Below are 41,677 nucleotides of genomic sequence, written 5' to 3' on the forward strand. Positions count from 1 at the left end.
ACTTCTTATCAACCATATATCGATTATTTAGTGAATGTTGGACATGTTTCGGAATTTGCGGAGCTCGAAGTACAACAATTTTTATCTGAATTACATAATGTATTGCTTGCTTCACGGTTTGGGAAATTCGAAAATAGCATTGTGTTAGAAGATCGAAAAGCAGGATATTATTCATTCGGGAATGCTTCTGGTGGTATTTATGACGGCTTTCATCGTAGTTTTATCGTGCAACATAGCAAAAAAGAGGAATATTTTTACCGTATCGGAATGTTTGCAACAGCGAAAACCGTAAATGATCCACTGTATGGAAATAGAACGGGCACAACATCATTATGTGTCGGCATTCAAAAGGGGCATAGCGAATCGTATATTCTTCAGTTAAATTTACATCAATTTTTAGAAAAGCTTGGGAACACGTGGATTCTTACTCACAATGGAAGAAGTGGATCGATGACAAATCAATTTGTAATCGACAAAGTGAAAAAGGAAGCTCCACATCTAGTAGTAGAAAATCAAATTGTGTTAGCCGCTTTCCCAGCACAAGAAAGCATCTCAGTAGAGCAATTTTCAAACTTTATTACAAACCTTATCGAGTATTCTAGAATAAGAGATATTGCGCGAACGGAATATAAAAAGAAAAAATAAAATAGAAGGTGTCCAATTTTTCTCACAAAGGATTGGCACTTTTTTATTCATATTGGGAAATCGGACACATTTTTTGGGAAATCGGACACTTTTACCGGGAAATCCGACACTTTTACCGGGAAATCCGACACTTTTTTTGTAAATGAAAAAAGATAAAGGAAGAACACTTTATCGCCGGTAAGTGCCAAATATTCTTTTGGTGCTTTTTTTATTGCCATAGAGTAGGTGCACCATTTGGAACTTTTAACAAATAATTCCGTCTAACTAAGAACAATAGTTGCAACCCGCTGAAGTTAGTGAGTTGCCATGTAAAAAAACTTATTCCTAACCTTGATGAATACCAAAATCACACCTCGATAAACTGCCTTGATTTAATAGATGAAAGGAGTGCGAAAATTGAAAAACAAGAAAATATTCATTACATTGATTTCTGTAACATTCCTATTACTTGTGGGTTCAATTGTGTTTGGCTTGCTGCGGGATAATGACCCATATCGATATTTCACCGGGATGGGGAGCACCTTTGATCTGTCACCCAATGAAGAAAAATACCTATTTTCTTATTATCTAGATGGAAAAGAAAATATTTATCGTTCAAATATCGATGGAACAAATGTAGAAAAGTTAACCACTGGATCTGAAAATTTTCATAGTCCGAGATATTCTTTCGATGGAACGAAAATGCTTTATTTAGCCCAAAATGCGGAAAAGACAAACAAACTTATCGTAGCCAATCCAAATGGCAATGAGAAGGAAATCATAACTGACGACAAAACCCATGTTTCTGAGGCCGCATTTTCAAAAACTGGCGAAGAAATCTATTTTTTTGCAACACCAGCAGAAGATTTTAAGAAGGGTGAAGGTGAAACAACAGAAGGATTTGACTTATTTGTCGTGGATCTTGCTACAAAAAAGATCAAACAGTTAACGAATCAAGACCACTTTACGATGAATTATTTGTCTGTTTCACAAGATGGAAAAGCACTTTATTACAGCTTGTTCGAGCAGAATAGAGAAAAAGTAACAGCTTACTCTATTGAAGATGGTTCGGAAAAAGAAGCACCAGGATCCAACCTGTTACCGGAAGATACTTACTTTTTCCATTATTCACCTGATGAAAGGTTATTAGCTTACACTACGATTTCAGAAGAGTCATATGACAGTTCGCTATTTAAATATGAACTATTTTTGCTTGATATTGAAAATGGGAAAAGTAAAAGGCTAACAAATCTGGAATCATCAGTTGTATCACCGAAATTTTTCAAGGACCAAAACAAAATTGCTTTTTTAGAAAATACAAATTGGCCACTAGATCCCGCAAAACATACGCTTAACGTAATTGATTTAAAAACTGAAAAAATTCAACAGATAGAATTCGCGATTTCACCTGAAAAATCTAGCCATCTGTTATCAAAAACAATTGATACATTTGCAAATGGAACGACAGTAGCGATTCTGTATGTGATTTTCGTAGGCTTAATTAGCACCTATTTTTCACTACATCATTCGAGAAAAAGATATTACCCAGCGATTGCGAGCATAATTGTTTCCCTCCTAGTATTCGTTAGTAGTTTTATCGTTGCAGCTACTGTAGATCCTTGGTACGGTATTGGACTTGGTATGCTAGCAGCGGCTTTATTAGGATGTTCATTGATTATTGTTGCGTATACTTTTGCCTTAAAATTCTTTTTGAAAAGGGAATAGATTTAGCACTGATTATATCTTTTACGACCGGTGGAGATAGTTCAGAAAAGAGGGATACTATGCAGTTAATGAAAGCAGCAGAGATGAAAAATGCGTTTGTAAGTTTATTCAATATTTATGCTCATGAACTATCAAAGTATAATTCTTGGATTGGTACGCAAATAAACCATGACGGCAACTACTTAGCTGAGCATGTCGAGCAATATTTTACGGATTCTACGATAGAAGCATTTTGCATTACTGAAGATGATCGACCCATTGGATTTGTAGTTTTTTCTAATTCGGAAACCAATCAAAAGGTGTGTTCCATAGAAGAAATCTTCCTCATTGAAACAAGTAGAAGAAATGGATTTGCTGAAAAAATATGCAAAGACTTTTGGGAACAAAATCAAGGAATTTGTGTTCTTCATGTTTTAAAAGCAAATCTTCCTGCGTTATCGTATTGGGACAAATTGATTCAAAAATGTGGGTATGAATATAAGAAGAAAAGCGATAATGAGCAGATGCTACGTTATGAAATTATGCTTTAAGGTTCTACTATTCTTAGTAGGCCTTTTTTTGTCTAATGGAAAACTTTTCATTCAACTGTCTCGTCTAATGAGGGAATTGGAGGGAAACGTGTGGAGGAAATAACGAGTACTATAATAACCGCTGACAATCGGGAAGAGCTGATTGACGAATTAATGAGTACGTACGGTCAAGACATTTTACAGCTTGTCTATGCTTACGTACATAATGAAACAATTGCAGAGGATTTGACACAGGAAATCTTCGTGAAATGTTACAGATCATTATCTACATATAGAGGGAAATCAAGCATCAAAACATGGCTTTGGCGAATTGCCATTAACCACTCAAAAGACTATTTGAAAAGCTGGTATAACCAACGTGTGCAAGTAACGGATGATGCCATATTAGGAAACAATGAAAGTCAAAACAATGTAGAACAAACCATCATTCAGCAAGATGAGGATGCTAAGCTCGCATCTACTGTCATGCAATTACCAGTAAAATTTAGGGAAGTTATCTATTTATTCTATTATGAAGAACTTTCACTAAAAGAAATGGCGAGTGTACTTGAAGTGAATGTCAATACAGTGAAAACGCGGTTGAAAAGAGGAAAATCACTTTTAAAAGAAATGTTGGAGGGGTCATCATGGATGAACGATTAAAAGGGTTAAAAAAAGCAATGGATCAACATACATTTCAAAATGTCCAATTTAAAGATGCCCATCGCCAACAAATAAAGCAGCAAATCACACTTGATGAGGACATCACACAAATCATTTTAGCTTTACTAACAAATGAAAAAACAGGTTCTCAAATTACGCAATTACTACATGTAAAAGGGACTAAAAGTATTGTCAATAATGAGGGAGTTGTTTACACCATTTTACATACGGAAGAACAGCTCGGTAATCTTGAATCATATTGGTCCAGTGATGGGGAGAAGTATTATCTATTAACGGCGAAAGGAAAAAAATCGTTACAAAAAAAGAACGCCTTTTCTTCACGACAATTCTTCCAGGGGGTGACCCAGTTTGAAAATGAATAAATTTCTACAAACGGTAACAGGTCAAATTCGCTCTAAGGAAGCAAAGACCTATGTAAAGAATGAGCTAGACAAGCATCTACTAAACTCAAAAAATGCATGGCTCGAAAAAGGCTATAATGAAGAAGAAGCTGAAGAAAAGGCAGTACAGGAAATGGGGAGCCCGCTGACACTTGGAAAGTCCTTAAATAAATTACACAAGCCAAAAGTGGATTGGGTTTTAATTGGGTTGCTCAGTATCACCTTGCTATTAAGTTTTCTACCGATTATGGCTGTAAAAGAGATATTTAGTAGTGATTTTAATTTTCAAGCTTTAGCTATCAATAAGGCAGTATTTTCGATAATGGGTTTATGCATTGCAATCGGCATTATGTTTTTTGACTACCGAAAATTAAAGAACTTCGGTTATTGGTTTTATCTTGCAGGGATTGGGTTAATCGTCATCATTCATCTATTTTCAAATGAACTATTAATCGGAGAGCCAATTATTTCGTTAGGTTTTGTTAAAATTCAAACGTGGATGGCGCTTCCACTATTGTTAATTGCTTGGGCAACACTTCTTTCTACAACCTCTTTCAAGTTATGGCAAGGGATTGCGTTATTTCTATTATCTATTTTTGTATTCACCCTCGTTGGGAATTTACCAATGTTATTCATTTACATTGTGATTGTTGGCGTACTTTTCGTACAAAGTAAATTTTCGCGGAAAGAAAAATTTTGGGTGGTTAGTAGTCTAAGTCTAATCGTTGTCGGTATCTTTGTTTTTACAACCGTTGCTATTGTGAAAGGGATGATTGCAGAATATCAATACGCTCGATTTGCTAGTTTCTTAAATCCAGAAAAATATGAAACTGGTTTTGGTTACTTATATCTCCAACTTGAAAAAGCTATAACGAACGCGGGTTGGTTTGGGGCGAATGAATTAGTTTATCTGCCAGATACCCATACAAACTTTGTGCTTGCCACACTAATTCAAACTTATGGCTATTTAATGGGGCTATTGATCATTGGTATCTTAACTTTCCTTGCAGTGCGTATTTGTCAAATTGCCATTTCCATTAAAGATCCATTTGGAAAATTACTCATTATGGGCGGCGTAACCCTGTTTACTACTCAGTTTTTATATAGTGTTGGTATGACGTTTGGCGTATTTCCAATCGTTTCAATGTCGCTACCATTTATGAGTTACGGCCTGATGCCAACAGTATTAAATGCGTTCATCGTAGGGATAGCATTAAGTGTTTATCGCAAGAAACCATTTGTATTAAACCGAGTAAAGGAGCCGTCTTAATTTCAGACGACTCCTTTTTTAATGAAGTAATTGTTTAACATCCACGAAAAACTCATATATGAAATAACAAGCAAATCCTAATAATATAATTCCAGCAATAATCGATGTCCATTTAATCATTTGGCGATTCATTACTTTTCGCGTTAATGAAATGATCGTTAACAATCCAATATCGTGTAACAAAATGCCTGATAATATACCGAGTGCTACGATCAAAAATTGATTGGAACTGGAATAAGAATCTGCTAAAACTGTCCCAAAAACTGAAATCCAAAAAACTAAGTTCCCGGGTGAAACTGCAACGAATAGACCATTTCGATAAGTTGAAAAAAATGATTTATTCACTTTCTCACCTGCTAAAGCAATATCATGATCTGCATTTTTTATCGAATCTATTGCCAATAAAATTAAAAAAACGGCCCCAATTATCCATAATGGCAATTGAATATAGGGCAATGCTAAAAATTGAGCCAATCCAAAGTATAGAGCAATCACGAGCAGTAAATCGATGGTCATGCCGCCAAGTCCAACCGCCCAGCCATGTAAAAAGCCATTTTTCAACCCTTGTTTTGTCATCTCAATCGTAATTGCACCCACAGGCATTGCAATCGAAAGTCCCACTAAGGTGTAAGCAAAATATAAACTCATTGGTACACTACTTTCTAAAGAAAATCTTTTCTTGCGTCCGTTTAAAGTGTATTTTATCATGAATTAAAATGAAAGTTGGTGGAAACATTTGGAGAATGAAAAAGGAAGCAAACTGCAAATACAACATTATGTAAACCATCAAACAAAAGAAATGAATAATGCGATTATAATGAGTTCACCATCTTTATTAACCTTTCTAGATAAAGAACTCCAGATTACATGGTATTCACCATTAGAAGAGAACAACCACAAAGAATATCGAAATGAATTTTTAACGCTATTTGAGGATTGGAAAGATAAAAGAAGTATTCTAGAAACATTTTGGACTAGACAAGGACCGCAGTGGGATGGTTTCGCTGTCGTGCAAGGAAAGAACAATCAAAAAGGACTATTACTCGTTGAAGCAAAAGCCCATGTAAACGAAATGAAATCAAAAAGTAAAGCAGTAGATGGCAAAAGTAAAATGTTAATCGAAAGTACATTAGAAGAAGTAAAACAAATCTTTAATTCACATGCATCGTTGGACATTTGGCTCAATCAATATTATCAATTAGCAAATCGTTTAGCATATTTGTATATTTTAAATGAAAAGTTGGGGATTCCTACGTGGTTAATTTTATGTAACTTTGTGGAGGATAGGTCGTATAAACCAACTACTTTGGATGAGTGGTTAAAGCATTACCAAGAAGTCTATAGTAAAATGGATATTCATAGGAATACTTCATTGTTTAATCAAATCATAACGATATATCCAAAAGGGGCAGCAAAGTGAAGCCAAAAAATAAAGATTTTAACCTCAATGGAAAATTGGCCGACTAATTAGAAACGTATTTTGCCTCGATTAAATGAAGAGCATTTGTAACTTTTACCCACCGAACGCGTTAAACTTACCAAGAACGTTTACTTGGGGGAGAAGAGATGTTAAAACTATTAGATAGAACTTTCATGATTTTATGTTGCTTTCTTTTGTTGTTTTTTGTATGGGCATTTTTAAAAGTGGGTGGCTATATCTTTTTGTTATTTATTAGCGAACTCCAAAAGTTATAGTGGGAATACAATAATATAGACGACTTTTTTATACAATCGAAAACTTAGAACCATTTAAAATCGCGTTGAACTTAAAACCGATAGCATTCGAAATTGAACGTTCTAGTGCAGGATGGTGAATATGATGAGTAAAACTTTCACAGGGGTTATTTTCGGACTTATTATTGCTTTCGTTTCTGCATGGTTATTTATGCAAATCGCACAATTTATTGCTGGGGGAATTACTTCCTTCTGGGGTGAAAGCTGGCTGTTTTATGCTGTCATCATCCCATGTACGCTGACGTTTGCATTTCTAGGTGGCTATTTCTATAAAAAAGAAGAGGTAACAAATAAAAAACTATGGCTAATTAGTCTATTAAGTGCATTTTTCATCACTTTATTTAGTGGCACAATCGGCGCAATTTTGGGTGAATCAATTGTAAGAGGTGGAATGGAAACAATCAATATTGAGGGTACTCTCGTTTGGGGGACAATTTATGCGTTCGTATTCCTTCCATTTACTACAGCTTTTGCGCGGTTGATTATCGGTGGATTTTATTCCTTCATTAAAACGAAAAAATAGCTTGGTTAAACGCCAAGCTACTCTATGTTTATATCTCCAATTAAATATAAAGCTGCTTTACCAGCCATTTTTACCCGAGTGTCTTCCTGCTTACAATAAAGGGTGCCACCTCTACTTGAAACTTGTCTTGCAATCAATGCATTTTTATTTAACTCTTTAGCCCATAACGGCACTAAACCGCAGTGAGCAGAACCACAAACAGGATCCTCATTTACTTTTAACTTTGGGAAAAAGGCTCTTGATACAAAATCATATTCTTTTCCTTTAGCCGTTACAATCACCCCAAGTCCCTCAGGCAACTCAGTTAGTTTTGCAAAATCAGGATTTAAATTTTTTACTGTTTCTTCTGAATCTAACACAAATAATAAATCACGATTTAAATAAGCATCATTCGGTGTGGCTCCCAAAGCATCAATCATTTGTTGGGTAACAGAGACTTCATTTAACGGAGCAGCTGGGAAATCAAGCTCATACAAATCTTCTTTTCGATCAACTGTAAGGATTCCACTCATTGTATCAAATTGAATGGTTTTCAATTGTGTTTCAACATAATTTATAATAACAAAAGCTGTTGCGAGAGTTGCATGACCACAAAGATTAATTTCTCCTCCAGGTGTAAACCATCTTAATCTATAGTTCTCGCCATCTTTAACTGCAAATGCCGTTTCAGAAAGGTTATTCTCAATTGTAATCTTTTGCATAACGTCTTCAGCAATCCATTCATCTAACACACAAACCCCAGCAGGATTCCCTTCAAACACTTTATCTGCAAAAGCGTCAACTACGTAATACTTCATTTTTTAGCACCTCGTATATCAATTAAAATTCCAACAATTAATCCTAACAAAATATTTGTAATTAAAATAGGATTAATAGGATTTATCGTATTGATTAAAATAAATGTTAAAATACCAGCACCAGCTGCAAATAGTAATGCATTATAGGACATCATTTTTCCTCCATATATACTGTTTAAAACGCTTCTTGGTTGCCGCGAATATAATGACTAATTTTAGTAATAGTAGCATCGGAAAGCTCGCTGAACTGAAAATACAAAGAGTTAATCGATTCAGATAGCTCAAAATCTTGATCTAGGTCCTCACGTTTAACAGCAAATGCCTCTAAAGTATTGGGACAATGATGTTTCTGAAGCACTTTTTCCGTTTCTTGAATTAGTAAATACATAGAGTCATCCTCAAAATACTGTAATCCAAGTTTTATTGCAGACCAGATTTTCGGCTGTGCCATAAAATAAGCACTCCACCAATAAAATTCGGTTTGTGATTCAATTGCATGATCGTAATACATATGAAAAGTAAACAACGCCTTTTGCCCAGTTGTAAGTTCTGCATAAAAGCGCTCTTTTACCATTGCACTATTTTCTTTCGCCATTTTCTTTTTATACTCCATAATCAGTGGGGTAAAACACGCATCAAAAATGCCGTGATCGTCTAAAGATTCAATATCATGTCTTTTCATTGGAACTAATCCCATAACAAAAGTGCTGAAGTTTCCAATTTTTCACTTCCGCAAGCAGGACATTTCGGCTGTGCATCGGATGTGAAAGTACCCCCACAATCACATTGGAAATCAAATTGTTTAAATTCATGTTTTCTAGCTTCAGATGCAGACTTCACAATGGATAACTTCTCTTCTCTCGATAATACACGTCCATTACCCTCATTTCGCTGTGCCAAGATTAAAAGATAATCGGCATTTGCCTTTTGAGAATAGGCGTATCTTCTCGATTTTCCGCATCCATCACAAAAATGAACAAAACTCGACTTACCCCGACCTTTAAAAAAATGAAATTGATGATCACAATGCATGCAAGTTGCATTCGTTCCAGTACCCATCTGTTACCCCCTAATTTTACGATTTTAACAAAGTTAGATATAATTGGATTATAACACGGGGGATGATTTGAACATGAGAAAAATAAGTGTAGTAATGGCCCTTTTATTGATTGCATGTGGAGCCTTTTACTTTCTTGAAGGATACCGGTTCACACCCTTTGCAGCTGCAAAGGCAAACGGATTTGTCACAGATGATTATGAACTGGTGGAGAAAATCGAGGAGGACTCAATATTCTACTTATTTAAAAGCGATGAAAAACAAGAATATCGAACGGTTCATGTTAAACAAAACGCCCAAACATACTATAGTTATGCATCTACATTCATTCCATATGGTGAGGATAACCTGCAAACAATTGGTGGAATGAGTATTCGTTATGAAGATGAAAAAGCAACTCTTTTTGTACTTCTATCTAAAGATGAGGCAATCGATTCAATTGTTGTTCACACGGAGTTTGGCGATGAAAAGAAAAAAATTTTGAAGGATAAACCACTATATTTTCTGTTCCCTTATAGTCAACAAATCGACCATATAAACGCAACAGCCTTTGATAAAAACGGAAATGAACTCTATTACTACAAAGATGTGGATCAAAATTTAAAATGGCAAGAAATCTAGGAGGTTTTGTATGAAAATAGAACAGAAAGACGACAAAGTAATATGGAAAGAATCCGCATGTAGTGACCCACATTGCGACTACTGCTCAGGTCGGCCAGAAAAACCACTGCCCACTAAATAAATGAAAAGTGCAAAACTAACTTACGAGTTTGCACTTTTATTATTAGACGGTATTTGTATGAGTTTTGAAGGACCAAATCATAACAGCTATCATGATGAGAGCTAAAATGCCTCCAATAATTGATAAGGTTGCATAACTAGAATATCCCACAATGACTCCTGATATTGCACCTCCACTAGCTCCGAACAGTGCTAACCAAACATCAACAGAACCTTGAGTTTTTGCTCGTGTCGAAGGATGGGTAGAATCGATAATAAGCGTCGTCCCACTAATTAATCCAAAGTTCCAGCCTAGTCCAAGAAGAATTAAAGCAAGGATTAGAAAAACCATGGAGTCTCCTGGTCCAAAAGCAGCAATACAAGCCGAAAGAACGAGCGTCACGCCAGCTGCAATCGCCATGACTTTACGACCCACTTTATCAATTAATGGCCCTGTTACAAGGGAAGGTAAATACATCGCACCAATATGAAATCCTATTACTAATCCCACTTCTCTTAATCCATGCCCATGATGCTCCATGTGAATGGGGGTCATCGTCATTATGGTAACCATAACAAACTGCGTTAACACCATCACACTTGCTCCTAAGATAACACCTTTTTTATTGTTTGCAGTAGTTTCGCCTTTGTTGGATTCATTTTTTTCCTTTTCCATTGCTACAGCCGCAGCTACCAGTAAAGGATCGGGACGCAAGAATATTAACAGAATCACTCCGGCAATGAGAAATGCAGCCGCTCCCAAAATAAAAGGACCTGCTAATTTTGGAACACCAATTGATGTTGCGAAATTACCCATCACGTCCACCAAATTTGGGCCAGCAACAGCACCAAAAGTAGTGAAAACCATCGCCATACTTATTGCCGTTCCACGCTGCTTAGCAGATGCTAAGTCCGTGCCCGCATATCGTGCCTGTAAATTCGTAGCCGTTCCTGCACCATATAGAAGTAAAGAGAGAAAGAATAACAGGATGCTATTTATTAAAGTAGCCAAAATGACACCAATCGCGCCAAGGCCTCCTGTGAGAAAACCTGCTGCAAGGCCAAATCGTCGGCCGAAACGTTGTGACATGCGACCGACAATGAGGGCAGCTGCCGCAGAACCTAATGTGAGAAGGGCAACCGGAAGTCCTCCTACACTATCGGTTCCAAGCATATCTTGTGCAATGAGAGCGCCAACCGTAATACCAGCAGCAAGTCCTGCACCGCCGAAAATTTGCGACAAAATCACAATGAACAGCGTCTTTTTATAAAGCTGTTGTTGTTTTTCTGGTGAATCAATATACGCTTGTAGCCATAACGGATGTGCCTGATCCTTAGTCGCCATACATAATCCCCTTTGTTGATATATTAAAAAACTATTTATCGGGATATTCTACCAAATTAACACATTTATTCATAGTATTTTAGATTTCTGCACCGGAAAATCAATACGGCAGTTGAAATGGGTGAAGCTTATGTGGGAATGGATATCTCTAGTTTAAGTTGGCACAAGCCAAAACTGTCTTCATACCGGCGATGAATACAAAATTCGAAGGAAACACCCGGTTTGGATCAGTAACTGGCCATCTTCTAATCTTGTTTTTCTATTATTAGCGCGAATTTTCCTATTAATTCAGGATTTTCTATAAACTAGCGGATTTTTTCTATTAATGCATCAAAAATTTCTATTATCTCAGTGAAATTTTCTATTATTAGTACGAAAAATTCGATTAATGTGGGGCTTTCTATTAACTCACAGATTTTTTCTATTAATGCATCAAAAATTTCTATTATCTCAGTGAAATTTTCTATTATTAGTACGAAAAATTCTATTAATATGGGAGTTTCTATTAACTTACTTATTTTTTCTATTATTGCATCAAATTTTTCTATTATCTCTGCAAAATTTTCTATTATTAGTACGAAAAATTCTATTAATATGGGAGTTTCTATTAACTTACTTATTTTTTCTATTATTGCATCAAATTTTTCTATTATCTCTGCAAAATTTTCTATTATTAGTACGAAAATTTCTATTAATGTAGGATTTTCTATTAACTCTTATTTTTTCTATTAATGCATCAAAAATTTCTATTATCTCAGTGAAATTTTCTATTATTTATCCATTGCCAGCTTTAACCCAAACCCAATTAAAACGAGCCCCGTTGCTTTATCCATCACCCTTTGTACTTTTGGAGACATTAGCCATTCCCGTAAAAAGTTAATGAAAAATACATAGATGAAAAACCAAGAAATAGAAAGAAGTGTATAAATAACGCCCATCATAATGAGTTGTTCCGTCGCATTTTCTCCTGCTTTCACAAACTGAGGTAAAAATGTTAAGAAAAACATGGCAACTTTTGGATTAAGTACATTTGATAAGAGACCTTGTTTAAACGCCGATTTTTTTATGTCGAAATGGGTTTCATCTTCATCGTTTACCGTTTTCTTCTTTCTTGAGATGAATGAAGAAACCCCGAGATAGATCAAGTAAATGGCACCAACATATTTAACAATTTCAAACGCAACAGCTGATTTCATTAAAATTGCTGAAAGTCCAAATGCAGCGGCAAATGTATGCACTAAGGAGCCAGTTGTAATCCCAAGAGCCATTTGATACCCATCTTTTCTCCCGTCCGAAATCGTTCGTTTTGTAATCAGTGCCGTGTCAATTCCGGGGCTCATCACAACAAATAACGATAACAACAGAAACGTAACGAATTCGTTCAAGCTTAACCACTCCTGACTTGTAAAAAATCATCTTTTAAAATATCATTTAACATATGTTAAATACAGTTTAACAAAAGGTGCGTCAAATGTTAATTCAAATAATTATTTTTAAGGAGCATTCCGTGATGGAGAATATAGATATTGGCAAAAAGGTTGAACAGTTCCGAAAAGCTAAAGGTTGGAGTAGTAGAGAATTAGCGAAAATAGCCGACATTACTCCTTCCATGTTGAGTCAAATTGAACGCGGATTAGCTAACCCATCCATACAAACTTTAAAGGTTCTAGCAAAAGCGCTTGATGTTCCGACTTTTAGTTTTTTACTTGAAGAAGCGAATACGGAAGAATTAGTTGTAAGATCAAATCAACGCAAAAAAATGATGATTGATAACTTAACGTATGAGTTATTATCACCTAATTTCACCGGAACGTTGGCAACAGCTATTATGAAGGTTCCCCCAAATGGTTCGTCGTCTGAAAAACTATTGGAACATAAAGGGGAAGAGGTTGCTTATGTTCTAGAAGGGAAAATTAAAGTTTATTTAAGTAATGAAGAATATATTCTAGAAACGGGTGATAGTGTCAAAATCCCGCCGTATATGAAGCATAAATGGGAAAATAACTTTAGTGAACATGCTGTGATTTTGTTCTCGGTGACACCATCCATTTTTTGAGGAGGCGATGATATGGGAGGACAAGAGAACGTTATATATCGTGAAGTTCAGCGGCCACGGCAAATTTGGATTTGGATATTAATTTTATTAATTGCAGCACTCTTTTGGTATTGTTTCATAAAACAAATCATCTTCAAAATTCCAGTAGGCAATAATCCAGCTCCGAATTTCGTAATGGTTATTCTTTGGATGATGTTCGGTATTGTATTTCCACTTTGCTTGCTATACTTCATGAAACTAATCATAGAAGTGCGAACTGATGGTCTTTACATCCGTTATGTGCCGTTTCAAATCCATTATAAAAAGTTTATGGTTTCTGACATGGCTAGCTTCACGTCCATCACATACCGACCAATTGCCCAATTCGGAGGTTTAGGCATACGTTTGAATATGAATGGTGAAACTGCCTATATTATGAATGGAAACCGAGGAGTAAAATTACAATTAACAAACAAACGTGTCATTGTAGTTGGGACAGAACAACCTCATGAGTTAGTGAATGCATTAAATTCAATTCGCAGCTGAGAAATCATTTGGAGGAATTCTTATGAGTATGGACGAAAATGAGTTTTGGAAAATAATTGATCTGTTTGAGTGGAAACATACTGGGAATGATAAGAAAGTATTGAAAAAAGCGATCCGATATTTATCTAAAAAGTCGGATGAAGACATTTTTACATTTGATGATATTTTATCCAAAATGTTGTATGACTTAGATGGTAAGGAATATGCGAAAAATATTGGGGAAGATTCCTATGTGGACGAGGAAACCTACTTCTCGGTAGATGGATTTTTATATTCAAGATGTGTAGTGGTTGCAAATGGAAAAGAATTTTACTACGAAGTGCTAAACAACCCACAATCGATGCCAAAAGATATGGAATTCGAATCCCTACTCTATCTAGCTTCAGAAGCATTTGAGATGACACATGACGAAGAATATGACTATGTACCAAAATTTGATTATGAAACATATAGTAATCAAACTCAATGGGTGGATTAACCATGAAAATCCTCTTTCGTAAAATCAATTTACGAAAGGGGATTTTTGTTCTTATGGAGGACAATTTTCATAGAACTATTACAGTATTTGGTATTTTAATATAAAGGTGGTGTATAATGAGAGTAGTGAAAAAGTAATATTTCGCTCAATTTTTCTTAATATTAGGAATATTTATACTACCTAGTTGCAATATATAAACTTTTAAGTTATAAATTACCTATAATATATGATTAAAGTACTAGTTAGTAAGTTTGTTAGGTTAGATCTTAATCTTAAGGGGTGGTTTTCTTGCAAATTGAAAGAATATTTTTCCCATTAGAAACGTTAGGCTATGGAAAACGAATCGGCATTTGGACGATTGGTTGCCCACATGCATGTTTCAATTGTTCTAATCCTGAGCTGTGGGATGAAAACAAAAGTAAGGATTTACCACTTTCCTATATATATCAAATGTTAAGGGCTATCAAGGACCCTATTGACGGCGTGACGATCTCTGGGGGAGAACCATTTAAACAAGTGGAAGAGTTAAGTGAGATAATTCGATTTATTGTAACGAATATCACTGACGATATTTTGGTTTATTCAGGTTACACATTGAAGCAGCTCAAAAACTGGGAAAGTCCTCACGTGGAGTACATCCTAAGTAACATCGCGGCATTGGTAGACGGTAAATATGTGGAGGAAAAAAATGATAACAGTCCCCTCAAAGGATCTAGTAATCAAGAAATCCATATTTTAAACAAAAAGTATCGAGGTCGTTACGAGAAACTGTTAATGGGAAACCGGCAAGCTCAGACAGTTGCTGTTCAAGATAACGTGTTGGCCTTTGGAATTCCATTAAAAAACACGAAGAAAACCTTACATCAACAACTCCCAAACTACGGGATTCATATGGGGGAGTAGCTAGTAACAACAATTTAGTTGGAGGGGGATTGTATTGTCGAATCTTCTTGGCATCTTATCCGGTTTTATACCTGGAACAATTATATATTTTATTTGCTTTTTCTTTGGAATTAAAGCGCAATTCACCGATGACGACACACTAACATTGATTTTATCTACGTCTTCCGTATCCCTAGTCCTCTTGTTATTTATAATCGATAACGGCAATGGGATTCTAACATTTTTACGAGGAACCGTAATTTCGTTTTCTTATCATGCTGTTTTTTGGTATTTTACGGTAAATCATTACAATTATCATAACGCTTGGGAGGCTGTTGGGGTAGGGTTTGTTAGTTCAGCAATCTATCTCGTAATCATTCTCTTCATTGGTTTTCTGTTTCGAAAGTTTAATATTTCCCGACTATCTACTTACATACAACGGGTGAAACAGGAAAAAGATCAAACGAAATTGGAAAAAGAGATAAGTTGGTTAAATAATAAAGCGAATAAAATATTAAACGAAATGAATAGTACCCTATCACATTTGGATAAAAGTTTTACAAAAACGCCATCTGACTCACGAAATCTATTATTTTTATTATCATCTGTATCCACAGCTGACCACCTTATAAACTTAGGGCAACAAAACGTAAAGAAATCCGAAGATACGACGTTAAAAAACCTTAATCAGTTAATTTCTAGTATTAAAGAGTTAAAAGACGTAACAAATAAAGTGAAATTATATCAAAATATCAACGCAATCAAAGGACAGATTGCTGAGCTAGAAAGAACCGTTTTGCATCTAGATAGGTGCATAAAGAAACAGGACAAAAAATTAATCGACATTTTTAATCAAGAAGATGAAAGATTGCTTTTTATTGACCAGGTAAAAATCGAATATCGAAATTTAGTGAACCAATTAAACAATAAAATACTCCCTTAGATAATAGGGAGTATTGTGATTATGGTCTAAATACTAATTTATTTCGAATCTGTAAATCTAAAAAAATGCCGCCAATGATAGATAACATCAAGATGGAACTATAGCTCATCATAATGGACGTGATGATGGTTGATGAATTAATAAAGTTGAAGAATTCTCCAATTTGATCTCTTGAAACAATCATTATGAACAAGAGCAAATAATAAATAGTCCAAGTTACCGTTAATGCGTAAGTTGTTAAGTGAGCAAACATACAAATGAGGGTGATTACGCCAATTACAACGTACAACAAAATGTGGGTACTATTTGTATATAAAAGACTAATATTGTCGAGAGGAATTAAACTTTTAAAGTGCCCTATGAAATAGTAAGTTGTACCAAAATAAGCTAAAAACCCACTAAAACCGCGCCCTTTGCTGTTTCGTTTGCTGTTATAAATAAAGATTATCGTCGCAAGCGGCAAAATGTAATCAATGAGTTGTACGTTTCCGTTTTTCCAACCACCATAAACTCCCATTAAAGCAATGACGATTAAAAAGTAATCGATACGATTGAATACTTTTATCAAGATCTATTACCTTCTTTCTCATTTTTAATATAAAATAATAGTTAAATACTACCAGAAGTTTACTAAGATGTTGAAGCTTTTTTCATGGTCTTGTCTAATATTTTAATAGAGGTGACTCATTATGACGAATCAGCAAACAATCCAACCTGTAAATCCACAACTAAAACCTAGTGCGTGGGAATTAGAGCTCGAACGATTTAAATCGATTAAAACAACTTTTATTTTAGAAGGAAATATTTTTGATCTTCACACATACTCAGTGGAACAAGAAGGAAATGTAACTTCTATGATTATTCCATTAGATTACTATCTATATCAATATTTATTAAATCATGGGTATGAAACGATCATTTATTACAATCACATTGATGGTTTTCATAATGAATATAATCAAGACCATTTAAAACAGTTTCTTCAGTTAGCGAAAGGAAAAGAAGTAGCGAGTAACCCTCAACAACCGAATGCACAACCCACTTCAGTAGAACGCAATGAAAAAACACGAAAAGTTTCAATTGATAAGGCAACGGAAATGATTCGAGAAGCAATCGATACGAGCAATCACCCAATTGGCGTCATTCTAAATTTATCATCACGCTATGTAACGTCACCTGAAGAATTAAACGATGAAGAAAGACAATTTTACTCACGTTTATTTTTAGCCACTCAAAACCGTCGTCAATACCGTATTGAAAGCACAAATCAATATGTGAATAGTTTAATGTTCTTTATTTCAAATAAAGCAAATGATATTCCTGCATGGTTTTACTTAGATAACCCTTATGTAAAAACATTGCATATTCCAAAACCGGACCGCAAGACGAGAGCTCGCTTTATTGAAAGCCAATTTCGTGGTTTTGTTGGGTGGAAAGAAGTAACGCCTGACGAGCAAGTAAAGTTAAAACAACAGTTTATTGACTTAACAGAAGGGTTTACGAATATTGAATTAAACGGCTTGAGAGTTCTTTGTCAGCAGGAAAAAATTCATATTCGAAAAATTGCAGAAGCTATTCGACTATATAAACATGGGGTAAAAGAAAGCCTTTGGGAAGAGGTAGGGACAGAAAAGCTGAAAAACGCTGAACAAGTGATTGAAGATCGAGTAAAAGGACAAAAAGCAGCTGTTACGCAAACGTTAGATACGTTAAAACGTGCGGTTAGTGGTTTATCGGGACTACAGCATTCAAGTAATTCCAGTAAACCTAAAGGAATCTTATTTTTAGCAGGCCCTACTGGAACTGGGAAAACGGAACTTGCAAAAACCATTGCACATCTCTTATTTGGTGATGAGTCGTACTGTCAACGCTTTGATATGAGTGAATATCAACAAAGTCACGCCGATCAAAAGCTGCTTGGAGCCCCTCCAGGATATGTTGGCTATGAATCAGGTGGACAACTGACAAATGCAGTGAAAGAAAACCCGTTTTCAGTCTTATTATTCGATGAAATTGAAAAAGCCCATCCATCAATACTCGATAAATTTCTTCAAATTTTAGAAGATGGTCGAATGACAGATGGCCAAGGAGAGACGGTTTATTTTTCGGAAACGTTAATTATTTTTACGAGTAACTTAGGGATTTATACAAACGACGCTTCTGGAAATCGAATCGCGAACGTAACACCTGACATGCCTTATGGTGAGATGCGGGAAAAAATATTAAAAGCGATCAAAAATTATTTCCAACTAGAGCTTGGTCGCCCTGAAATTCTAAATCGTATTGGCGATAATATCGTCATTTTTGATTATATCCGAGAAGACGTGGCGCAAATGATTTTAGATAAGCAACTGAATAAAATCTCTCAATCACTGAAAGAGCAGAAGAATATGGATGTTTCTCTTTCTGCATCTGCGAGAGAGTTTTTATCCCAAAAAGCATTAGGAAACTTAGAAAATGGCGGTCGAGGCATTGGAAATATTGTAGAATCCATGTTCATTAACCCATTATCTCGTTATTTATACGACTTTGATGTGAAATCTAACTCACATTTAACAGTTCAACAAATCTCTCAGGATGAAGGAATTGTCCAAATGGAATGTGAGGTAGAACATGTATAAAATTTATGGATTAACGGATATAGGAAACGTCAGAACTTTAAATGAGGACGGTTTTGTCATTAATGATGTGCTCATCGATGAAGGGGATTACTTTACGGATGAGGACGCTAACTTTTTAACCGTTGTATGTGACGGAATGGGTGGCGAAAGCAGTGGCGAAGTAGCAAGCTTCTTAACATTAAAAGCCTTTGCCACTACAGAAAACATTCAAAGTAAAGAGGATATTAAGCACTTAATTGAACAAACGATTCAAGAAGACATTCTTCGACATATTGAAAAAAATCCTCAGACAAAAGGCATGGGAACGACGATTGCAGGGGTATTGTGCAGAGAACACAAAATTACCATTTTCCATGTTGGTGATAGTCGTGTTTATCGATTCCGCGACGATTTTATTAGACAAATGACAAAAGATCATAGCTTAGTACAAACCTTATATGATAGCGGGCAAATTTCCTTTGAAGAAAAACGAACGCATCCGGATAGAAACATTTTGCTCCGCTCACTTGGGCAAAAGAACGTTAAAGTCGAATTTTTAGAATTACCAAGCTTAACAGAAGTCGGCGATGTGTATCTATTATGTACGGACGGATTAACTGAGTATGTTTCCGAAGATGAGCTTGAGAGGTTTCTACGCGAGTCAAAGCCAGTTGATCAATTGGCTCAAGAATTAGTACAGTTAGCAATTGACCGGGGCGGTGCAGACAACATTACCGTTATCCTCATTAAACGTGAAGAATAAGGAGGGTAAGTCTATGGCTTTAAATAAAGATACAGAAAATATGATTTTGTTATTGTCCGGGTTGAACACAGGGCAACAAAAAGTGAATGACATCTATATTAATCAAATAAAACAAACAGAAGAATATAAAGCACTTCATAATCTGAATGAATATGAATTTATTACGAAACGAGCTAAAGATTTAAAAACCAATATTAAAGGGATCAACATTGAGAGGAGCACGATATCCGAAATTCAAGCAGAACATCTAAGTCTAATGAACGCTCATAATGATATTCAAGACCTTTTACAAGAATCAATGGTGAAACTTAGTCAAAATAATTACCATATTGATGTGATTTTAAAATCAAAATTAAAAGAGTTGAAGAATTCCAACATTGACTTATATACAAAGGTCAAAATTATTATGAACGCCAATACAAACAGTGCAGCAGAAGCTTTTCGAAAGTATATTCAAACAAATGCGCGTCAGGAAATTATTCGAGAATATCTAAAAATCTGCACGCCTGATTTGAATGCGAAAGACAACAAAAGAGCCCAAATGTTTACGTGGGGTGGAGCAATAATAGGGGCAGTTGTTTTTATGATTGCTCTACTATTTTTATTGCCGGTTTCAACAAATATCGAATACGGTATTATTGGCGCTTCACTAATTCTATTTATTCTCGGTTTGTTTAATACTCATTGGTCACTGCGCTTTTATACCGTAGCACTCTTAGCGGCTTACATGCTCTTTTTTATTGGTGCAAGCTTCCTACAAGACTTTGGGCGTTTACCAGAAACCTTTGATTCGATAGCGTTACGCACCTTACATCTATATGGTCTTCTTGCGTTTTTTGGTGCACTTGTTGGGATGCATGTGGGAAACAAACTCAATTTTATCCCTTCCAATTACTCCTTTCGTTTCCCGAAGTTCTTTAAATACTTAGAAAAAAGGCTCACGTTTCTAACAATAGCTTTTAGTCTTTTCGGATTTATTTGGACCCATGCCTTTTTTGACAAAGTAACCGTTTTTCAATCGATTGCTGCAGCAGTTGAAACGTTCAACGATGAAAAAACAATAAGTACTACTGCAGAAAAAGAAAGTAAGGATAAATTTATTGGAAAAGTAACCGTTACTTCACAATATGCCAACGTTAGAACTAAACCGACAGTCGTAGATGAAACAATTTTTGGACAAGTAACAAAAGGCACGGTACTTAAGTTTTATGCTCAAAAAGAAGTAAGTGGTAGTATATGGTATCACATATTACATGAAGAGTCCGGAAAGAAGTTGTGGATTAGTGAAATCGCTGTTCAGAAAACGCAATAACACGACGGAAAGGTGAGGGAATTTTTGAACCAAATACCAAAACCAACGATGAAAATGCCAGAAAATCAAAATAAAACAGTAGTTATGCAAGAGGCCGCAAAAACAGAAAAAATGAATACTGTTGGACAAGCAACAGAAGTGATGAATGCTTCAAACACATCTACAAATAGTCAAAATGCCAGTTTTATTCCGGTTGGTGAAGTCATTGCGGACCGCTTTAAAACGATCGAAATATTAACCTACAACACTGGTGAAGCAACACTATATATTTGTGAAGACAATGAGCAAAATGTGGTGGCAAAAGTCTACCATGACAACATCAAGCCGAAAGATAAAGTAAGTGAAAACATTCGTTCCATTCAATCAAAATATGTAATTCCGACATTAGAACATGGAGTTCATGAACGGACGAATCGTTATTTTGAAATAATGCCTTACTATAGCAACGGAGACCTTTCGACTAGAAAAGATTTTACAACTGATTTTATTTTAAATGTGGTGGCAACGTCAGTTAACGAAGGCTTATATGCAATTCATCAAGCAGGGGTCGTTCATCGTGATATCAAACCGAACAATATTTTCTTTGGTCACGATTCTACCTTTGTCGTACTAGGGGATTTCGGCATTAGTTCCTATTTAGAAAATGGAACGGTGATGAACACAGGTAATTCCAATCGAACAGATGGATACGCGGCACCGGAAGTTTATAATCAGTTCATTTGTAAGGAAAATGATTACTATTCTTTCGGGATCATGTTACTCGAATTGGCATTAGAGGAACATCCATTTAAAGGCTTCACGAGTGAACAAATTATGAAAGTCACATTAATGGATTCGGTCACGATACCAAATCACATACCACCACGCCTTTCCCAATTAATAAAGGGTCTTACGCGTAAAGACCGAACAATTCGTTGGGGTTATGATGAAGTAAAAAGATGGTTAAACGGTGAAAATGTCAATGTAGCGGAAGAAACGAATACAAGAAATGTTCGCCCATATCGTTTCGGTGGCAAAGATATTTATACGTTAAATGACTTGGCCTTAAACTTTGCAAACAACTGGACAGAAGGGAAAAAGCATTTGTACCGCGGATTAGTTCAAGATTTTGTTAAACAGTTCGGGGAAGACTATGCGCTTCAAGTAATAGAATGTGAAGAAATTCGTGATCAAGATACAGGACTTTTTAATTTAATCAGTGCCCTTCACCAAAATCCGCCACTTTGCTGGAAAGGCTACATTTTTAACGACTTACAACAATTGGGGGCCACTATTAAACAAAATCTTCCAGAAGTAAATTCAGATATCATAGAGCTTCTTGCAAAGGGCAATCTATTAAAATATTTGAAAGCTACTGGGGTCGATCAATCCTCCCCTAATTTTTATTCGGAGATAAAAAATATTTCAAATCGTTCAAGAAGTAATAGTACATTAGCTTATTATTGCCTTGCGTTAACTTTAATTGGCAATTCTGAATTTTTATATGATGGTAAGGTTTTTACGGAGATCGATGCCTTTATCTCATATTTACACGATAAACAAAGCAAGTTTGACCAACATGCAAGTCGGTTGTTAGAAAACCAGTACTTTTTTGCTTGGCTTATTCATTTCGGATTTGAAAACCATATTGAAAAATGGCGTTCGATTCTAACGCAGGGAGAGTAAAGGAGTTAACGATGAGCGGACCAAAATATAGCCAGTTCGAACTAGAAAAAAGAAGGCAGCAACAGCTTGAGCTAGAAAGGCAACGTCGGATTGAAGAAGAGAAGAAGAAAAAGCAACTACAAAGCTCTATCAGTAAAGAACAAGAAAACTTAAAACAGCATGTAGAAGCCATCAACCATTCCATAGACCAGTTAAGTCAACAGGTAAAAGAATATGAGTTAGAGGACCGATTACTTTATAGCAAACTGTTAATACAAAAAGGGAAAACCGATACAAAAATTCGGGATTTTACAATTTCATATGATAAAAACAGTATTCCTCAAATGGAAACTCAATTAAAGAGAATAAAGGATTTCCTAAGCAATTTAAAAAGTGATGACCATACGAAATTAAAAGAATTAGCTAGTCAGATAGAGTCTGAAATTGCTTTATTAAAGGACTTAAAAAAGCGTCAACAAGTGCTCCAAGATTTAAACTCTACGGTCGTTTTGGAGAAGAAAATCTATGATATCTCATCAATTCCCATGATGGTCAAAGAAACCGAAGAAGTAATAGAACCGATGATTGATATTCAGAAAGAAGTGAATCGGGCATATGAAGAATTTGAACCCTTTTTGAAAGAAAAATCAGCTTACTTCTATCATGATGTTGAAAATTTATACGACTCCATTTGTTCCATTGCAAATAATGAAACTTATGATCCTGAATATAAAAAGTCACAAATTGAATTACGACGAAAAACGTTGTTAATGAATAAAGGAAAGTACGAACAAGTTCTCGATTTGTTGGCGCTTGAAAGAGCACAACACGAGGAATTAGTTCATCATTATCAATCGTTATGTGAACTATTAAACGTTGAGGAAAATCCGTTGTATGAGGCAAAAGAACATAAAGAAACATTAAAGGAAGAAATTCAAAGGTTAAATGAACAATATACTGAAAAACAAGAAATCGAATATATCGTTCAAAGCGTTCATGAAGTGATGGAAAAACTTGGTTATGACATTTTAGCAACCGATTATATGGTGAAAAGAAAGAATTCTGTACATCACCACATTTACGAGTTTGGTTTTGAGCAAGCCGTCAATGTATTTGTTTCAGATAACGGCAGTATCCTTTTTGAAGTGACAGGAATCAGTGAAGGGCAATCCGAGATGACGTCACTCGAAAAATTAAAAGTAACTGAAGCTATGGATGCTTTCTGTACCCATTATGTTGAAATTCGGGAAGAGTTAAAAGAAAAAGGCATCTACCTTAAAAATGAAAGTTTAAGCCCTGCAGACGAACGATATGCAAGGAAAATCGATATTAGCAATAAAAAACGGGTGAAACAGCGTCAATCCGGTACGACAGGGAAGCAAAGCAAAAAAATAACGAGACAACTAAATTAATCTATAAAAGGTGATAGAAATGAGAGAAGTTAGAATTTGCGATAGTTGTGGACAGCATAATAATTTAGGATCCTTGTTTTGTGAAAACGCAGATTGCGGGGATGATATTTCTTACTTACCACCTACCATCCTTGGGGGAAATAGAACAAATGACCAGATGGAAGAAGGGCAGTTTGAATCACAGCCTGTCAGAACAGCAACAAAAACAATTAGAATGACGGGAATCCGCCTTGTCAACACAGCGAGTGGCTATGAAATCTCCATCCCGCTAGAAGGTGGCATTATAGGGCGTTCTGGAACAATCCAACCCGACCATTTTCAAAATAGTCAATTTGTTAGCAACGAACATGCAAGAATTCAATTAACAGCAACTGGCTATACAATTGAAGATCTAGACAGTACGAATGGAACGAAAATAAACGGCATGAAGATTCCTAGTGGTCAACAATATCCCATTCCCACAGGTACTAGAATTACAGTAGCGAATTTAGAATATCTAGTAGATAATAACTAAGGAGAAACAAGATAATCAAAATTTCCACAAAGGGGATTGATTATCTTGTTCTTTTTTCGATTCATTGTTGCAACAAAATATATGATAGTATAATGTTAATCGACTTTTTTCATTTAAAAGGGGTTATTCGAAATGCAATTCGGGGATTTTTTCACGAAAAAGAAAAATGAATTAGGCGTAACACTCAATGAGGTACAAAAAGAAGCAGTATTAACAAATGAGGGACCGCTCCTTTTACTCGCTTCACCTGGGTCGGGAAAAACGACGACCATCATTATGAAGATTGGCTATTTAATCGAAGTACTAGGTGTTCATCCGTCAAGAATTAAAGCCGTTACGTTTAGTAGAGCATCGGCCAAGGATATGGAAGAGCGATTTCAACGATTTTTCCCGGACCTCCCTCTAGTCGACTTTTCTACAATCCATAGCTTAGCTTATCAAGTGGTTCGTGAATATTTCGCAAAGCAACGAATAGAGTATCAACTAATCGAAGGAAATAATGAAGGGTACAATAAGAAAATCATTTTGCGGGATATTTATAAAGCTATTAATCATGAACCAATTACAGAAGACCAATTAGAGGAATTAATCACCTTTATTAGTTACATCAAAAATAAATTAATACCTGAAAATGAATGGAGCTCTATTTCCATTAGCATTCCGAAAAAGGAACAAATCGTCAAACGCTATGAACAGTTTAAAACGAATGGTTCTCCTAAATTGTTACTCGATTTTGATGACATGCTGATTATCGCCAACCAAGTGTTAGAAAACAACAAAGACATTTTAAGAAGGTACCAAGAACGATACGATTACATTCTCACTGATGAAAGTCAAGATACATCATTAGTGCAACATTTCATTATTGAAAAACTCGTACAACAACATCAAAACTTATGTGTCGTTGCAGATGAAGACCAATCCATTTACAGTTGGCGAGGAGCAGAACCTCAATATTTATTAGACTTTAAAAAGATTTACCCTAATGCAAAAATTTTAATGATGGTTCAAAACTACCGCTCTTCTAAAGACATTGTGGAAGTAGCAAACACCTTCATTAAACAAAATAAAAAACGATATAACAAAAACATGTTTACGGAAAACCCATCCCATGAACGAATCAAAATCAAATCATTAAAAGATTATCAAGTTCAAGCAACTTACTTAATCAACCAAATTTCAACTATCGATAATCTTCAAGATGTCGCGATTTTATATCGAAATAATAGTTCGTCTATTTTATTAATCGATGCTTTTGATAAAGCAAACATTCCATTCTATATGAAAGATGTGGACAACCGTTTCTTTCATCACTGGGTCGTTGAAGATATTAAAAATTTTATGCGCCTATCTTATAATACGAGCCGTGTCGATGTATTTGAAAGAATTTATTCGAAATTTAACGGATATTTCAAATTGTCTCAAATGGAACAATTAAAAAAAGTACAAAACAATGAATCGGTTTTTGATAATCTCTTATCTTCTGTAAAGTTAGAAGACTATCAAAATAAGAAGATTGTCCATTTTAAAAAAACTTACGATCGTATGCACGATGCTTCACCAAAACGCGTTCTTCAAATGATTCGAGATGACCTAGGCTTTGAACGTGTACTTGAATATCGCAGTGAGAAGTTCGGATATAATTTAAACAATTTAATCGAATTATTAAACACGTTAGAACAGATTGCTGACTCTACAACGACAATGGTGGAGTTTGTAAACCGTCTAAATCATTTGGATTCATTAATGAAAACATCAAAATTCAATAAAGGGAAAAATGCAGTTACTTTTTCAACGTTACATAGCTCGAAAGGTTTAGAGTTTCAAACCGTTTATATGATTGATTTAATCGATGGAATCATCCCCTCCCATACAAAAGATGAAGATGAAGGTGGAGAAGAAGAAAGAGAAGAAGAGGTTCGCCTTTTCTATGTTGGCATGACAAGAGCCATTGCCCACTTAGAATTAATCTCTTACGCAAGGAAATTTCATGCACCTGTAAAAAAATCAGAATTTATCGACCAGGTTCACCAAATCATGCATCCGAATGATCAAAAGAAACCAATAAAACGAGAGAAGAAAGTGAAAGAACGGCCAGCGAACCCAAATGGAATTAAAGAACGTTCTTTGTTGAAAGTAGGGCTTAAAGTAAAACATATTGTGTTCGGACCAGGCGAAATTGTTTCCTGTGATGATGAATTATTAGAAATTCGTTTTAATAATGGGAAAAAGAAATTTCAAATCGCTACATGCTTAAAACAAGGCTTTCTTGAAATTGAGTAAAACTTGAGTGTCAATCTAATAGGTTGGCACTTTTTATTACGCCATTTTACCTAGAAATGAATGTATTGTAGTAAAAGGGAAGCATAACAAACAAACTACTTACATAATCATAGTAATAGCGTTTCCATTATACTGGAAAAAATTATATAAGGGAGGGTCTTAGTGTTAATTTCCTATCCAAATGGAATTGTCGACACGAAAGGCTTCGAGTGCTTTGAACAAAATAACATTAAGTATTTTTACTCAGGAATAATATGGATGCGTAATCAAAAAGCTGGAGAAGAAACAATTAAAAAATTAGCAAATATTTATGAAAAACAAAGGACCATACCATTTATCGAACTATTTGGTTCTTATTATGTCGTTATTCAAGAACCGAATGGGAAACTAACAATGTTTACGGATCATAGTCATTTACATTGTTTTTTTATCGGTGACCATTTTCTTGGAACAAATTTCCTTGAGGTGATCAAGGAAAATAAAGCACGACAGTTCGATCATGATGCACTTTGCGAATATCTTGAATTTGGAAAAGTCCTTTTTGGAAAAACTTTATATAAAAATATAAAACTGTCTGAACCCCGTCATTATTATTTACTTGAAAATGGCAATTTGATTGTCAAAGATAAAACTATTGGTGGAATTGATAAGCCTTCATCCATAAAAGATGTGAATGAATTTTTCAAAGAAATGGCCTACTCCCTTTCTGATTTATCGGTAACAATGTCTTTAACTGGGGGATATGACAGTAGGATGATATTTGCAAATTTGAACCAGCATATACCAATCAAACCCTTTATTAGTGGAAATAATCCGAAAAGTAAAGATATCGTCATCTCACAAAAGGTAGCAAAAGCTGGAGGTAGTTTTAGTGAGGTCATTGAAACGCCAAAAGTAAATGTTACAGAACAATATATTTTATCACTCTTCCAAAATGCACAAGGAATTTCACTATTTTTAAATAACTCATATATAAGAATACATACTTTTGTAAAAAATCGAAAAAACAAAGGATTTCATTGTTATATTACTGGTGCCGGGGGAGAAATGCACAAGGAAATATGGTGGCTGGCAGATTTTCCATTTTATCGGAAAAAAAGTGTAAATTTAAATCGTTTCTACGAACAAAGAATTCACTTTCAAAAGGAACATGTTGCGTTTGGCGAAGCATTAGAAAAAAATAGACAAATACTCAAGCAAAGAATCGTGCAAGAACTTGAAAAATATAAAATGCCTTTCAATACCCAAACCTATGATTCTCTATTCTTTCAGTTAAAAGGAAAAGAAAACTCAATAAACTTTTCCGTTATGTCTAAATTTTTACCCTCATATGCGCCTCTATGGGAACTTGAATTAGTCAGATATTCTTATCAATTGCCTCGAAGTAGTCAGTTCTTTAATTACTCCATGCGGAAAATTACAACAAAAGCCTCTAAAAACATTGCACGTGTTCCAACTGACTATGGCACAACATCATCGAGTGAAGTTCTCTATATAATGAGAGATATACTTTTTCAAGGTGTTGATTATTTTATTAGAGCTTGTCGAATGGTCGCAAGGAAATACTTTAATAAAAATTTATTTATAGGGGAAAGTCAAATTACTTGGTCCATTGAGCAGGAAGTTCGCTCTTTACCATTAGCTAAAAAATCACTCGACTATTGCATCAATAATAACTTCATTAAAGAAGGTACCAAAATGGAAGACTTATCATTCTCGTTACTAGGAAGAGTGATTCAAGTGTATTTGTTAGGCAAATATACAGGTATTCAATAATCAATCGATTTCAAAGTGTCAGATGCCTAGTAAAATAGGGTTTGGCATTTTTTTTTGGAAAAGTAATTTATATTATTAAAGACCTCTCTTTGTAATGATTAATCTCTCTAATTTTTGGATATCGTTACCATATAACGTTTTTTAGGGGGAATTATGGAAAATAATCATATTGTTGTTCAAATGAAAAAGTATATGGCGAATAAAAATGTAAGGGAATTGCTATCACAAATTAACCCTTTTCTTAATAAAAAAGAAGATAACATTCGTGTACTTCTGGAGACGATGATTAACAGCTATATAACAGAAGAAGAATTCCGTGTCATTGAGGCAAAAATGAAATTAGGCACTCTTTGTTTGGATCTAGAAAAGGTCATTCCAACAGGTTTTGCAACATTGTTATTCTATGTAAAAGAAGAGAACAAAATCTATCACGGGGCGGCTCCGAACATTCCGCTTCATTATTTTGATTTTTTCTATCATGTAAATGAACAACAAGTTTTTCATGAAATGGTATGCGGAAAAGCCATTGCCAAAAAGGATTTTGTTTATGTGGATGCAATGAAAGAAATTTCACATGAAAAAGTGCTCATGCAAGAATGTGGATTCAAATCTTTATGGTCGGTTCCTTTTTTTCGCGATCAAACAATTATAGGAACCTTTGCAATGTACCAAACTAAAAAAGAAAGACCTACAACTGAGCAAATTCAATTCGTCAAACAAAAAGTGATGGAATACCAAAATTCAATTTTCCACATTTCAAACAAATTGGCACGATACAAAACAAAATGCGAAAGTAAGTAAACTTCAATTTCCACGATGAAACTAGGAGGAACTACAGGATATGTACGGTGAGCGGTTACGAACATTGCGGTTAGAACATGGATATACGATGGAACAGGTAGGGCAGTTTGTAGGAATCAAAAAGTCAAGTTATGCATCGTATGAAGCCAAATACCGTCAACCACCAATAGACAAGTTAAAAAGTTTCTCTAAACTCTACGGTGTTTCCGTTGATTATATTCTCGGACTTACCGACCAGCGAAACTCTACTGAATACTTAAATACAAAATTTAAGGAAGTTTGCTTAAAACGAGGCCTTCATTGGGATGGGATGGAGATTCCAGAAGATGTCATTGTACTAGTCGAAAAGGTACTAAATGATGCGGTAGATAGGTGTTTTGATGGTTCAAGACAAATAGAAGAGATAAATTGAGTACGTGTACTAGAGTGAAGAGTTTTTCTTCACTCTATTTATGTTTTACAACTTCCCGGTTGAGTATCAAGTTCTAAAATTGTGAAAGAATATATATAGCAAAAATTATAGTTTTTTATTTATGAAAGTATGGACCTTAGGGAGGTTTATTTTATTGGAAGTATCAATTTTATTGGAGTACGGATGGGTGTTGCTGCTATTAGTTGCCCTTGAAGGACTGCTTGCAGCTGATAACGCACTTGTTTTAGCTATTATGGTGAAGCATCTTCCTGACAAAGAAAGAAAAAAAGCGCTGTTTTATGGGTTAGCTGGAGCATTCATTTTTCGCTTTGCTTCATTATTTATTATTTCCTTCCTCGTCGATGTATGGCAAATTCAAGCGCTCGGAGCTTTGTATCTGCTGTTTATATCAATCAATCATATCGTAAGAAAACTTGTCTTTAAAAATAAAGAAGAGGACAAGGAAAAAGAGAAGAAAAAATCGGGTTTCTGGGGTACAGTAATCAAGGTAGAGTTAGCAGATATCGCCTTTGCAATTGACTCGATTCTAGCCGCAGTTGCCCTAGCGATGACGCTGCCAAATACAGATTTCCCTCAAATTGGCGGGATGGATGGTGGAAAGTTCCTTGTCATCTTTATGGGTGGATTAATTGGGTTAATTATAATGCGTTTTGCTGCAAACTTGTTTGTGAAATTGCTACAAACAAGACCAGGACTTGAAATAGCAGCATTTGCCATTGTCGGTTGGGTAGGTGTAAAGCTTGCGGTGTTAACATTGGGGCATCCAGATATTGGAGTGTTATCTTATGAATTTGCTCACTCCACAGATTGGAAACTGTTCTTTTATGCCGTGTTAATTCTCATTGCAATAGCTGGTTGGTTCATATCAAAAGATAAAAAAGTTGAAAAATCTGCATAACACACGTTCATTTCAAACTGGTGAAGAAATACTTCATCAGTTTTTTTTTGAACCAATTGTCCATTTCTTTTTTTGTTTCCAGGTATGTAAAAGTTCGCTATCGGCATACTAAATGACAGTACGCTCTACGCAAACTCTTGAGGGAGGAATGAATATGTCTATTTGGAATCGCTTTAAAAAGAGCCATACGTCCTCTTCTGAAAACAAAAAAGCTGAAACAATTAGCGAAAAAATAGTTGTTAATGAAATGTTGAAAACAGACTATCCGACAGCAATTCACCAAATTCAACAAGTCTTTGAAGATGAAGCCGATTTTGCGATTAGAGAACTTGTCGTTTTTGGAAATATAAATGCGACAATCATGTATTTCAGCAGTTTGGTAGACAAAAAGGATATTAGTGAGGATATTATTAAACCGCTACTTATTAACACTATAAGCAATCACGAAATCTCATTAAAGGAAGTAGTTATTCGGCAAACACTTTACCATGCCGATGTTCAACAAGCCGTTCAATTAGCGGACATCGTGAATGGACTATTACGTGGAAACACTATCTTAATAATTGAGGGAATTCCAGAAGTCATACTCATCAACACAAAAAAGTTAGAAAAACGTTCTATTGCTCAACCTGAAACAGAGCAAGTGATTCGCGGACCTCGAGATGGTTTTATTGAATCTCTTGAAACGAACATTTCCCTTCTTCGCGATCGAATTCCGGTTCCAGAATTCAAGGTAAAATCCAAGCAAATAGGGCGCATAACAAAATCAACGGTATGTATCTTTTATATGGAGAACATTACTAATCCTTCTCTCGTAGAAGATGTTGAGAAACGTTTAGAAAGAATTGATATCGACCGTGTGCTAGATTCTGGTTATTTGGAACAATTTATTCAGGACAATCCCCGTTCTCCTTTTCCACAAGTAAAAAATACCGAGCGACCAGATGTTGCAGTTGGAAATCTGCTTGAGGGAAGAGTCGTCATTATGGTCGATGGGTCTCCAATTGCATTAATTGTACCGGGCACCTTCATTATGTTCTATCAATCATCAGAAGATTACAATGAACGCACAAATGTAATGTCCGTCATCCGAATGACGCGTATTTTTTCAATTATTTTTTCTCTAGTCACTCCTTCTACATATGTAGCCATTATTTCGTATCATCCAGAGCTTATTCCTACAGCCTTTTCCGTTGCCATTACAAGTGGTCGTGCGGGTGTTCCATTCCCTGCAGTAATTGAAGTATTTCTGATGGAAGCCGCGATGGAAATTTTGAGGGAGGCAACCGTTCGAATGCCAAAACAAGTCGGGGGAGCCTTATCGATTGTTGGGGTGCTAGTTGTTGGACAAGCTGCCGTTATGGCGGGGTTTGTTAGTCCTATCACCGTTGTCGTCATTGCCATTACAACAATTGGATCATTTGCAACCCCAACGTATAGTATGGCAAATGGTTTTCGAATGCTTCGGTTCTTTTTAATATTTACGACAGGGGTTTTAGGATTGTATGGATTAATTTTAGGGTTAATTTTAATCATGAATCACCTCTTATCGCTCCGTTCCTTTGGTGTTCCATATTTAAGCCCAATTAGTCCGATGAATTGGGGCGGATTACGAGATTCCTTTATTCGTGTACCGTTACGTTGGTTAATTGATCGACCAGAAGAGCTGTTTGTGAAAAATAGCCAAAGAATAAACAACCCGAAAGAATATCCAACAACAAACCCATTAGGACCTGAACGTCATACAGATATGAAAGAGGAAGACCAATGAGAGAGCCAAGACAAATTACCGCTAGTCAAACGATGATGTCGATTTTCAATAGTATGATTGGGATTTCAATTTTGGGGTTACCGAGAATTGCCAGTGAGCATGTAAATTCAGGTGCAGTTCTCGTAACCATTATCGGTTTAGGAATTATGATGATTGGAATGGGGATTATGACTCTTTTAGGGTATCGTTTCCCGAAAACTTCCTTTATTCAATTTAGCAAACAAATCATCGGGAAAAAGTTGTCGTTTCTGTTTGGTTTATTTATTCTTGTCTTTTTCATTTTGTTAATTGGGTTCATAACAAGAGAGTTTTCATTTATGTTAAGTTCTTTTCTTTACCCAGATACACCCATGATTGTGTTAGTAGGGGCGATGCTAATCATCGTGGCAATTGCTACTAGAAATGATATTACGACCATTTCATACATTCACTTTTTCTATTTTCCATTTTTATTAATACCTTTATTGTTATTAATTGTACTTGCTTTAGAAAATGTAGACATTCGATATGTGAAGCCATTCTTGGGGAACGGTAATACTTTTTCTGATTTTTTACAGGGAGGGTTAACGATTGCAGCTTTTCCTTTTGTTCATATTGGGATATTTTTATTGACAGTGTTAACGCCACATACACATAGTCCAAAAAATGCGATTCGAGGTAGCTTACTAGGTGGACTTTTTTCCTCTCTTCTCATTATACTTACGCTTTTTGTCACCATTGGAGTATTTGGGAGTATGGAGGCAAAATCTCCACTATGGCCACTCTATGTATTGACTCGGATGGTCCAGTTACCGCTTGAATTACTGGAAAGACTTGATATTTTGTTCTTAGGAATATGGGTGTTATCTGCATTTACAACCATTTTATCAGGATATTTGATTATCATTTATACAGGTAGTCAACTTTTTAATTTGAAAAGTCATCGAGTATTATCCTATATAGCGTTACCTCTTGTGTTTGGCGCAGCTATGTACCCTCAAAATATTTTCCACTTATTCGAATTAATTGAACTAGTAGGGAAATGGGGTTTAATCATTACGATGATTTATCCATTATTTTTGCTTTTCATCGCATTAATTCGGAAGAAAGGAAAAGTGATGAAATGAAGCATGCGGCGAAATCTGTGCTTTTGGTAATCCTTGTTTTGTTGATGGCTGGTTGTTGGGATCGAATGGAGATTGAAGAACGAGCAACCATTTTAGGATTATCTATTGATTTACACGATGAAGAGACATCTGACGAACCAATTAATCACCCAAATAGTGATAATATCCCTACTTCTGAAATCGGAATGGTCAAAATCACGGCCCAATTAGCTGTACCAGGTCAAATTCCACTAGGTCCATCACAAGGTGGAGGTGGTGGTGGACCAGAAGACACGGTTTGGGTAGTCAAAGCAATTGGCCATTCGATGGATGATGCTATTAGTAACCTGCAACAGCAATTAGGCTCAACGCTCTTTTTAGGTCATTTAAAAATTATTATTATTTCCAAAGAAGTTGCCGAAAAAGGAATAAAGGAAATTTCTGATTACATTAAGCGTCATCCAGAAATTCGTCGAGATACCTGGCTACTAGTAAATGGCAAAATGGCAGAAGAAACATTAAAAATTGCGCCTAAATTAGAGCGAGTACCTGTTTTATATTTGAGTGGAATGTTGGATAATGCAATAAAAATGGGGAAATTCCCTAAAGGCAAAGTCGGTGAGTTTTGGGTAGGTCTAGAAAATTTAGGACAAGACGGGTATTTGCCTTATATTACTGTAGAAGAAAAAGAGCATATACAAATTAGTGGTCTAGCTTATTTTAAAGACATGAAGATGGTAGGTAATTTAGAACCTTACCAAATTGCTTATTTTAATGGAATAACAGAACAAAATCCGGGTGGTTCTAAAGCACTCGTAAAATTGTCGGAGGATGAATCTGTTATGTTTCAATCTACCGTGCGCAAATCGAAAATCAAGGCAACATTAAAAGATGGACGTCCCCATATCAAAGTAAATTTGAAAGTTATCGGAAATATTGTGGAAAAAAGAAATATGACCATTGATAGCCAGGAGGTTTCTCAAAAAATTGAAAAGATTACAGAAGGTTTAATTAAAGAGCAGTGTGAACAATTAATTAAAGAAACACAAGAAAAACAATCTGATATTTTCGGATTTGGTGAGTATGTTCGAGGTAGCTTACGCAGTTATTGGGATACTGAGGTGAGAACGGCAGAAAAATGGCGGGAAGTCTATAAAAATTTATCGGTGGATGTGGAAACACAAGTTGAGATAAAAGAAGCAGGTATTCGATCTAAATAGCAAAGCAAGAAATTCCCCGTAATTTAGAGGAATGCACAGTTATTTTGCGAACTATATGTATCAAGAGGAGAAAGTGATGTCGAAAATGAGCAAGGAACTCGCTTTTTTGATATGCTTAACTTCTTAAGATTAGCTTGAAAGGGATGAAGATATTGGATAAAGAACAATTAGTAGAAAGTGCACGAATGATAAAGAAAAACGCCTATGTACCTTATTCAAAATTTCCAGTAGGAGCCGCACTACTTTTAAAAGATGGTTCTGTCATAAATGGAGTTAACGTAGAAAATGTTTCATTCGGCGCAACGAATTGTGCTGAGCGGACAGCAATTTTCACTGCAATAGCAAATGGTTACAAAAAGGGCGATTTCCAGGCAATCGCGGTATCGGGGGATACAGTAGATTATCTACCCCCATGTAGCATTTGCCGACAAGTGTTAGTAGAATTTTGTTCACCCTCAATGCCAGTTTATTTAACAAATGAGAAAAAGGAAATATTAGAACTAACTTTAAAAGATTTGTTACCATACGCATTCACAGAATTAGATATGTAATACGATGATAAGGGCCGCTTCCGTGGTCCTTTTTTTATCTGACAGGGGATACATAAGCAAAGAGGGGATTTTTGCATCCGCCTCACTACAACAATAAAATAACAATAAATGCAAACAAATTTGCAATAAAATGTGAAAGGGCACTCATCCACACATGATTTGTTTTGTAAAAGACAATTCCATACAAAACACTATTCATAAAGATAAAGAACAAATCAAAACTCACAATCGTCATTTGACCAAATGTAAAATGTCCGATTGAAAATAGAATCGACGTTATTATAACTGTAGGAGCAATTGGTAATACTTTTACTAAATTTCGTTGGAAGAACCCACGCCAAGCTATTTCTTCCCCTAACGCAAAAAGGGCAAGTTGAAAAATGAGTAACAACAATTTGTCTGCCGTTAATGCAAACTGTGTTCTTTCATACGTATGTTTTATAAATTCTGGTAGGAACAAACTTGCCAAAACAAAACAAAGAACGTTCATGACTAAAGGGGAAAAAATCCAAAGCCAAATCGTTTTATCTTTAAGTTGTGTTCCTACTAACTTTAAAGCATCACGGGAATCGTTATTTAACTTTCTATCAATAAAGTAAAATAGTATTCCGATGATAACTGATAACCCAGCAATATTTATTCCGAAAAAATTTGAAAAGGAAATTAACGTCATCAAAACGATAGCAATCAAAAGTATACGACTCACGTTAGCCAAAGTATCCCTCCATCTTTGTAAATCTTGTTCATCTCCATACCACTTTACCATTTATTTGAAACGTAAACTATTCATTTTAGATATAAAGTAATTTCTAGGCTAATACAATGAATTTATCAGAAAAAAAGTGAAAACATACTATTAATCTCTCATATAATAGATATAAGAAGTTAGTAGCTGAATTTATAGCACAAGGGGGGATTTCATGAGACTACTAACAATCGTTCTATTAAGTTGTTGTTTTCTATCTGGGTGTGTCACAGTGGTTGAGCCAATCGAAATCAATGAATTACAATCGCTAACGACTAAAGAACATGAGTCACAAGTAAGGATGCCAAAAGAAAGCGAAATAAAGCAGAATGAAACAACACTTCAATCTCAGACAAATGACGAAACTCTCCAAACAATCGAACAATATTTTTTAAATGACAGCCCTATCATTGAGGAAGTAAATTACGACAAAACAAAAATATATTATCTCGCTTTAGGAGATTCATTAACTCGTGGCGTGGGGGATGAAGAACAAAAAAATGGGTATACTGAAAGATTAGCGGAGAAAATTGAAGAATGGACATTAAACGCTGAAGTTGTCTTAGATAATCGAGGTAAGCGCGGCAGAAGAAGCGACCAACTCCTTTCACTTATTAAAAAAGGTCATTACAATACAGAGCTCGAAAATTCCGAATTAATTACCATTACTATCGGTGGTAATGATATTATGAAAATTGTTAAAAAAGACCTTTTTGATTTGAAAAGAGAAGCGTTTGATAAAGAACTCGTTGAATTTGAAAGTAGATATAACGAAATTATTCAAGAAATTCGTCTTAGAAATCCAGATGTACCGATTATTTTAATCGGATTATATAACCCATTTTCGGTAATTACTGAAGAAATTACCGAGTTTGAGGCAATTATTTCAGAATGGAACGGGGTCATCGAAGAGCTTTCGGAAAAACATGATAATGCCTGCTTTGTGGACGTGGAAGATTTATTCGATGCCAATGCAAATTTAGTGTACCATACAGACTTTTTCCATCCAAATGGTTATGGCTATACAATCATGACGGAACGAATCATGTCCATTATGAAGTCATGTAGTATTGAAGAAGATTCTAAAGGGTTAATCTTATTTTCGAACAATTCGTAAGGTTAATCCCCCTTTACATATTTTACGACGAATGTAGGAGTGAATTTATGAATAAGTGGAAAGTCGCCTTTTTTTCAATAACCGGTCTCTTCATTATTTTAATAACTGTTGTAATTGTTTGGGCGACTTCACCAGCTGAAGATGTTCCAATTCCAACGCCAAATACAAATATTGCACGAACAGATAGTATTCTTCTTGTAGAAACAACGGCAGATGACTTTGAGAAGTTAGCCATGAAATATTTAGCAGACGCATTAAACAACTCTGCTCTACCAGTAGATTTTGTTGTCGGTGATTTTATCGTTTTAGAGAGTGAGCTGACTGTTTTCGGTGTGACGGTGCCGTTTTCAATGGAGTTTGATCCGGTTGTAAACGACGATGGGAATATTCGATTAAAGCAAACGAGCATGAATGTTGGTAAACTAAATATACCGCCGATTACCGTCTTAAAATTATTGAGTGATTCGGTGCAATTTCCTTCTTGGGTTATCATTCGACCAAATGAGGAAGAAATTTTCGTGGATTTATCAAGACTACGATTATACTCTGGCTCAAAAGTACGTGCGAAAGAGATTGATTTAAAAAATGACCGCATTTTATTAGAAATCATTGTGCCAAATGAATAGGAGGGGTTGTATGACACATCAAGTTGCAACATTCGCTGGAGGATGTTTCTGGTGTATGGTCAAACCGTTTGACGAGCAAGAGGGAATAGAAAGCGTAATATCGGGTTATACAGGTGGACATGTAGAAAACCCAACATACGAACAAGTTTGTTCAGAAACGACAGGCCATTTAGAAGCGGTTCAAATTACGTTTAATCCTGAAATTTACCCTTATGAAAAATTGGTCGAAACGTATTGGACTTTAATAGACCCAACCGATCCAGGAGGGCAATTTTATGATCGTGGAGAATCGTATACAACGGCGATATTTTATCACGATGAAGAACAAAAACGAATTGCAGAAGAGTCGAAAGAAAGACTCGAACAATCAGGAAAGTTCAACAAGCCGATAGCAGTAAAAATTTTGCCTGCAAAGCCTTTTTACCCTGCAGAAGACTATCACCAGCATTATTATAAGAAAAATCCGATGCATTATAATCGCTACCAAATTGGTTCGGGTAGAGCGGCATTTATAGAAAATCACTGGGGGAAAAAACATGAATAAAGAAGAACGATTAAAGCAGTTAACAGATATGCAGTATTATGTAACACAACAACAAGGAACAGAACCACCTTACCAAAACGAATACGATCAACATTTTGAAGAAGGAATTTACGTAGATATCGTTTCAGGTAAACCGTTATTCAGTTCAAAAGATAAATTCGATGCTGGTTGCGGTTGGCCAAGCTTTGCAAAACCAATTGAAGCCCAAGAAGTAACCGAACATTTTGATACGTCCCATGGCATGAGAAGAGTCGAGGTGCGCAGTAAAACAGCCGATTCCCATTTAGGACATGTATTTCCAGATGGCCCGCGTGAACTAGGTGGATTACGTTACTGCATTAACTCAGCAGCACTACGCTTTATTCCAAAACACAAGCTAGAAGAAGAAGGTTACGGTGAGTATTTAAATATTTTTGAATAATAACAAAAGGGGATACTCAAGGTAAAGAGTTTCCCCTTATATTTATTCAATCGTATCTTCAAAGGATTTTCTTCCTGTATCTAATTTTTCAACTTTTATATTTATATTTCGTATGGAATCCTCTGTTAAGGGAATAATCCCATCTTTGTGAATTTTCTTCCAAAGTTTAACATTATCACGGTATAATACTTCAGAGAGGCGGTAAATATCAATGTTTTTTTCAAGTGCAGCCTTGTAACTAACTAAAATCTCCTCCGCAACCTTTTTTCGAATAACTTCTTTAATTTCATCACTTTTTAAATCTCCAATAAAATCATTTAAAGAACCGGTCAAACGAACATCGATGTCAAATTTTACGGAATCGCCATTAACAATCGGAATGATTTTTGGTTTAACATTCTGAATGATAATCGTTAAATCTTGATTACCTTTTGTTGTCGTCGTTATTTGACCTCGTTTTGTTTCTTCCATAACCCATTGAATTCCATGGGCATCGTCATCTTTTATAAATCCTTTAAAACCTAGTTTAGAAACTACACCATAGCCTTCAAATTCTACAGATTTATCTGGACCTTTTTGAGTTTTCCAATCCTCTTTTAATTTTATAGCTGGCATTCTCGCTTCATGATTAGGTTCATTTAATTCGATTATCAATTGTCTTAAAGTGATTGGTTTCACAAACGACGCTTGATCATAGGAATTTAGTGGATCTGCCAGTTTAGTTAACGTGATAGAACGTTTCAACAATGGAGTAACGAGTAGGAAATCCTCTATTGATTTATCAGTACTATAAACCCATGTTTGGTATCTAGTATCCCGAAAACGTGTAATCATATTAATAACAGGGTCCAGACGTTTTTCTTTCAATACTTCATCACTAAAGACAATAAATTGCAGATGTCCCCAATAAACAACCTCATCAATGGCATGATATAAATCAAAAATCGCTTCATCTGGTGTTTTTCCCTTTGCCGTAGAAACTTCTGATTGAATGACATCTTGGTTCACTTGCTCTGTTTTTGCAACATTCGAGAAACTAATCAATTGAAAAGTAATTTCGTATAAACCATCTTTATAATCTACGCCGAGACCATGGATATAGAACATTCGCTCTACTTCTTTTAAATCCCAGCATCCAGAAAGAATTGTACATAACCAAAATAATAATATTACCTTTTTAACCTTCGTCATCTTCTGTCCCTCGGGTATCGTTAGTTCTTGTTGAATCTTGGGGATCTAGCATATTGGGCCGTTCTCCATACTTATCCTTTTTAAGCCTAAACAGTGATTTCTTCAAAGAGGACCAACTTAAATCTGCTGTAATGTCAAAATAAGGTGTCCCAAAAACACGAATACTTGCTAGATAAAAAACGCATGCATAAATACAAATGAAAAATCCAAATAAACCTAAAAAAGCCGTGATGATAATAAAAAAGATGCGAGCGATACTAATGATGGTAACAAGGGATTGATTGGCAATCGTAAAGGAAGCAATGGTGGATAAAGCGATGATAACCACCATAGCTGGACTAGTAATACCAGAACGAATGGCTGCATCCCCAATGATAATACCTCCTACAACACTAATCGTTCCTCCAATTTTCGTTGGAAGTCGCATACCCGCTTCACGAAGTAATTCAAACATGGTTAGTAACAAAAGCATTTCGAGTACTGCGGGAAATGGCAACCCTCTATTACTAATTACCACTGTTGCCAACAATTGTAGTGGTAATTGATCTTGATGAAAAAGGGTTAATGCTAGCCAAAATGCAGGCAAAGCCACACCTATTAAAATACCAAGTAAACGTAAGATCCTTTCAAATGTTGTAAAAACAATTGGATATTCAAAATCTTCGGCGGTCTTTAATAAATGAAAGAAATTAATAGGCGTAATGACAGCAAAAGAACTACCATCCACCATCACTAAAAATCTTCCTCGAGATAATGATTGGATGGCAAAGTCAGGACGAGCAGTGACATTGGTTATAGGTAAAAACCAGTTTTTTTTATTCACTTGTTCCATTAAGGTGGATGGACTGATAATGACATCGGTGTTAATTTTATTTAGTTGTTTTTTAAGTTCCGTTAATATGTCTTTATTTACAATATCATCAAAGTACAAAAGGGCGACTTCCGTTTTCGATCTTTTGCCGAGTGTTAATTTTTCTACACATAATGAGTTTGTAGGTAATCTTTTCCGAATAAGCGCAATATTTGTAGCAAGGTCTTCAATAAAATTATCTCTTGGCCCTTTGACGACAACTTCCATACTCGTTTCATCAGGAGTTCGATTTGGTTTTTTTGCTATATTTGAAGAATACAGAAGCTGACAATCTGTAAAATAAATTAATACATTTCCGCTATAGACGTCTGTAATAATTTCATCTTCCTTTGTTTGCCTTTTTATTTCGGGTAATGGCAATTGTTCAATGGAGGTTTCATCGACATGTTCACTCTTATAAAGACTTTCGATATTTGGTAGAACAATGGTATAAAGCAGTTGTTCATCTACCATTGATTCACATTTAATAAAATAAACGGTGGATTGTCCAAACGAGTATTGATGAAAGATGATATCTGCAGATTTTTGAAAAAGCTCTTTTAAAGTTGAAATAGTGAAGGTTGATTGTCCACCTGTCTCCATCTATTGTTCACTACTTTCTGATTGAATTTTGCTTTGACGTTTTCTTCTAGATATCAAAGCGATGAAAAACATTAAAATTGATAAAACGAAAAAGAATAGGAAAGTGGCAATAAGCATTTCGTTACCATTTATTTGTAAAAACAAACTATCGTCAATTGTAAAAATAAACAACTCAAACTTCGCAGACTGAAATCGACAAATAAGCCTTGATATAGTTAGGCAGACCGTTAATCCACTGCTGTAGTTGACTTTTGATTAATTTTTG

Annotated in this window: 45 protein-coding genes (1 of these 45 only partly in view); 34 read left to right on the top strand and 11 right to left on the bottom strand. The window is 35.4% G+C overall.

Features of this window, described 5'->3' with window-relative positions:
• The 6 genes from CRO00_RS12710 to CRO00_RS12735 form a co-directional block, all read left to right on the top strand.
• Positions 1–645: the 3' portion of a type I restriction enzyme HsdR N-terminal domain-containing protein gene (locus CRO00_RS12710; RefSeq protein WP_161946684.1), read on the top strand. It extends 444 nt beyond the left edge of the window; 645 of the gene's 1,089 nt are visible here — the last part of the coding sequence; the start codon falls outside the window, past its left edge; it ends in the stop codon at positions 643–645.
• Positions 646–1,041: 396 nt separating this feature from the next.
• A complete protein-coding gene (locus CRO00_RS12715) occupies positions 1,042–2,349 on the top strand; it encodes a TolB family protein (RefSeq protein WP_097074053.1) in 1,308 nt (435 codons plus the stop codon).
• A 59-nt stretch (positions 2,350–2,408) separates the two neighbouring features.
• Positions 2,409–2,879 (top strand): GNAT family N-acetyltransferase, encoded by a 471-nt coding sequence (locus CRO00_RS12720; RefSeq protein WP_161946685.1) that lies wholly within the window; start codon positions 2,409–2,411, stop codon positions 2,877–2,879.
• A 90-nt stretch (positions 2,880–2,969) separates the two neighbouring features.
• On the top strand, positions 2,970–3,521 hold the full coding sequence (locus CRO00_RS12725; RefSeq protein WP_097074055.1) for a sigma-70 family RNA polymerase sigma factor: 552 nt from the start codon (positions 2,970–2,972) through the stop codon (positions 3,519–3,521).
• A complete protein-coding gene (locus CRO00_RS12730) occupies positions 3,506–3,904 on the top strand; it encodes a helix-turn-helix transcriptional regulator (protein WP_097074056.1) in 399 nt (132 codons plus the stop codon). Before CRO00_RS12725 ends, CRO00_RS12730 begins: the two co-directional genes overlap by 16 nt.
• Positions 3,897–5,192 carry an FtsW/RodA/SpoVE family cell cycle protein gene (locus tag CRO00_RS12735; protein WP_237658419.1) on the top strand — a complete coding sequence of 432 codons (1,296 nt, stop codon included), beginning with the start codon at positions 3,897–3,899 and terminating at the stop codon, positions 5,190–5,192. The genes CRO00_RS12730 and CRO00_RS12735 overlap by 8 nt, the downstream gene beginning before the upstream one ends.
• 18 nt (positions 5,193–5,210) lie before the next feature.
• Here CRO00_RS12735 and CRO00_RS12740 read toward each other — a convergent pair whose 3' ends face one another.
• A complete protein-coding gene (locus CRO00_RS12740; RefSeq protein ID WP_097074058.1) occupies positions 5,211–5,840 on the bottom strand; it encodes a LysE family translocator in 630 nt (209 codons plus the stop codon).
• A gap of 88 nt (positions 5,841–5,928) precedes the next feature.
• On the opposite strand from CRO00_RS12740, the gene CRO00_RS12745 reads away from it, so the two are divergent.
• Together CRO00_RS12745 and CRO00_RS12750 are read left to right on the top strand one after the other, a co-directional pair.
• Positions 5,929–6,612, top strand: a complete 684-nt coding sequence (locus CRO00_RS12745) for a hypothetical protein (RefSeq protein WP_097074059.1) — start codon at positions 5,929–5,931, stop codon at positions 6,610–6,612.
• Between the two features lie 399 nt (positions 6,613–7,011).
• Positions 7,012–7,449 (top strand): hypothetical protein, encoded by a 438-nt coding sequence (locus CRO00_RS12750; protein WP_237658415.1) that lies wholly within the window; start codon positions 7,012–7,014, stop codon positions 7,447–7,449.
• A gap of 17 nt (positions 7,450–7,466) precedes the next feature.
• On the opposite strand, the gene CRO00_RS12755 is transcribed toward CRO00_RS12750, so the two are convergent.
• Genes CRO00_RS12755 through CRO00_RS12765 form a run of 4 tightly spaced genes read right to left on the bottom strand, consistent with a single transcriptional unit; the run spans position 7,467 to position 9,305 of the window.
• Complete coding sequence (locus CRO00_RS12755; protein WP_097074061.1) at positions 7,467–8,246, bottom strand: PhzF family phenazine biosynthesis protein; 780 nt, start codon at positions 8,244–8,246, stop codon at positions 7,467–7,469.
• Positions 8,243–8,398 carry a hypothetical protein gene (locus tag CRO00_RS20185; protein WP_161946686.1) on the bottom strand — a complete coding sequence of 52 codons (156 nt, stop codon included), beginning with the start codon at positions 8,396–8,398 and terminating at the stop codon, positions 8,243–8,245. The genes CRO00_RS12755 and CRO00_RS20185 overlap by 4 nt, the downstream gene beginning before the upstream one ends.
• 23 nt (positions 8,399–8,421) lie before the next feature.
• On the bottom strand, positions 8,422–8,928 hold the full coding sequence (locus CRO00_RS12760) for a hypothetical protein (RefSeq protein WP_141396972.1): 507 nt from the start codon (positions 8,926–8,928) through the stop codon (positions 8,422–8,424).
• A gap of 5 nt (positions 8,929–8,933) precedes the next feature.
• A complete protein-coding gene (locus CRO00_RS12765; protein WP_097074063.1) occupies positions 8,934–9,305 on the bottom strand; it encodes an FmdB family zinc ribbon protein in 372 nt (123 codons plus the stop codon).
• A gap of 73 nt (positions 9,306–9,378) precedes the next feature.
• Here CRO00_RS12765 and CRO00_RS12770 point away from each other — a divergent pair, with 73 nt between their 5' ends.
• On the top strand, positions 9,379–9,924 hold the full coding sequence (locus CRO00_RS12770; protein ID WP_097074064.1) for a hypothetical protein: 546 nt from the start codon (positions 9,379–9,381) through the stop codon (positions 9,922–9,924).
• Between the two features lie 163 nt (positions 9,925–10,087).
• On the opposite strand, the gene CRO00_RS12775 is transcribed toward CRO00_RS12770, so the two are convergent.
• Complete coding sequence (locus CRO00_RS12775; RefSeq protein WP_097074065.1) at positions 10,088–11,368, bottom strand: MFS transporter; 1,281 nt, start codon at positions 11,366–11,368, stop codon at positions 10,088–10,090.
• Between the two features lie 351 nt (positions 11,369–11,719).
• Here CRO00_RS12775 and CRO00_RS20190 point away from each other — a divergent pair, with 351 nt between their 5' ends.
• Entirely contained in the window at positions 11,720–12,100 is a 381-nt protein-coding gene (locus CRO00_RS20190) for a hypothetical protein (RefSeq protein ID WP_161946687.1), read from the top strand.
• 38 nt (positions 12,101–12,138) lie between these two features.
• Here CRO00_RS20190 and CRO00_RS12785 read toward each other — a convergent pair whose 3' ends face one another.
• Positions 12,139–12,753: a LysE family translocator gene (locus tag CRO00_RS12785; protein WP_097074067.1), complete on the bottom strand. Its 615-nt coding sequence runs from the start codon at positions 12,751–12,753 to the stop codon at positions 12,139–12,141.
• A gap of 125 nt (positions 12,754–12,878) precedes the next feature.
• Between CRO00_RS12785 and CRO00_RS12790 the strand changes: the two genes are divergently transcribed.
• From CRO00_RS12790 to CRO00_RS12810, 5 genes are all read left to right on the top strand, one after another.
• The gene (locus CRO00_RS12790) at positions 12,879–13,424 is read left to right on the top strand and encodes a helix-turn-helix domain-containing protein (protein ID WP_097074068.1); all 546 of its coding nucleotides are present in this window, start codon (positions 12,879–12,881) and stop codon (positions 13,422–13,424) included.
• 12 nt (positions 13,425–13,436) lie between these two features.
• Positions 13,437–13,949, top strand: a complete 513-nt coding sequence (locus tag CRO00_RS12795; protein ID WP_097074069.1) for a DUF6141 family protein — start codon at positions 13,437–13,439, stop codon at positions 13,947–13,949.
• Between the two features lie 22 nt (positions 13,950–13,971).
• Positions 13,972–14,427, top strand: coding sequence for a DUF4240 domain-containing protein (locus CRO00_RS12800; RefSeq protein ID WP_202615674.1), 456 nt, complete (start codon positions 13,972–13,974; stop codon positions 14,425–14,427).
• Positions 14,428–14,715: 288 nt separating this feature from the next.
• Positions 14,716–15,330 carry a 4Fe-4S single cluster domain-containing protein gene (locus tag CRO00_RS12805; RefSeq protein WP_161946688.1) on the top strand — a complete coding sequence of 205 codons (615 nt, stop codon included), beginning with the start codon at positions 14,716–14,718 and terminating at the stop codon, positions 15,328–15,330.
• A 34-nt stretch (positions 15,331–15,364) separates the two neighbouring features.
• Complete coding sequence (locus tag CRO00_RS12810) at positions 15,365–16,252, top strand: coiled-coil domain-containing protein (protein ID WP_097074071.1); 888 nt, start codon at positions 15,365–15,367, stop codon at positions 16,250–16,252.
• Positions 16,253–16,271: 19 nt separating this feature from the next.
• On the opposite strand, the gene CRO00_RS12815 is transcribed toward CRO00_RS12810, so the two are convergent.
• Positions 16,272–16,820 (bottom strand): hypothetical protein, encoded by a 549-nt coding sequence (locus CRO00_RS12815; RefSeq protein WP_097074072.1) that lies wholly within the window; start codon positions 16,818–16,820, stop codon positions 16,272–16,274.
• 121 nt (positions 16,821–16,941) lie between these two features.
• Here CRO00_RS12815 and CRO00_RS12820 point away from each other — a divergent pair, with 121 nt between their 5' ends.
• The 15 genes from CRO00_RS12820 (at position 16,942) to CRO00_RS12890 (ending at position 35,315) form a co-directional block, all read left to right on the top strand.
• Positions 16,942–18,873, top strand: coding sequence for an AAA family ATPase (locus tag CRO00_RS12820; RefSeq protein WP_097074073.1), 1,932 nt, complete (start codon positions 16,942–16,944; stop codon positions 18,871–18,873).
• Positions 18,866–19,615, top strand: a complete 750-nt coding sequence (locus CRO00_RS12825; RefSeq protein ID WP_097074074.1) for a PP2C family protein-serine/threonine phosphatase — start codon at positions 18,866–18,868, stop codon at positions 19,613–19,615. The genes CRO00_RS12820 and CRO00_RS12825 overlap by 8 nt, the downstream gene beginning before the upstream one ends.
• Positions 19,616–19,628: 13 nt before the next feature.
• Complete coding sequence (locus CRO00_RS12830; protein ID WP_097074075.1) at positions 19,629–20,927, top strand: SH3 domain-containing protein; 1,299 nt, start codon at positions 19,629–19,631, stop codon at positions 20,925–20,927.
• A gap of 24 nt (positions 20,928–20,951) precedes the next feature.
• On the top strand, positions 20,952–22,592 hold the full coding sequence (locus CRO00_RS12835; RefSeq protein WP_097074076.1) for a protein kinase domain-containing protein: 1,641 nt from the start codon (positions 20,952–20,954) through the stop codon (positions 22,590–22,592).
• 11 nt (positions 22,593–22,603) lie between these two features.
• The gene (locus CRO00_RS12840) at positions 22,604–23,983 is read left to right on the top strand and encodes a hypothetical protein (protein WP_097074077.1); all 1,380 of its coding nucleotides are present in this window, start codon (positions 22,604–22,606) and stop codon (positions 23,981–23,983) included.
• Between the two features lie 19 nt (positions 23,984–24,002).
• Positions 24,003–24,497, top strand: a complete 495-nt coding sequence (locus CRO00_RS12845; RefSeq protein WP_097074078.1) for an FHA domain-containing protein — start codon at positions 24,003–24,005, stop codon at positions 24,495–24,497.
• Positions 24,498–24,629: 132 nt separating this feature from the next.
• A complete protein-coding gene (locus CRO00_RS12850; protein WP_097074079.1) occupies positions 24,630–26,780 on the top strand; it encodes an ATP-dependent helicase in 2,151 nt (716 codons plus the stop codon).
• A 258-nt stretch (positions 26,781–27,038) separates the two neighbouring features.
• Positions 27,039–28,556: a hypothetical protein gene (locus CRO00_RS12855; RefSeq protein WP_161946689.1), complete on the top strand. Its 1,518-nt coding sequence runs from the start codon at positions 27,039–27,041 to the stop codon at positions 28,554–28,556.
• A gap of 153 nt (positions 28,557–28,709) precedes the next feature.
• The gene (locus CRO00_RS12860; RefSeq protein ID WP_097074081.1) at positions 28,710–29,357 is read left to right on the top strand and encodes a GAF domain-containing protein; all 648 of its coding nucleotides are present in this window, start codon (positions 28,710–28,712) and stop codon (positions 29,355–29,357) included.
• Positions 29,358–29,397: 40 nt separating this feature from the next.
• The gene (locus CRO00_RS12865) at positions 29,398–29,769 is read left to right on the top strand and encodes a helix-turn-helix domain-containing protein (RefSeq protein WP_097074082.1); all 372 of its coding nucleotides are present in this window, start codon (positions 29,398–29,400) and stop codon (positions 29,767–29,769) included.
• 154 nt (positions 29,770–29,923) lie between these two features.
• On the top strand, positions 29,924–30,688 hold the full coding sequence (locus CRO00_RS12870) for a TerC family protein (protein WP_097074083.1): 765 nt from the start codon (positions 29,924–29,926) through the stop codon (positions 30,686–30,688).
• Positions 30,689–30,842: 154 nt separating this feature from the next.
• Positions 30,843–32,459, top strand: a complete 1,617-nt coding sequence (locus tag CRO00_RS12875) for a spore germination protein (protein WP_237658416.1) — start codon at positions 30,843–30,845, stop codon at positions 32,457–32,459.
• Positions 32,456–33,565, top strand: a complete 1,110-nt coding sequence (locus tag CRO00_RS12880) for a GerAB/ArcD/ProY family transporter (RefSeq protein ID WP_097074084.1) — start codon at positions 32,456–32,458, stop codon at positions 33,563–33,565. Before CRO00_RS12875 ends, CRO00_RS12880 begins: the two co-directional genes overlap by 4 nt.
• Entirely contained in the window at positions 33,481–34,764 is a 1,284-nt protein-coding gene (locus CRO00_RS12885) for a Ger(x)C family spore germination protein (RefSeq protein ID WP_097074085.1), read from the top strand. Before CRO00_RS12880 ends, CRO00_RS12885 begins: the two co-directional genes overlap by 85 nt.
• A 152-nt stretch (positions 34,765–34,916) precedes the next feature.
• Positions 34,917–35,315, top strand: coding sequence for a cytidine deaminase (locus CRO00_RS12890; RefSeq protein ID WP_097074086.1), 399 nt, complete (start codon positions 34,917–34,919; stop codon positions 35,313–35,315).
• 85 nt (positions 35,316–35,400) lie between these two features.
• Here CRO00_RS12890 and CRO00_RS12895 read toward each other — a convergent pair whose 3' ends face one another.
• On the bottom strand, positions 35,401–36,021 hold the full coding sequence (locus CRO00_RS12895; RefSeq protein ID WP_237658420.1) for a CPBP family intramembrane glutamic endopeptidase: 621 nt from the start codon (positions 36,019–36,021) through the stop codon (positions 35,401–35,403).
• 214 nt (positions 36,022–36,235) lie between these two features.
• Between CRO00_RS12895 and CRO00_RS12900 the strand changes: the two genes are divergently transcribed.
• From CRO00_RS12900 to msrB, 4 genes are read left to right on the top strand one after another with little or no spacing between them, the layout of a single operon-like run.
• The gene (locus CRO00_RS12900) at positions 36,236–37,177 is read left to right on the top strand and encodes a GDSL-type esterase/lipase family protein (RefSeq protein ID WP_237658417.1); all 942 of its coding nucleotides are present in this window, start codon (positions 36,236–36,238) and stop codon (positions 37,175–37,177) included.
• 47 nt (positions 37,178–37,224) lie between these two features.
• Positions 37,225–37,803 carry a YpmS family protein gene (locus tag CRO00_RS12905; RefSeq protein WP_097074088.1) on the top strand — a complete coding sequence of 193 codons (579 nt, stop codon included), beginning with the start codon at positions 37,225–37,227 and terminating at the stop codon, positions 37,801–37,803.
• Between the two features lie 10 nt (positions 37,804–37,813).
• Positions 37,814–38,347 carry a peptide-methionine (S)-S-oxide reductase MsrA gene (msrA, locus tag CRO00_RS12910; RefSeq protein ID WP_097074089.1) on the top strand — a complete coding sequence of 178 codons (534 nt, stop codon included), beginning with the start codon at positions 37,814–37,816 and terminating at the stop codon, positions 38,345–38,347.
• Positions 38,340–38,768, top strand: coding sequence for a peptide-methionine (R)-S-oxide reductase MsrB (gene msrB / locus CRO00_RS12915; RefSeq protein WP_097074090.1), 429 nt, complete (start codon positions 38,340–38,342; stop codon positions 38,766–38,768). Before msrA ends, msrB begins: the two co-directional genes overlap by 8 nt.
• Before the next feature lie 42 nt (positions 38,769–38,810).
• Here the strand turns inward: msrB and CRO00_RS12920 are convergent, their stop codons facing one another.
• Both CRO00_RS12920 and CRO00_RS12925 read right to left on the bottom strand, forming a co-directional pair.
• Positions 38,811–39,959, bottom strand: coding sequence for a Ger(x)C family spore germination protein (locus tag CRO00_RS12920; protein WP_097074091.1), 1,149 nt, complete (start codon positions 39,957–39,959; stop codon positions 38,811–38,813).
• The gene (locus CRO00_RS12925; RefSeq protein ID WP_097074092.1) at positions 39,946–41,412 is read right to left on the bottom strand and encodes a spore germination protein; all 1,467 of its coding nucleotides are present in this window, start codon (positions 41,410–41,412) and stop codon (positions 39,946–39,948) included. Before CRO00_RS12925 ends, CRO00_RS12920 begins: the two co-directional genes overlap by 14 nt.
• Positions 41,413–41,677: the final 265 nt, after the last annotated feature.

Origin of the sequence: Ureibacillus xyleni, assembly GCF_900217795.1 — a bacterium.
Classification (GTDB): Bacteria; Bacillota; Bacilli; order Bacillales_A; family Planococcaceae; genus Ureibacillus; species Ureibacillus xyleni.

What these genes read in the sequence shown, in the direction of transcription:
- CRO00_RS12790 (WP_097074068.1), top strand. Translation starts at nt 12,879, where the DNA reads ATGGAGAATATAGATATTGGCAAAAAGGTTGAACAGTTCCGAAAAGCT.
- CRO00_RS12850 (WP_097074079.1), top strand. Translation starts at nt 24,630, where the DNA reads ATGCAATTCGGGGATTTTTTCACGAAAAAGAAAAATGAATTAGGCGTA.
- CRO00_RS20185 (WP_161946686.1), bottom strand. Translation starts at nt 8,398, where the DNA reads ATGTCCTATAATGCATTACTATTTGCAGCTGGTGCTGGTATTTTAACA.
- CRO00_RS12740 (WP_097074058.1), bottom strand. Translation starts at nt 5,840, where the DNA reads ATGAGTTTATATTTTGCTTACACCTTAGTGGGACTTTCGATTGCAATG.
- msrA (WP_097074089.1), top strand. Translation starts at nt 37,814, where the DNA reads ATGACACATCAAGTTGCAACATTCGCTGGAGGATGTTTCTGGTGTATG.
- CRO00_RS12765 (WP_097074063.1), bottom strand. Translation starts at nt 9,305, where the DNA reads ATGGGTACTGGAACGAATGCAACTTGCATGCATTGTGATCATCAATTT.
- CRO00_RS12885 (WP_097074085.1), top strand. Translation starts at nt 33,481, where the DNA reads ATGGGGTTTAATCATTACGATGATTTATCCATTATTTTTGCTTTTCAT.
- CRO00_RS12875 (WP_237658416.1), top strand. Translation starts at nt 30,843, where the DNA reads ATGTCTATTTGGAATCGCTTTAAAAAGAGCCATACGTCCTCTTCTGAA.
- CRO00_RS12770 (WP_097074064.1), top strand. Translation starts at nt 9,379, where the DNA reads ATGAGAAAAATAAGTGTAGTAATGGCCCTTTTATTGATTGCATGTGGA.
- CRO00_RS12755 (WP_097074061.1), bottom strand. Translation starts at nt 8,246, where the DNA reads ATGAAGTATTACGTAGTTGACGCTTTTGCAGATAAAGTGTTTGAAGGG.
- CRO00_RS12820 (WP_097074073.1), top strand. Translation starts at nt 16,942, where the DNA reads ATGACGAATCAGCAAACAATCCAACCTGTAAATCCACAACTAAAACCT.
- CRO00_RS12730 (WP_097074056.1), top strand. Translation starts at nt 3,506, where the DNA reads ATGGATGAACGATTAAAAGGGTTAAAAAAAGCAATGGATCAACATACA.
- CRO00_RS12760 (WP_141396972.1), bottom strand. Translation starts at nt 8,928, where the DNA reads ATGAAAAGACATGATATTGAATCTTTAGACGATCACGGCATTTTTGAT.
- CRO00_RS12775 (WP_097074065.1), bottom strand. Translation starts at nt 11,368, where the DNA reads ATGGCGACTAAGGATCAGGCACATCCGTTATGGCTACAAGCGTATATT.
- CRO00_RS12865 (WP_097074082.1), top strand. Translation starts at nt 29,398, where the DNA reads ATGTACGGTGAGCGGTTACGAACATTGCGGTTAGAACATGGATATACG.
- CRO00_RS12845 (WP_097074078.1), top strand. Translation starts at nt 24,003, where the DNA reads ATGAGAGAAGTTAGAATTTGCGATAGTTGTGGACAGCATAATAATTTA.
- CRO00_RS12900 (WP_237658417.1), top strand. Translation starts at nt 36,236, where the DNA reads ATGAGACTACTAACAATCGTTCTATTAAGTTGTTGTTTTCTATCTGGG.
- CRO00_RS12855 (WP_161946689.1), top strand. Translation starts at nt 27,039, where the DNA reads ATGCGTAATCAAAAAGCTGGAGAAGAAACAATTAAAAAATTAGCAAAT.
- CRO00_RS12795 (WP_097074069.1), top strand. Translation starts at nt 13,437, where the DNA reads ATGGGAGGACAAGAGAACGTTATATATCGTGAAGTTCAGCGGCCACGG.
- CRO00_RS12800 (WP_202615674.1), top strand. Translation starts at nt 13,972, where the DNA reads ATGAGTATGGACGAAAATGAGTTTTGGAAAATAATTGATCTGTTTGAG.
- CRO00_RS12860 (WP_097074081.1), top strand. Translation starts at nt 28,710, where the DNA reads ATGGAAAATAATCATATTGTTGTTCAAATGAAAAAGTATATGGCGAAT.
- CRO00_RS12880 (WP_097074084.1), top strand. Translation starts at nt 32,456, where the DNA reads ATGAGAGAGCCAAGACAAATTACCGCTAGTCAAACGATGATGTCGATT.
- CRO00_RS12720 (WP_161946685.1), top strand. Translation starts at nt 2,409, where the DNA reads ATGCAGTTAATGAAAGCAGCAGAGATGAAAAATGCGTTTGTAAGTTTA.
- CRO00_RS12905 (WP_097074088.1), top strand. Translation starts at nt 37,225, where the DNA reads ATGAATAAGTGGAAAGTCGCCTTTTTTTCAATAACCGGTCTCTTCATT.
- CRO00_RS12750 (WP_237658415.1), top strand. Translation starts at nt 7,012, where the DNA reads ATGAGTAAAACTTTCACAGGGGTTATTTTCGGACTTATTATTGCTTTC.
- CRO00_RS12830 (WP_097074075.1), top strand. Translation starts at nt 19,629, where the DNA reads ATGGCTTTAAATAAAGATACAGAAAATATGATTTTGTTATTGTCCGGG.
- CRO00_RS12925 (WP_097074092.1), bottom strand. Translation starts at nt 41,412, where the DNA reads ATGGAGACAGGTGGACAATCAACCTTCACTATTTCAACTTTAAAAGAG.
- CRO00_RS12735 (WP_237658419.1), top strand. Translation starts at nt 3,897, where the DNA reads ATGAATAAATTTCTACAAACGGTAACAGGTCAAATTCGCTCTAAGGAA.
- CRO00_RS12920 (WP_097074091.1), bottom strand. Translation starts at nt 39,959, where the DNA reads ATGACGAAGGTTAAAAAGGTAATATTATTATTTTGGTTATGTACAATT.
- CRO00_RS12840 (WP_097074077.1), top strand. Translation starts at nt 22,604, where the DNA reads ATGAGCGGACCAAAATATAGCCAGTTCGAACTAGAAAAAAGAAGGCAG.
- CRO00_RS12825 (WP_097074074.1), top strand. Translation starts at nt 18,866, where the DNA reads ATGTATAAAATTTATGGATTAACGGATATAGGAAACGTCAGAACTTTA.
- msrB (WP_097074090.1), top strand. Translation starts at nt 38,340, where the DNA reads ATGAATAAAGAAGAACGATTAAAGCAGTTAACAGATATGCAGTATTAT.